General features: G+C 39.9%; 50 protein-coding genes and 2 pseudogenes (2 of these 52 cut by a window edge). 13 read left to right on the top strand and 39 right to left on the bottom strand.

Annotated features, from left to right (window positions below; translation table 11 throughout):
- Both AC2SLT_RS05010 and AC2SLT_RS05015 read right to left on the bottom strand, forming a co-directional pair.
- A protein-coding gene (locus AC2SLT_RS05010; protein WP_486546532.1) for an FMN-binding negative transcriptional regulator crosses the window boundary here: on the bottom strand, positions 1-65 show its 5' portion. It extends 568 nt beyond the left edge of the window; 65 of the gene's 633 nt are visible here — the first part of the coding sequence; the start codon lies at positions 63-65; its stop codon lies beyond the left edge, outside the window.
- Positions 66-82: 17 nt separating this feature from the next.
- Positions 83-1,417, bottom strand: coding sequence for an MFS transporter (locus tag AC2SLT_RS05015; RefSeq protein ID WP_486546533.1), 1,335 nt, complete (start codon positions 1,415-1,417; stop codon positions 83-85).
- 293 nt (positions 1,418-1,710) lie between these two features.
- On the opposite strand from AC2SLT_RS05015, the gene AC2SLT_RS05020 reads away from it, so the two are divergent.
- Both AC2SLT_RS05020 and katG read left to right on the top strand, forming a co-directional pair.
- Entirely contained in the window at positions 1,711-2,901 is a 1,191-nt protein-coding gene (locus AC2SLT_RS05020) for an acyl-CoA dehydrogenase (protein ID WP_486546534.1), read from the top strand.
- A 473-nt stretch (positions 2,902-3,374) separates the two neighbouring features.
- Positions 3,375-5,582, top strand: a complete 2,208-nt coding sequence (katG, locus tag AC2SLT_RS05025) for a catalase/peroxidase HPI (RefSeq protein WP_486546594.1) — start codon at positions 3,375-3,377, stop codon at positions 5,580-5,582.
- A 289-nt stretch (positions 5,583-5,871) separates the two neighbouring features.
- Here katG and AC2SLT_RS05030 read toward each other — a convergent pair whose 3' ends face one another.
- The 17 genes from AC2SLT_RS05030 to otsB form a co-directional block, all read right to left on the bottom strand.
- On the bottom strand, positions 5,872-6,513 hold the full coding sequence (locus tag AC2SLT_RS05030; protein WP_486546535.1) for a hypothetical protein: 642 nt from the start codon (positions 6,511-6,513) through the stop codon (positions 5,872-5,874).
- Between the two features lie 55 nt (positions 6,514-6,568).
- Positions 6,569-7,543, bottom strand: coding sequence for a peptide ABC transporter ATP-binding protein (locus AC2SLT_RS05035; protein ID WP_486546536.1), 975 nt, complete (start codon positions 7,541-7,543; stop codon positions 6,569-6,571).
- Complete coding sequence (locus AC2SLT_RS05040; RefSeq protein ID WP_486546537.1) at positions 7,540-8,676, bottom strand: ABC transporter ATP-binding protein; 1,137 nt, start codon at positions 8,674-8,676, stop codon at positions 7,540-7,542. Before AC2SLT_RS05040 ends, AC2SLT_RS05035 begins: the two co-directional genes overlap by 4 nt.
- Positions 8,676-9,590: an ABC transporter permease gene (locus tag AC2SLT_RS05045; protein ID WP_486546538.1), complete on the bottom strand. Its 915-nt coding sequence runs from the start codon at positions 9,588-9,590 to the stop codon at positions 8,676-8,678. The genes AC2SLT_RS05040 and AC2SLT_RS05045 overlap by 1 nt, the downstream gene beginning before the upstream one ends.
- Before the next feature lie 66 nt (positions 9,591-9,656).
- A complete protein-coding gene (locus AC2SLT_RS05050; RefSeq protein WP_486546539.1) occupies positions 9,657-10,673 on the bottom strand; it encodes an ABC transporter permease in 1,017 nt (338 codons plus the stop codon).
- A 449-nt stretch (positions 10,674-11,122) separates the two neighbouring features.
- Positions 11,123-12,754 carry an ABC transporter substrate-binding protein gene (locus AC2SLT_RS05055; protein ID WP_486546540.1) on the bottom strand — a complete coding sequence of 544 codons (1,632 nt, stop codon included), beginning with the start codon at positions 12,752-12,754 and terminating at the stop codon, positions 11,123-11,125.
- Between the two features lie 525 nt (positions 12,755-13,279).
- Complete coding sequence (locus AC2SLT_RS05060; RefSeq protein WP_486546541.1) at positions 13,280-13,477, bottom strand: hypothetical protein; 198 nt, start codon at positions 13,475-13,477, stop codon at positions 13,280-13,282.
- A gap of 202 nt (positions 13,478-13,679) precedes the next feature.
- Positions 13,680-14,498, bottom strand: a complete 819-nt coding sequence (gene copM, locus AC2SLT_RS05065; RefSeq protein WP_486546542.1) for a CopM family metallochaperone — start codon at positions 14,496-14,498, stop codon at positions 13,680-13,682.
- A 557-nt stretch (positions 14,499-15,055) separates the two neighbouring features.
- A complete protein-coding gene (locus AC2SLT_RS05070; protein ID WP_486546543.1) occupies positions 15,056-16,243 on the bottom strand; it encodes a sugar transporter in 1,188 nt (395 codons plus the stop codon).
- Positions 16,244-16,397: 154 nt separating this feature from the next.
- Positions 16,398-18,035 carry a BCCT family transporter gene (locus tag AC2SLT_RS05075; protein ID WP_486546544.1) on the bottom strand — a complete coding sequence of 546 codons (1,638 nt, stop codon included), beginning with the start codon at positions 18,033-18,035 and terminating at the stop codon, positions 16,398-16,400.
- 518 nt (positions 18,036-18,553) lie between these two features.
- Complete coding sequence (locus tag AC2SLT_RS05080) at positions 18,554-19,306, bottom strand: hypothetical protein (protein WP_486546545.1); 753 nt, start codon at positions 19,304-19,306, stop codon at positions 18,554-18,556.
- 174 nt (positions 19,307-19,480) lie between these two features.
- On the bottom strand, positions 19,481-20,164 hold the full coding sequence (locus AC2SLT_RS05085) for a glycosyltransferase family 2 protein (protein WP_486546546.1): 684 nt from the start codon (positions 20,162-20,164) through the stop codon (positions 19,481-19,483).
- On the bottom strand, positions 20,161-21,174 hold the full coding sequence (locus AC2SLT_RS05090) for an SAM-dependent methyltransferase (protein ID WP_486546547.1): 1,014 nt from the start codon (positions 21,172-21,174) through the stop codon (positions 20,161-20,163). The genes AC2SLT_RS05085 and AC2SLT_RS05090 overlap by 4 nt, the downstream gene beginning before the upstream one ends.
- Positions 21,158-21,967: a PIG-L deacetylase family protein gene (locus AC2SLT_RS05095; RefSeq protein ID WP_486546548.1), complete on the bottom strand. Its 810-nt coding sequence runs from the start codon at positions 21,965-21,967 to the stop codon at positions 21,158-21,160. The genes AC2SLT_RS05090 and AC2SLT_RS05095 overlap by 17 nt, the downstream gene beginning before the upstream one ends.
- Entirely contained in the window at positions 21,955-23,136 is a 1,182-nt protein-coding gene (locus AC2SLT_RS05100) for an acyl-CoA dehydrogenase (protein ID WP_486546549.1), read from the bottom strand. The genes AC2SLT_RS05095 and AC2SLT_RS05100 overlap by 13 nt, the downstream gene beginning before the upstream one ends.
- Positions 23,137-23,313: 177 nt before the next feature.
- On the bottom strand, positions 23,314-24,993 hold the full coding sequence (locus AC2SLT_RS05105; protein ID WP_486546550.1) for an alpha,alpha-trehalose-phosphate synthase (UDP-forming): 1,680 nt from the start codon (positions 24,991-24,993) through the stop codon (positions 23,314-23,316).
- A 68-nt stretch (positions 24,994-25,061) separates the two neighbouring features.
- A complete protein-coding gene (gene otsB, locus AC2SLT_RS05110; protein WP_486546551.1) occupies positions 25,062-25,964 on the bottom strand; it encodes a trehalose-phosphatase in 903 nt (300 codons plus the stop codon).
- Between the two features lie 562 nt (positions 25,965-26,526).
- Between otsB and AC2SLT_RS05115 the strand changes: the two genes are divergently transcribed.
- From AC2SLT_RS05115 to AC2SLT_RS05150, 8 genes and pseudogenes are all read left to right on the top strand, one after another.
- Positions 26,527-27,573, top strand: coding sequence for a DUF1852 domain-containing protein (locus AC2SLT_RS05115; protein WP_486546552.1), 1,047 nt, complete (start codon positions 26,527-26,529; stop codon positions 27,571-27,573).
- Positions 27,574-27,840: 267 nt separating this feature from the next.
- Positions 27,841-28,875: a methionine synthase gene (locus AC2SLT_RS05120; RefSeq protein WP_486546553.1), complete on the top strand. Its 1,035-nt coding sequence runs from the start codon at positions 27,841-27,843 to the stop codon at positions 28,873-28,875.
- A gap of 25 nt (positions 28,876-28,900) precedes the next feature.
- Entirely contained in the window at positions 28,901-29,428 is a 528-nt protein-coding gene (locus AC2SLT_RS05125; RefSeq protein ID WP_486546554.1) for a flavin reductase, read from the top strand.
- Positions 29,429-29,586: 158 nt separating this feature from the next.
- Entirely contained in the window at positions 29,587-30,414 is an 828-nt protein-coding gene (locus AC2SLT_RS05130; RefSeq protein WP_486546555.1) for a sulfite exporter TauE/SafE family protein, read from the top strand.
- Positions 30,415-30,470: 56 nt separating this feature from the next.
- Positions 30,471-30,581: pseudogene (locus AC2SLT_RS05135) on the top strand (hypothetical protein); the annotation flags it as partial.
- A gap of 154 nt (positions 30,582-30,735) precedes the next feature.
- A complete protein-coding gene (locus AC2SLT_RS05140; protein ID WP_486546556.1) occupies positions 30,736-32,466 on the top strand; it encodes an FAD-binding oxidoreductase in 1,731 nt (576 codons plus the stop codon).
- Positions 32,463-34,268, top strand: a complete 1,806-nt coding sequence (locus AC2SLT_RS05145) for a glycerol-3-phosphate dehydrogenase/oxidase (protein ID WP_486546557.1) — start codon at positions 32,463-32,465, stop codon at positions 34,266-34,268. Before AC2SLT_RS05140 ends, AC2SLT_RS05145 begins: the two co-directional genes overlap by 4 nt.
- A gap of 95 nt (positions 34,269-34,363) precedes the next feature.
- Positions 34,364-35,935 (top strand): FGGY-family carbohydrate kinase, encoded by a 1,572-nt coding sequence (locus tag AC2SLT_RS05150; protein ID WP_486546558.1) that lies wholly within the window; start codon positions 34,364-34,366, stop codon positions 35,933-35,935.
- A gap of 145 nt (positions 35,936-36,080) precedes the next feature.
- Here AC2SLT_RS05150 and AC2SLT_RS05155 read toward each other — a convergent pair whose 3' ends face one another.
- The 9 genes from AC2SLT_RS05155 to AC2SLT_RS05195 form a co-directional block, all read right to left on the bottom strand.
- Entirely contained in the window at positions 36,081-36,947 is an 867-nt protein-coding gene (locus tag AC2SLT_RS05155; RefSeq protein WP_486546559.1) for a PAP2 family lipid A phosphatase, read from the bottom strand.
- Between the two features lie 11 nt (positions 36,948-36,958).
- Complete coding sequence (locus AC2SLT_RS05160; protein WP_486546595.1) at positions 36,959-37,342, bottom strand: diacylglycerol kinase; 384 nt, start codon at positions 37,340-37,342, stop codon at positions 36,959-36,961.
- Positions 37,343-37,606: 264 nt separating this feature from the next.
- A complete protein-coding gene (locus AC2SLT_RS05165; protein WP_486546560.1) occupies positions 37,607-39,049 on the bottom strand; it encodes a sensor histidine kinase in 1,443 nt (480 codons plus the stop codon).
- 9 nt (positions 39,050-39,058) lie between these two features.
- A complete protein-coding gene (locus tag AC2SLT_RS05170) occupies positions 39,059-39,802 on the bottom strand; it encodes a response regulator transcription factor (protein WP_486546561.1) in 744 nt (247 codons plus the stop codon).
- A 5-nt stretch (positions 39,803-39,807) separates the two neighbouring features.
- Positions 39,808-41,490 carry a phosphoethanolamine transferase gene (locus AC2SLT_RS05175; RefSeq protein ID WP_486546562.1) on the bottom strand — a complete coding sequence of 561 codons (1,683 nt, stop codon included), beginning with the start codon at positions 41,488-41,490 and terminating at the stop codon, positions 39,808-39,810.
- 170 nt (positions 41,491-41,660) lie between these two features.
- The gene (locus tag AC2SLT_RS05180; protein ID WP_486546563.1) at positions 41,661-42,587 is read right to left on the bottom strand and encodes an MBL fold metallo-hydrolase; all 927 of its coding nucleotides are present in this window, start codon (positions 42,585-42,587) and stop codon (positions 41,661-41,663) included.
- 63 nt (positions 42,588-42,650) lie between these two features.
- Positions 42,651-43,106: a DUF6691 family protein gene (locus AC2SLT_RS05185; RefSeq protein ID WP_486546564.1), complete on the bottom strand. Its 456-nt coding sequence runs from the start codon at positions 43,104-43,106 to the stop codon at positions 42,651-42,653.
- A gap of 64 nt (positions 43,107-43,170) precedes the next feature.
- Entirely contained in the window at positions 43,171-43,590 is a 420-nt protein-coding gene (locus tag AC2SLT_RS05190) for a YeeE/YedE family protein (protein WP_486546565.1), read from the bottom strand.
- On the bottom strand, positions 43,587-43,952 hold the full coding sequence (locus AC2SLT_RS05195; RefSeq protein WP_486546566.1) for a metalloregulator ArsR/SmtB family transcription factor: 366 nt from the start codon (positions 43,950-43,952) through the stop codon (positions 43,587-43,589). Before AC2SLT_RS05195 ends, AC2SLT_RS05190 begins: the two co-directional genes overlap by 4 nt.
- Positions 43,953-44,279: 327 nt before the next feature.
- Between AC2SLT_RS05195 and AC2SLT_RS05200 the strand changes: the two genes are divergently transcribed.
- The gene (locus tag AC2SLT_RS05200; RefSeq protein ID WP_486546567.1) at positions 44,280-45,260 is read left to right on the top strand and encodes a CorA family divalent cation transporter; all 981 of its coding nucleotides are present in this window, start codon (positions 44,280-44,282) and stop codon (positions 45,258-45,260) included.
- A gap of 232 nt (positions 45,261-45,492) precedes the next feature.
- Here AC2SLT_RS05200 and AC2SLT_RS05205 read toward each other — a convergent pair whose 3' ends face one another.
- The 6 genes from AC2SLT_RS05205 to kynU form a co-directional block, all read right to left on the bottom strand.
- Entirely contained in the window at positions 45,493-46,110 is a 618-nt protein-coding gene (locus AC2SLT_RS05205) for a DedA family protein (RefSeq protein WP_486546568.1), read from the bottom strand.
- Positions 46,111-46,299: 189 nt separating this feature from the next.
- Positions 46,300-47,124: a COG4705 family protein gene (locus AC2SLT_RS05210; protein WP_486546569.1), complete on the bottom strand. Its 825-nt coding sequence runs from the start codon at positions 47,122-47,124 to the stop codon at positions 46,300-46,302.
- Positions 47,125-47,219: 95 nt separating this feature from the next.
- On the bottom strand, positions 47,220-47,756 hold the full coding sequence (locus AC2SLT_RS05215) for a cytochrome b (RefSeq protein ID WP_486546570.1): 537 nt from the start codon (positions 47,754-47,756) through the stop codon (positions 47,220-47,222).
- A 411-nt stretch (positions 47,757-48,167) separates the two neighbouring features.
- A complete protein-coding gene (locus AC2SLT_RS05220) occupies positions 48,168-49,352 on the bottom strand; it encodes a M20 aminoacylase family protein (RefSeq protein WP_486546571.1) in 1,185 nt (394 codons plus the stop codon).
- A 195-nt stretch (positions 49,353-49,547) separates the two neighbouring features.
- On the bottom strand, positions 49,548-50,888 hold the full coding sequence (locus AC2SLT_RS05225) for an MFS transporter (protein ID WP_486546572.1): 1,341 nt from the start codon (positions 50,886-50,888) through the stop codon (positions 49,548-49,550).
- 253 nt (positions 50,889-51,141) lie between these two features.
- A complete protein-coding gene (gene kynU, locus AC2SLT_RS05230; RefSeq protein WP_486546573.1) occupies positions 51,142-52,395 on the bottom strand; it encodes a kynureninase in 1,254 nt (417 codons plus the stop codon).
- Between the two features lie 145 nt (positions 52,396-52,540).
- Between kynU and gigD the strand changes: the two genes are divergently transcribed.
- Complete coding sequence (gene gigD / locus AC2SLT_RS05235) at positions 52,541-52,984, top strand: Lrp/AsnC family transcriptional regulator GigD (RefSeq protein ID WP_486546574.1); 444 nt, start codon at positions 52,541-52,543, stop codon at positions 52,982-52,984.
- 113 nt (positions 52,985-53,097) lie between these two features.
- Here gigD and AC2SLT_RS05240 read toward each other — a convergent pair whose 3' ends face one another.
- The 3 genes from AC2SLT_RS05240 to AC2SLT_RS05250 form a co-directional block, all read right to left on the bottom strand.
- A complete protein-coding gene (locus AC2SLT_RS05240) occupies positions 53,098-53,865 on the bottom strand; it encodes a hypothetical protein (protein ID WP_486546575.1) in 768 nt (255 codons plus the stop codon).
- A gap of 665 nt (positions 53,866-54,530) precedes the next feature.
- Positions 54,531-54,941 (bottom strand): hypothetical protein, encoded by a 411-nt coding sequence (locus tag AC2SLT_RS05245; RefSeq protein WP_486546576.1) that lies wholly within the window; start codon positions 54,939-54,941, stop codon positions 54,531-54,533.
- A gap of 389 nt (positions 54,942-55,330) precedes the next feature.
- Positions 55,331-55,786: a hypothetical protein gene (locus AC2SLT_RS05250; RefSeq protein ID WP_486546577.1), complete on the bottom strand. Its 456-nt coding sequence runs from the start codon at positions 55,784-55,786 to the stop codon at positions 55,331-55,333.
- 31 nt (positions 55,787-55,817) lie between these two features.
- Between AC2SLT_RS05250 and AC2SLT_RS05255 the strand changes: the two are divergent.
- Positions 55,818-56,672, top strand: a pseudogene (locus AC2SLT_RS05255) (IS3 family transposase); the annotation flags it as partial.
- Positions 56,673-56,985: 313 nt separating this feature from the next.
- On the opposite strand, the gene AC2SLT_RS05260 reads toward AC2SLT_RS05255, so the two are convergent.
- Positions 56,986-57,378, bottom strand: a complete 393-nt coding sequence (locus AC2SLT_RS05260; RefSeq protein ID WP_486546578.1) for a hypothetical protein — start codon at positions 57,376-57,378, stop codon at positions 56,986-56,988.
- A protein-coding gene (locus tag AC2SLT_RS05265) for a type VI secretion system amidase effector protein Tae4 (protein WP_486546579.1) crosses the window boundary here: on the bottom strand, positions 57,378-57,671 show its 3' end. The gene runs 336 nt beyond the window's last position; only the last 294 of its 630 coding nucleotides appear in the window; its start codon lies off the right edge, out of view; it ends in the stop codon at positions 57,378-57,380. Before AC2SLT_RS05265 ends, AC2SLT_RS05260 begins: the two co-directional genes overlap by 1 nt.

The following is a 57,671-nucleotide window of genomic DNA, read 5'->3' on the forward strand; positions in this document are numbered from 1 at the left end:
TGACGGGTAATAAAAGACGTTATAGTGTTCATGTCGTTTTCTTGAAAGGCTTTCGGAGTAAACATGAAGGTAGCCTGTTTATTTAATCGAATGACATAAGTTTAAATGAGGCAATGGCTGAGAGTAAACACATGACAACTAAGGCATAAAAATAGTATTGATAATTGCCTGCGATATCGAAGCTTACACCGCCAAGCCATACGGATAGAAACACAAAAATTTGGTGTACCAAGAATAGCATGCCAAACATTCTCCCTTTGATAGTAGCGCCATACCATCGCAAACACAACAATGAACTAATAACCACCGTACCCATATAGGTGAGGCCGAACAGAGATAGTAAAATAAGATAAATAATATCGATAAAAAATAGTGTCATTAACCAAAAGGTAAGCGCTCTAATAAAGTATAAAACACCCAGAACGACATAGAGGTTAAAGCGCTTAATGGCCACAAGTACAAATACTGAACCCATTAATTCTGTGATACCGAGCATACTTAAGCTAGTCGCTATGAAGGCTTCGCCTGTGTTAAAAGTCTGAATGACTTTAACCGTATTGAGTAATGCCACAAGGTGTACGTCAATAAAAGCCATTGCCATACCACAGCCACCAAAGGATAAGGCGAGTAGGGCAAAGCGCTGTGTCAGTAATAAGGTTTTAAATGAAAGGGGCTTAAATGACAGGGGCTTAAATGACAGGGGCTTAATACTAACCTGTGTGAGTCGTGTCTTGCTGGTATCCATTGATTCAACAGGGTTAGGAGGTTTTGGAAGTTGATGGTGTTTTGGGAATTGATGGTAGAGATACAAGCCTATGGGAACGAGGATTATTAAATAAGTGACCGAGAGTATGCCATTGATAGGTTGCCATGCGATATAGCCGTTTAGATACACCCAAAGTGGAGACAATATAATAAACCCAATTGCCGTACCATTAGCGAGTAGGGTATACGTTGCATTTTTAGCGTTGTCAAAAAATACACTATCAATTAATACCCCAAACGGTATAAAGGTCATGGCGGTTAACGCATAGGACAATAGCACACTAAAGCACACTATTAATAAAGGAAGTGTGTCAAAGGTATAAACACCATAGAAACCTATGACGGCTACGATAATGCCTGATAATATAGTAGTAGAGGCACCATATTTATCACAAAGCCAACCTGTCAAAGGTGAAAATATGCCGACAAATAGCCCAAATAAAGCGCCAAGAAGTGAGACTTGTGAGCGACTTAAGTCATAAATATCTGGCAAATCGATAAAGTAGATCTGATAGACACTTTTGATGGCAGAGGCCAGTATGGTGACGATAAGACCAAATAGTACAAATAAGAATTTGTTACCTGACAATAAAGGTTTTTTGATGGACACCTTATTTAATAAAGGAATTTTAGATAGTAATCGATAAGACATAACGTACCCCAAAAGAAGAGTTGGTCTTATGATTGTTGCAAAATCTCTAGGGGATAAGGTCATAAATACGACATGATATGCTTAAAAAGCGACCTCAAAGCTTCTTTTCCAATTTAATAGAAATGTTAATAGGAACGTTATCAGTAAAGCTAGATAGGGGATTTGTTCTAATTATTAAAGGTTGGGTTTAACGCACACTCATAGGTATCCTCCTCATTGCTATCCTATTCATCATTTGTTCAATTCACACCACTAAAATTCACTCTCAAACTGACACCAACAAGGAATCCGTCATGTCAAACAAAGCCACTCACAGACCTTCTTTTGATTGGTCTGATCCTTTTATGTTAACCAGCCAATTGACTAATGAAGAAAAAATGGTACGACAAACCACGCATGACTTCTGTCAAGCTGAGTTGATGCCAGGTATTGTACAAGCCAACCGTCATGAGACGTTTGATAGAGATATTATGCGGCAGATGGGTGAGTTAGGGTTATTGGGCGTTACCATTGAGGGGTATGGTTGTGCCGGCTTGTCTCATGTGGCTTATGGGGTCATCGCAAAAGAAATAGAAGCCGTCGATTCGGGTTATCGATCGGCTATGAGTGTGCAGTCAAGTTTGGTCATGCATCCAATTTGGGCGTATGGCACTGAGGCGCAAAAGGATAAATACCTGCCTAAGCTTGCCTCGGGAGAATATGTGGGCTGTTTTGGTTTAACAGAGCCCGATTCAGGATCAGATCCAGGCTCTATGACCACTCGTGCAAAAAAAGTAGACGGTGGCTATAGGCTCAAAGGCAATAAGATGTGGATCACCAATAGTCCGATTGCCGATGTGTTTGTGGTATGGGCAAAAGACGATTGTGATGAAATAAGAGGCTTTGTATTAGACAAGGGAATGAAAGGGTTATCTGCACCAAAAATCGACGGTAAATTCTCACTGCGGGCGTCGATAACCGGTGAGATTGTCATGGACAATGTTTTTGTACCAGAGCACAATGCATTTCCAGAGATTCGAGGATTAAAAGGTCCCTTTGGCTGTCTTAATAAAGCGCGCTATGGCATATCTTGGGGATCAATGGGCGCAGCGGAGTTTTGCTGGCAAGCTGCCCGTCAATATACGCTAGATCGAAAACAGTTCAATCGGCCTTTAGCGGCCACTCAATTGGTTCAATTAAAGTTAGCAGATATGCAAACTGAGATTACCCTAGGCTTGCAAGCTGCTCTTAGAGTGGGACGATTAATGGATGACAATATGGCCACACCAGAAATGATATCGCTGATTAAGCGTAATAATTGTGGTAAGGCGCTGAATATCGCCCGAGTAGCTCGAGATATGCATGGCGGGAATGGTATTAGCGATGAGTATCACGTCATAAGACATGCGATGAACTTAGAGGCCGTTAATACCTATGAGGGCACTCACGATATACATGCCCTTATTTTGGGACGTGCGCAAACGGGTATTCAAGCTTTCACCTAAATTTAATGATAATCAAAATAATTATAGGACAATTGTCGATTATATGATATAAAATATTAAAATCAGGATGATGATTTAATTAATCAATCATGGTTTTTTTAAAAATGAAGTTCATTATGAACGACGTCTGGTATATATTGTTTATAAAGGAATAGGCAAGGAAGGAAGCTTGCCTTTTCTTGTAATACCTCATTCATAATCTGAACTTATAGTAACGATTATAAGACGATGATAAAAATAACTTTTTAACCCAAAGTTTAGTGGTAAGTCTCACTGTGGAGTGGGCTTTTTCAACTAAACTGAACATAAAGCATTAAATTGCTCCAAACCATCATAGGAATTTAAAAGTGTCTAATACTGATAATACCCAAAATAACCCAAACACCAACACAACTTACGATCAAGGAAATGGTGAAGGTCCCACAATTCATAGCGAAAATGTGGATCAAAGCCATAATCCTGAACGTCCAAGTATGGGCGTATGCCCAGTGATGCATCAAGCACACACGACCAAAGCGTCTTCAGTAACTGATTGGTGGCCAAACACTCTCAACCTAGATATCTTGCATCAGCATGATCAAAAAACCAATCCAATGGATCCTGACTTTGACTATGCCAAGGCATTCTCAGAGCTTGATTTAGAGGCCGTTAAGCAAGATCTAAAAGATTTTATGACAGACTCACAAGAGTGGTGGCCAGCGGATTGGGGTCATTACGGCGGCTTAATGATTCGTATGGCGTGGCACTCGGCTGGTACTTATCGCCGTGCCGATGGTCGTGGTGGTTCTGGTACTGGTAATCAACGTTTTGCGCCACTTAACAGTTGGCCTGACAATGCCAACTTAGATAAAGCGCGTCGCCTTTTGTGGCCTATTAAGCGTAAATATGGTAACAAGCTATCATGGGCTGATTTATTCATTTTAGCTGGTAACATGGCCTATGAATCTATGGGCTTTAAAACCATAGGTTTCGCTGGCGGTCGTGAAGATATCTGGCACCCAGAAAAAGACATTTATTGGGGTTCAGAGCGTGAATGGTTAGCAGAAACTAAGAACCGCTATGACGACGACAGCAAACGTGAATCACTAGAGAATCCATTGGCTGCGGTACAAATGGGTCTTATCTATGTGAACCCAGAAGGTGTGGATGGTAATCCTGATCCATTAAAAACCGCTGCTGATATTCGTACGACCTTTGGCCGTATGTCTATGAATGACGAAGAAACCGTTGCTTTGACAGCAGGTGGTCACACAGTAGGTAAAACTCACGGTAATGGTGATGCCACATTATTAGAAGATGAGCCAGAAGCTGCGGATGTGAAAGAGCAAGGTCTAGGTTGGCGTAATCCTAAAGGCAAAGGTAATGCGGGCGATACGGTCACCAGTGGTATTGAAGGTGCGTGGACCACTCATCCGACACAATGGGACTATGGCTATTTTGATTTATTATTCAAGTATGATTGGGAGCTTACTAAGAGCCCAGCTGGTGCGTGGCAGTGGGAACCTGTTAACATCGCTGAAGAAGACCGTCCAGTGGATGCCCACGATCCAAGTGTACGCCGTAATCCAATCATGACTGATGCTGATATGGCGATGATCAAAGACCCTGAGTATCGTAAAATCTCTGAGAAATTTCATAATGATCCTGAGTACTTTGATCAAGTATTCGCCAAAGCATGGTTTAAATTGACGCACCGCGATTTGGGTCCTAAGTCTCGCTACTTAGGTGCTGATGTGCCTACTGAAGACTTTATTTGGCAAGATCCTATTCCTGAGGGCAATGCTAACTTAACGAATGATGATATTGCTAAACTAAGCGCTCAAATTCTAAACAGTGGTTTAGACAAACGCGAGCTGATCATTACGGCTTGGGATAGCGCGCGTACTTATCGTCAGTCAGATTATCGTGGTGGTGCTAATGGCGCTCGTATCCGCCTTGCTCCTCAAAAAGACTGGATTGGTAATGAGCCTGAACAGTTACAACGTGTATTAGAGACCTTAACTCGTATTCAGTCTCAATTTGATAAACCAGTTAGCCTAGCTGACTTGATTGTATTAGGCGGTAATGCTGCTATTGAACAGGCGGCCAAAGATGCTGGCGTTGATATCAAAGTACCATTCGTACCAGGCCGTGGTGATGCCACTGATGAGATGACAGACGTTGATTCATTCTCTGACCTTGAGCCTTTACATGATGGCTATCGTAACTGGGTTAAGAAAGAGTATGCCGTATCTCCAGAAGAGATGCTATTAGATCGCACTCAGTTGATGGGCTTAACTGCTCCTGAAATGGTCGTATTAATCGGTGGTATGCGTGTTCTTGATACCAACTATGCGCATAGCCAAAATGGGGTATTCACGGATCGTCCAGGTGTGTTAACCAACGACTTTTTCGTAAACTTGACCGATATGAGCTATACATGGCATCCTGTTAAGTCAGAACACACGTCTGATTCAATCGATAAAGCGGCTCAAGTTTATGAAATTCGTGAGCGCAATACTGGTAATGTGAAGTGGAAAGCCTCTCGTGTTGACTTAGTCTTTGGTTCAAACTCTATCTTACGCTCTTATGCTGAACTCTATGCACAAGACGATAACTTAGAGAAATTCGTCAAAGACTTCGTGAACGCTTGGAACAAAGTGATGATGGCCGATCGTTATGATGTTAACCAAGCTGGTTAATCTATGTAGCTTGCTTTGACATCATTAGACTTTAGAGTCTTAAATTAAAAAGCAGCCACCTAATTAGGTGGCTGCTTTTTCTTTGTTACGAGGTGCAAAAAATATCGTTTAAAATAAAGTCATAGCAAACCTTAAAATTAAACTAAAAATTAACCTATCGAGGAAGACCAGTGCAAACGCAACAAATCAAACGCTACAAATACTAGGTTCAGCGAGACTGACCGAATCTAAGCGAGTCTAAAAATGATAGGTTGTTTTATAGAAAAGGTCTTATTAACGGTTTGAAACGTTAGTCAAAGGGCGCTAAATGAACCACCACTTTGTGCAGCTCTCCGTCATCAATCACTTTGTTTTTATTAATATCATTTAATATCGCGAGATACAAAGTATCGATAGTGGTTCTATCAATACGGATAGTGGTGTTGCCTAATACTTTATTAATGATAAATAAGCTGTCAATATCAAAGGACTGTTTATAAAACTTTCCTTTTTTACCGACGATATTAACTCTTGACTCATCTAAATCATGAAAAAGGTAATGACTGCCATGATTAGCAATATATAATGACCCTTCATAGCCTTGTGGCGGCGCTGCAAAACCGGACCCACCATTAAAGACGCTAGTGTCTTCCATAGCCATACCTGATTTAATCTTATCGAGTTGATAAATATTGGTTACTGCTGCTATATGAATGGCATTGTAATTATCTGATTCATCGCCGCTTTCATACAAGGGATTGTAAAATTGAATGGAGAAGGGCGCCTTTAAAATAGTGGTCTCCATAAAGGGCCTATCAATAGCAATTGAGCTACCTTGAAAAATGGAAATCTCTTGATAAAGCGGGTTGTTAAAGTCATCTGTTTGGGTATGGGCTATCATAGGTATTGTGATAAGAGCAGTTAAACCATAAGCCAGCAGTCGATGATTCATTTAAGTTGCCTTTTAATTTAAAATGATACATTTAGGTTTTAACCTTTATCCGTTGTTACGCATATATATCTTCCAGTCTAATGCACGACACCAGTCGTCCTTCCCACTCCCGCAATTCAGGCTCAACTTGTGCACACTCTGCTGTTGCATAAGGGCAGCGCTTATGTAGTGCACACCCAGAAGGTGGATTTAATGGACTTGGAAGCTCCCCCTTTAACGTTAATGCTTTTTTATGCCCATGAATACTGGGAGCGGCACTTAATAAGGCGATAGTATAGGGATGTTTTGGATTGTTATAGATAGCTTCTTTTGGACCATGCTCGACAACTTTACCGAGATACATGACCATCAGGTCGTCTGCAACATGCCTAACGACCGACAAATCATGAGAAATAAAGACGTAAGCGGTATGGTATTCATCTTGTAAATCCATAAATAGATTAAGCACTTGAGCTTGGATGGACACATCAAGTGCCGAGGTTGGCTCATCAGCCACCACAATCTTTGGATTAAGCATCATAGCGCGGGCAAGGGCGATACGCTGTCTTTGACCCCCTGAAAACATATGCGGGTATCGACCTGAGTGCTCAGGACGTAGACCCACTAGACGCATCATCTTATGTATTTTTTCTTTTTTCTCATTCGCTGAAAGATTGGTATGAATATCTAAAGGTTCTGTCAGTTGATACCCAATCGTATGGCGAGGATTGAGACTGCCATAAGGATTTTGGAATACCATCTGAATTTCAGTACGGATTTTTTTGAGCGCACGCCGACCAAAGCTAGTGGTATTGACGTCATTAATGAACAGTTGACCTTGAGTTGGCTGCTCAATTAAGGTCAACTGTCTGGCAAGGGTTGATTTTCCACATCCTGACTCACCGACGACTGCTAAGGTTTTCCCCGCTTTGAGCTCGAAGGATATCCCATTTAACGCCTTAACTTGCCCTTTGGGTTTGCCGATACCTTGAGATACGGGGTAGTGCTTATGGAGATTTTCAGCTTTTAAAACGACTTTGTCCGAGTTCATATTAAGCTCCCCATTGACGTAGGGTCATTCTGTGAAGGTGTTGTAGTAGGCTTAGTTGGGAGAGTGGTGTGGATACAACGTACCTTTCCATGTTCAGTCTCTAATATTGGTGGCGGTACTTCGCAGGCCTCTTCTTTATAAGGACACCGTGGTGATAGCAAACAGCCTTTAGGTCGATCATACTGGCTAGGTACCACACCAGGTAGACTATTGAGCCGAGCTTGTCCGATGGCAAGCTCAGGTATGGCTTGCAGTAGTGCTTCGGTGTAGGGGTGCACAGGTTGTTCGAAAATATGGGGAACGGTATTGGTCTCAACCATTTGGCCGGCATACATGACGGCGACATCACGTGCATTTTGTGAGACCAGTCCAAGATCATGGGTGATCAGCACCATCGCCATTTGTTTTTCACGTTGCAGACGACTTAACAAGTCCATAATCTGGGCTTGAACGGTGACATCAAGTGCGGTAGTTGGCTCATCGGCAATCAGGAGTTTGGGCTCACAAGCAAGTGCCATGGCGATCATGACCCGTTGACTCATCCCTCCTGATAGTTGATGTGGATACACCTTAAGTCGGTTCTTAGCATCAGGAATCTCTACCAGCTCTAGCAGCTCTAAGATGCGTTGACGAACCGCGTCACCTTTAAGTCCTAAATGAGTCTTTAACACTTCCGCTATTTGAAATTCAATGGTGAAGCTTGGGTTGAGGCAAGACATGGCATTTTGAAAAATCATCGAGATATCTTTACCGATGACCTGACGTCTGTCACGGTCGTTAAGGGTAAGCATATCCATACCATCAAACTGCATCTTATTGGCGGCGACAGTTGCACTTGATGGTAGTAGACCCATTAATGCCATCATGGTCACTGATTTTCCAGAGCCTGATTCACCCACCACAGCGAGGACTTCGCCTTGATTAAGTTGCAGTGACACATCATCGACAGCCCGAAAGGCACGTGCGCCTTTACCAAATGTCACTGATAGATTGTCAATATCAAGTAAAAGAGGTTTGGTGTCTTTAGTCATAGCATCATTCGTTGAATAGTTATTATACTCATCAGCATTATTTGCAGTGGTCTTATCATTTTTAGTCGTATGTGTCTTAGTGTTTGTCGTAAGTCGGCTCATTAGGATACCTGCTTTAATTTAGGGTCAAGCGCATCACGTAAGCCATCACCGGTTAGATTAATAGACAAAGCCGCTAAGAAAATCGCTAAACCAGGCCAGATTGCTAACCATACATTACTTTGAATATATTGGCGGGCAGTACCCAGCATGGCACCCCATTCAGCATCAGGTGGCTGAACGCCGAAACCTAAGAAACCAATAGCACCCGCCTCCAAAATAGCAGAAGAGAATATCATCGTCGCTTGTACAATCAACGGCGCCATACAGTTTGGTAATATAGTAATAAATAGTAGGCGTATGACACTAGCGCCCATGACTTTTGAGGCCACAAAATACTCACGTTGAAGTTCAACCATAGCTGTTGCACGGGTTAAGCGAATAAAAGGTGGCGTACACACCAAGGCGATAGTGATAATGGTATTGGTCATTGAAGGCCCTAATATCGCAGCGATGATAATCGCTAATAATAGACTTGGATAAGACATCAAGATGTCATTGACCAACATGACCGCCTTACCCCAGATCTTAGGCCAAAAGGCAGCACTAAGACCAAGACTGACCCCCGAAATCATAGCCAATGTTGTGGCACTTAGCCCAATAAATAAGGAGTAGCGGGCGCCATACATGACCCGAGAAAGGGTGTCACGGCCGGCGTCATCAGTGCCTAAAAAAAACTGAGCATCGCCGCCACTAAAAAAAGACGGTGGCAGTTGCTCTTGGCCTGTATATAGCTCATAGGGATCATGAGGGGCAATGGCAGGCGCTAATAGTGCCACTATCACCATAATAATTAACACCAATAGACCGAGGACCGCGCCACGGTTACGACAAAATGTTGACACAAAAAGTCGCATTGAGGAGGGCGGGTTGGCAGAGAGAAGATCTTCATCTTCGATAAGTACGGTAGGCTTCATCAAGATTTCCTATTTTTCAAGTGCTTTTATTTAAGATTGCTAGGGTTGTTTGTTCGACCTAGTGATTCAGGAGGTGTGATGTACACGAGGATTGATGAGCCCGTATAATATATCCACCATCAAACTCACTAAGATCAGCGCCGTTGCCACCAGCAAAATACCGTTTTGAACGATGGGATAGTCTCGTGTGAAGAACCCATCGAGGAGCCAGTTGCCAACACCTGGCCAACTAAAGATTGTCTCCGTGATAATTGCCCCTGCCAATAAGGTCGCCATCTGTAAGCCGATGACGGTCACGACGGTTATTAGAGCGTTTCGCATCACATGAATTAAAATGACACGCTTATGAGATAAGCCCTTGGCTTTTGCAGTACGCACGTAGTCTTCATCCAACACCTCTAGCATGGCAGAGCGTGTCATACGGGCAATCATAGCCAAAGGAATGGTTGATAATGCGATAGAGGGTAGAATAAAGTGTTTAACCACATTCCAAAAAGCCCCAGGAATGCCTGAGGACAGTGAGCCCAATAACCAAGAGCCATATAGAGGCTTAACATCCAAAAACTGAGCGACAGAGATGACCCCTGATACAGGAAGCAATCCTAAATAGTGTGCAAATATACCCGTCAAGATAGGGCCTAATAGATAAATAGGCATCGAGTAACCCGCCAATGCCCCTGACATAAGGGTGTAATCAAGCCAAGACCCCCGTCTCAATGCTGCCAAAATACCAAGACTGACACCGACGATACTAGCAATGATAATGGCACATAGCGCTAATTCTAATGTTGGCACAAAGTGGGCAAAAAAGTCTTGCAAAACAGGGGTTCGGGTTCTAAAAGAGGCACCGAAGTCCCCTTGCATGATACCGGTAATATAATCCCAATACTGGATAGGCAAAGGTTTGTCTAGTCCCAGTCGGGCTAGGGCCTGTGCATGCATTTCGGGATCAACCATGCGTTCACCCATCATAATTTCAACCGCATCACCCGGTACAAGGCGAATCAGGGTAAAGGTAGACAGAGTGAGACCAATATAAACGGGGATAAGAATCATTATTCGGCGAAGAATATACAATAGCATGAGTAAGCTCGAATTTTAGAAGAATGAGTTTGCTATAAACGTTACATCAACAGGGTAACGTATCAGATGTTTTAGAGGAATGGACACCAATAATTTTAGGACTAACTTAATTAGGACTGACGAAAAAACGATATGTGGCAAGTGATATTTACTGGGAGTTACTTACTGCGCCTCAAGGAGATTTTGTATAACCAGCATAAATAAATGCTTACCAGTCGCAACAAGCAAATAATGTGTCAGTCCTAAATATTAAAAAGGCTGGAACAGAGTTTGTCTGAACCAGCCAATTTACCTAGCTATCGATAGATAGGTTTACTGGGTAAGGTTCTTAACATTATTGGTGTCTTAATTACTGAAAATATTGCTCAGTAATCATTCAATAACTGCTCAATAATTGCTCAGTAAATACTAAGCAACTAATAAGTAGTTAATAGGCAACTATTAAATAGCTACTCAATATCGACACCATCAAAACGAATCGAACCTAATGGGCTAATTTTATAGTCTTTAACATTCGGCGTTGTGAGTACGGTTACAACTGAGTTGGCTACCGTGGTCCAAGGCAATTGTTCTTTGAAGATAACTTGCGCTTGTTTGTAGTTCTCAATACGCTCGTCTTGATCAGTAATGGCTCTGGCGTCCATCACCAACTTATCGAAGTCCTCATTACACCAGCGTGCATAGTTATTCCCATTTACCGCATCGCACGATAATAAGACACCTAACCAGTTATCAGGATCACCATTATCGCCCGTCCAGCCTGCTAGGATCACATCATGCTCACCTTTGTTGGCGCGTTTTAGATACTCACCCCACTCAAAGGTTTTAAGGTTGGCTTTAACCCCAATCTTAGCCCAGTCAGCTTGTATCATTTCAGCCATTAGCTTGGCGTTAGGATTGTAAGGGCGTTGAACGGGCATATACCATAAGTCAGTTTCAAAGCCACTAACACCTGCCTCATCTAATATGGCTTTGGCTTTAGCGGTGTCATAAGGCGCATCTTGCAACCTATCATTGTAGCCCCACTGTGATGGTGGCATAGGATTGGTTGATTTCACACCCGCACCTTGATAAACCGCATCAATTAAAGCGTCTTTATTAATCGCCATATCAAGCGCTTGCCGCACTCGTAGATCACTAAGCTCTGGTCTATCCGTGTTATACGCAATATATCCAACGTTAAATCCGGGCTGTTCAAGGACATTAGCTTTGCCTGACGCCTTTGCAGATTCGACTTCAGAAGGGTTGGCATAGGCTGATACGTTACATTCGCCAGCCTGCACTTTTTGAGCTCTTACCGCAGAGTCTTTGGTAATGACAAAGACAAGATTGTCGATATGGATATCGTCTTTATTCCAGTAGTCTGGATTTTTGGTATAACGAATTTGCGAATCTTTTTGATAAGAGGTAAATACAAATGGTCCTGTACCCACCGGCTTGGTGTTGATGTCAGCGGCATGACCGGCATCTAATAAGGATTGTGCATATTCGGCAGAGTCAATGTAAGCAAATGGCATGGCCAAATTTTGCAGGAATGGTGCATTTACTTCATTGAGCGTGATTTTGACCGTATAGTCGTCAACTTTTTCAATATTAGCAATGTTCTCGGGTAAACCCATATCGACAGAGTAGGGGAATTCAGCTTGATAAGCCTTGTTAAACTCAAACTCGGGATCGGTTAGACGTTTTAATGTAAAGACCACATCATCTGCGTTAAAGTCGCGTGTTGGCGTAAAATAATCGGTTTTTCCAAACTTAACACCTTTTCTTAAGTGTAGCGTATAGGTTTTACCATCTTCACTAATATCCCAACTTTCTGCTAAACCTGGCTGAATCTCAGTTTCACCACGTTTAAACTCAACCAATCCATTATAAATAGGGTAGGAGCTTGCATCAAAATCTGTACCAGCGGTGTATTGGGCAGGATCAAAACCAGCGGGACTCCCTTCTGAACAGTAAATAAGCGTTTTAGCGGCCTCTGAACCATTACCAGCAGCAGTTTCTTCATTACCACCACCACAAGCTGTGACGGCTAAAGTTGCTGCAGCTAATAAACTGAGTTTAAAAAGAGGGTATTTCATATTGGCTTCCTAATTGGCTATTTGAAAGAAAGTGAAAATAAACGATTTAAATTAAACAAGAAGTTCAGTTAATGGCGTCGTGAATCTGTTGAACTTTGAATATGAGAGATGCAAAACGTATGCCAATATTTGAGGGGTAATCTGAGACATCCTTGTAATTTGCCTAAATATGCCCTTTAATATAAAAGAGCATTAATAATATATATGTTAAGCGAATGTTACGCAAGCCTATATTTGAGTTAATTTATATAAATTAGGTGTTAATGAGTCTATAGGATAAGTGTTTGATTACATAAATTAATGTATTGAAATTTATAATTCTGTTGGTTACAGTCTGCAACTTTAAATAAAAATTATAATAAGTCGCATTTACCTATAATTATCACTCCCTATTTTTATGCTCACTTTTATATGCTAATGTTTTATTATTAATTATTGCTTTTCTCATAGGGTCAACCCTTGTTATAGACAGCGTTATATGTAAATAAAAGAGAGGAGGCGTCTAAAGCAGCTAAGTAATGGGAGCTATTCTTGCTTTACGCTACTATCTGCCAGTGTTGGCAATGCGCTTGCTATGGTTTGTCGTGTCGCTTGCTTCGCGTCGCCACGACAAAACCAAGCAACGCAGTATGCCAACTCTAGCAGTATATTCGCTGCAATCAAGGCTAAACCGCTTTTGGTGTCCATATGCAACAGCAAGTTAGACTTAATAGTTGTTGTCATTTAATAATCATCAAACCGTTAGTTAAAATTAAACCCCCATTGCTAAACATAGCAATGGGGGTTTTTAATTGTTATTTATTGAGAAGGCAGGAAGATATTTTAATCATTGACATATTGATTACAGGCTAAGTCTTAAAAGCCACGTATTTTTAGAATATGAATCTTAAGAGTCTTGATTAAAAGGCGCAATTAAGAGTCCTGATTAAGAATGTAATGCTATCCAATTTTGCATTAATTCAATCTCCGACTGCTGAGCATTGATGATATCTTGAGCCAGCTTCCTCATTGCTTTGTCTTTACCATATTCAAGTTGCACTTTTGCCATTGCGACCGCGCCTTCATGATGAGATAACATACCCATCGCAAAAGCCATATCGGGGTCATCACTATGTATACCTTTCATCATTTCATCGTGCATAGACTGCATACTGTCATGATAGGCCTTTTGCATAGCTGGAGTATAGTCTTGCTTGTCAGTATCTGGATGAGACTGTAGCCAGTCTTGCATTTGCTGAATTTCAGCTTGTTGGGCACTGATAATATCTTCAGCCAACTTACGCATGGCATTATCTTTGCCATACTTAAGCTGTACTTTTGCCATATCTACTGCCCCCTTATGGTGAGGTAACATGCTTTTGGCAAAGGCCACATCGGCATCATTGGCCATCATCCCAGCCATCATGTCATCATGCATTTTATTCATACCAGACATATAGGCATGCTCAAACTCGCTAGCATTGGCATCGGTTGCCATTTGCATATGATGTTCATTAGTATGCTCACTCTGGAAGTGATGTCCATTGTAAGGGGCAGTTTCGGGTGACTGTGCCATATCATTTGCGGTGTTATCTGTTTGATCTACTGTCACAGCCGCTTTCACATCCTCTGCATTATTTGCCTTAGGTTGGCAAGCCGTTAACATAAGAATTGAGGAGCATAACCCAATCATAATGCTGTTTTTAGCAATGAAAGAGTTGTTAGAATTCGCAAGATTTTTAGTAGCTGATTGACTATTTTGCATGTCACTCTCCTAATATAGGACTGGTAAAAGTTCCCTTGTCAAAAGCCGAACCATACATATACCTATCACTTAGTATTTAAACCATTGATAGTAATTTGGCACGTTTAAACAATTAAGATAAAGGTAATTTGAACATCCAAATGATATTTTAAAATCCAAAACTGCTTTGCTAAGGAGTTTTTGGTTTAAGGGAGTTAATTGGTATTAAGAAAAAGTAGGTTTTTTCATAAAATTATATGATCACAAGTTTTGCTAACCATAAATTTACCTAATAACGTCTACGAGGTCTATAGCAATTTAACAGCGTTTATTCGTCATAATTGTAAAAATGGATCCGCTAAATTTTAGGTTTTAAAACGTGTTAAGGCTAAATATTCACATTCTCATTAGTGGGTAGGCGCTCAAAACTTATTTATCATGCTATTCTATAAGGGTCTTAATAAAAAATGCGGCGTCATACAACAGTCAACGAATGTTTAAGCATTTAGTAGAACTTATGCTAATGACGTCTATACCAAGCTGTAACCTTTATCATGTTTTGTTTATAACAAAGGCGCTTAACGTATAGAAGGAAAACGTTTGATAGTATAGATCATCAGTATAATAGCGATAGTGGAAATAGCCGCTCCAACATAGCCGATGCTTGATAAGGATAATCCCGTGACCGCATAGCCACCGATCAAGGCACCAGCCCCAATACCGAGGTTAATAATACCTGAGAACATAGACATCAGCATATCTTGAGCATGCTCATCAACCATTAATACTTTGGCTTGCATTGAAATAATAAGGAGCATGAGCGCTGTTCCCCAAAGAAGGGCATTAAGGCTAAATAACCATATTGATGATACCGCATACATTAAGCTCAGCATCGACAATAGCATAATAATAGTTGATGAGATCATTAATAAGGTGTCATGCTTATCACCTAAACGACTAAAAATAATACTTCCAATAATGCCCGCCCCGCCAAAGAGTAATAACACAAAGGTAGCTAGATTTTCACTAATAGCCCCAATGTCACGCATAAAGGGTTCGATGTAAGAGTAGGCTGTATAGTGTGCGGTAAAGACCAAAAAGATTAAAACATACAAACACACTAACAATGGATTTTTAAGCAGTTCAGGTACTTTGCTAAATGACCCTTTAAACTGACTAGGCAGGGTGGGTAACAGCTTGGCTTGCAATATAAAGACGAGCAGCGCAATAACGCCAATACCGCCAAACGTGGTACGCCACCCGTACCATTGACCTATCATTCGCCCTAATGGCACACCTAAAACCATAGCCAGTGACGTCCCAGTAGCGACAACGCTTAGCGCTAACGCCTTTTTGCCTTCAGGAGCGACTCGAATCGCAATGGCCGCGGTAATTGACCAAAATATAGCATGGGCAAAAGCGATCCCCACTCGGCTAATCAGTAGTACATTAAAGCTCCACGCAACCACTGATAATACGTGACTGACAATAAATAAGGCGAAGATACCGAGTAGCAACCGCTTTCGCTCAAGATTTTTAGTCAGTAGCATTAGGGGCAGTGACATGGCGGCCACTATCCATGCATAGAGGGTAAGCATCCATCCTGTCTCAGCGGTAGTAATTGAGAAGTCCTGAGCGATATCGCTTAATAAAGCCACAGGAACAAACTCGGTGGTATTCATCACAAAAGCACTAATACCCATTAAAAATACTCTTAAGTATTGAGTGCGTTGGGTTAGATCATTAGCTTCAAGGTTTTGTTTCATAACATCTTATTAATAGATAACGATGAGTGAGGGTCTGTACTTTATGACTATGTTAAATAAATAACGCATTCTACTGTCAGTTGGACAATAGAATGCGTTTTAAATTGTATGAGTTTAATATGGGCAGTTCTAATAAATGAACTCTATGTAATTGCTAATACTTTTCAAGTTCATCAAGAAGCCATTCACGCGCTTTATAAATGCGTCTTAAGCCTAAGAATAAACTCACACACATCACTAACAGTACAAAGGTGAAGGGCAGGCCTGTACTCACTGACCCTGATTGAAGTGAGGTTAGTGCAGCCTCACCACCACCATATAGTAAGGCGATAGCAATTAAACCTTCAGTAACTGCCCAAAAAATACGTTGTCCAACGGGCACTTCAAGCTTACCACCGGCAGTCATGGTATCAATGACCAAAGAGCCCGAATCAGATGAGGTAATAAAAAAGACCAGCACTAATACAATGGCAATTAAAGAAGTAATCGTGGCAAAAGGTAAGTTGCTTAACATCTGGAACAAACTTAAGGAGGCATCAGTAACTCCTCCAGATAGCTCTCCGACCTGATTTTTGTATTGGCTAAGACCTGTCTCACCAAATACAGTCATCCATATCAAGGTTACAACTGTTGGTACGACCATCACTGCGGTTAAAAACTCACGAACGGTACGGCCTTTCGAGATACGGGCGATAAACATACCGACAAAAGGTGACCAACTTATCCACCAGGCCCAATAAAAGATGGTCCAGCCATGATAAAAGTCGGTATCCGTACGCCCAATAGGGTTTGATAAAGGCAATATGTAAGAGGCATAGTTGACACCAGTCTCAAACATTTTTGAGAGTAACTGTAACGGATTGGCAACTAGGAACACAAATAACAACAATATCATCGCCACTAGCATATTGAAGTTAGATAACACTTTGACACCGCCGTCTAAGCCGCGAACGACCGAAATGGTGGCCAGCATAGTGACAACGGCAATAATAATCATCTCTAAGGTATTGCCACCCAAATTGATACCAAATAAATACTCTAGACCAGTAGCCGCTTGCTTAGCGCCTAAACCTAAAGAAGTCGCTAAACCGAAAATAGTCGCCAAGACTGCCACGGTATCGATGATATGACCAGGTAGGCCCCATGTTTTTTCTTTAAATAACGGATAAAAAACGGAACGTATCGTCAGTGGGAAGCGAAAATTAAAGGTGAATAATGCCAAGGATAAACCGACGGTAGCATAAATTGCCCAAGGGTGTAGCCCCCAGTGATACATGGTCGCGCCCATCGCCGCTTTGAACGCTTCTGGCGTACCAGCTTCTACCCCCAAAGGCGTCCCAAACCAGCCACTCGCATAAGCCAAAGGCTCAGAGACTGACCAAAATAACAAACCAATACCCATACCAGCGGCGAATAACATGGACAACCAAGACAAGCGTCCAAATTCAGGTTTAGCCTTAATACCGCCGATGCGTATATTCCCATAGGGAGAGACAATGAGTGCTATGCAAAAAAGCACGAATAGATTACTGGCAACGAGCATAAACCAGTCAAATGTATTAACTACCCATGTTTTAGCACCATTGAGCCACGTATTGGCAAGCTCTGGCATTACCAATGTAAAAATAATAAAACCTAATACTAATAACGCAGAAATACCAAATACAGGGTTATGAATGTCCATACCGAGAACTTCAATATTATTCTCGCCGACCTCATGGTCAGTGGTATAGAGACGCTTACGAAAACGATCAATGAGGGGTTTGGGGATTTTATCAGGATGTATACTCATAATATTGTCCTATGTAAAGTTGATAAAATTCAAGCAAAGCCGTTTTGCTGATATTTACTACCTTTATCAATATTAGAGTAGCTTTATGTCATAAATTGAGGCTGTATTAAGCCTTAGCGCTCGTTATAACGAAAGCCAATGCTGAGTTTGATAAAGAGGTCTCATGGTTAAATCAGACCGTTTTAAAAATTCTATGAATCTAGAGTAGTGATTAAAGCGAATGAGTCGTATCAAAGCTTTAGGAATCACTAATGTTGACTTGCGAGGTTTTTAAAGCCTGCAAACTTGTATGATAAATTTGTATCGATAGACACTAAATTAAAAATAGAGCAAAAAATAAGGCACTTATGGTAACAAATAACAATATATTGTCAAATTTTGATAACAAACCGTAACCGTTTTAATAGTTCTTTTGACTAAACTTGTTAGCGTCAACTTAACACTTAATTTGATAACATATTAAGGGGGTTTTTAAGTATATTGGGAAGGTTAAAATAATAGATGTTGCATAAAATACTCTAGCATTTTGTTTTTGATTCATAAACCGAAGCAGGCAATATAACGCCTTGCAATCCAATCATGCTGACTAGGGACTTGATAGTTTCTGGGTTATCAGGGAGTTTAATCTTATGATTTTCTAAAGATTCCCGGCGTGACTGATGGATATCGAAGTCTTTATAATCATAAGAAATGATCTGCGCTAGCGTGAGAAAAAGGTGTTTCCCAGAGCGTCTGGACACAACGACTTGATGCCACTTACTGTAATATATAAATGCAATGTAGAACCGTGCGTCTGAATTCCTAGAGCCGTACAGTATGTTAAATCTTTCATCATCTTCTTCTTCATTAAAAAACGGCACAAAGGCAACCTCACCAAACTCGTCTATATTATCATCAGTCATATAATTTCTTTGACGTAAATATTCCCAAGTATGAATTTGAACGTTTCGCTCCAAGATATCGTAGCGTAAATCATGCAGGTACAAAAAGGTTTTATAGCCCTCGCTTTGTACAATTTCTCTTTCAAAGTCATTCAAGTTTTCATGATAAGCGTCTTCTGAAATATTAAGAAAAAACTTATCTAAGCAATCATATAGTGCAATCGTGCGTAGTGTGCGACACAGTTGCATCATCGTTCTGCGATTGGTCACATTCAATAATGAAGTTGGCTGAGAACACACTTTAAAGGGGAATTTTGGAATGTCATTATAAAAAAACTCACGAATTTCACTTTTGGCGTATTCATTGTATTTATTGTCATTGTTGTTCATAGCTTGCGCCTTTAGGTCTTAAGTGAGGGTTGTTCTTCATTCCCAAAGTCACTGTATTATGGTTAAGTTTTAATTGTTTTACAGACTTTGTACGAGTTATTTAAGAGCTTTTATATCATTGTTTTAGTAATGATGACATAGTCTTTCAATATTAAAATAGAGGTTTAAAGCCGCTTACTTCTCATGACGTTTCTCTAAATTGACTAAAAATGCTGCAAAGCCTTCTTGGGCGCGAGCATGCAGGCGACTGCTGGTAATAACACGGACTTGATTGCTCCAGATAATATTAAACCCTTGAGCTTCAAACCGTTTAACCAAATCCACATCTTCATGACAGGGTAGGGGCGCAAAACCGCCAACAGCCTGATAGACATCGGTCTTAAAGCTCAAGTTTGCCCCATGGATATGGCGGTGATCCATCGTATCTTGATAATGAGCGATATAATCTTTTCGAGTTTGTGGCGTTAAATGTGCCCAGCTATCTATACTAACAACGCCGCAAATCATATCCGCATTTAAACGAGTAATATGATCAATTTGTTTTACTAGCCAATTTGAAGGCACGACCGAGTCTGCATCAGTACACGCAATCCATGTCGCACCTTGAGTGATAGCATGACGGACTCCCTCATCACGGACTTGACCCACATTGCGATACTCACAGCTAATATGTTTAACCCCAGCGGATTGAACCAACTCAAGCGTGTTATCGGTGCAACTGTCCAGCAACACCAGCGGAAAGGCCTCAATTGAGGCGGGCAATTGTTCAATGGCGGTCTGAACCGACATTAAACAGTCGGTTATAGTTTCCGCCTCATTGTGCGCAGGAATAACAATAGCGATATTGATAGCTGTCATACAAGGTTCTCTTGCATGGCGACCGACTGTGGTGAATTAATCCAGACATCTAATAAAAAATCACGTTCCACAAGTTGCGTTTGATGCGTAAAGGTTGATTTAGGTTCCAGCTGAGTTATAGGTTCAGATTTTAGTTCAATATGAGGTTCAGACGGTTTCAAGTCTTTACTATGGCTGGCAGAATTAAGAGCTTGTTGTAAAAGGTGATGCACGGTATCACCATTCATCTCAAAGCCATCAATGTCATAACGCCAATGGCAACATAACAGCGTGCCACCGACTGCAAGATTTTGCTTAATCCATTCAATAACCGTATCGATATCATCGGGTGCCAAATAATATAAAATCTCACTAATAACAATCAAATTGAAGCGGTGATTGAAGCGGTGATCGAAGGATTGAGTGCGGGATTGAGAATGGGTTGATGATACGTTGTCACTAATCGGATAGTCTTCAAAGTAAGTGTTCAAACAAGCCTCAGGATTAGCCTCTAAGAGTGCTGACTCTAAACGATACAATACCTTAGGAATAACCCCTTGTAATACCTTGACATGGGGTGAGTCTTCTAAACGTTGCTTGGCAAGTTGCACCGCATTGTTATTGCCATCAATACTGAGCAGTGCCTGACATCGCTGCGCGAGCAATTCACTAAACACCCCATTACCACAGCCTAACTCAATAGCACTGCTATATTGGGCTTGAGGCAGTACCGATAGACAAATGTCCCGTTTGCGCTTTTCATACCAGCGTGTCTGGTACTGCCATGGATCAGTATTGTCACTATATAACGCATCAAAATAAGATTCTGAATAAGTATCAGTTTGGTCAGTTTCAGTTTCAGTTTCAGCGTGGCTAGTGGATTGATGATTACTTTGACTATTGGCTTTGTTTTTAGAATAATGGCAATTATCTGCTGATGTACTTTGTGCAACGGTATGCTTATTAGTAGGATTTAAAGGTGTCGGTTTCATAGGTATTGGCGACTCAGTCAATTTAGGATTGGGGCTCATATAAATATACTTCCCATGGCTGGCTAATTCTAGAAATAGTGGTTACAGATAAAATGGGCGGATTGCCAGTACTCTCATCAACCGTAATCTGGCTTTCAAAACAGTGGATCGCTTGAACTTTACGGTGTAACTGTTCAGCGTCTAAGTCAACTCGAATAGCGTTATGCCAAGGTATGCGACTATCGTTTGGTTTCGCCCAATGCCAAGCCCAAATTAAGACTTGGTAACAGTCTAAATGATGTTGTTTCGCATAGGTAGCGACTACTTGACCCGTGGCTTCATGGTCAGGATGACCATCATGAATAAAAGACGTGACTAAAATATCATTAGGTTTAATAAATTTAGCGAGCTTTTGATGGAATAGTGCTTGTTGGTTAAAGACATCCCCATCCGTTAAGTTAAGCGCAATAGTGGTCACTTGATTAGAAATACCTAACGCTTCTATTGCTGCAAGACTCTCTTGAGGACGGATAATATCAAGCTTTTCTGGTGGATAAATCGTTGACTCTGGATGACTTTGAGTACCATTGGTCACATGAACTAGGATAATGGAATTGCCATTAGTAGCCAATTGTTGAAGTAATCCACCGCAGCCCAATACTTCATCATCAGGATGAGGAGCAAAAACGCACACCCGCTGATGGGGGGCAAAGCGCTTGGTAATGTCTAAATGGGGGAGGTCATGTAACCCTTGCCAATTCCTCCAAGCCTCTTGACTGGTGCCATCCCCTTCAATAACCCGATCACCAACTATAGGATGATTTTTCTCATTATCAGAGTTTAAAGTTGCCATAACGTGTCCTGCTTGTTCGCTATAGTGCTGATAGCATTGCTACTTAATTGATGGTTATGCTGACTAAGCTCACTTGCCAGTTCACCAATTCTTTGTAAGTCGAAAGCCGCATGACTTTGACGTATAAACACCGGTAAATCTGCTGATAATCTTGCAAAGTGAGCATTACGGCAAAAGGGTGCTGCACCTAACGCTTGACCGACGGTCTCTAATACTTGTCTTGCGAGCAGTTCAACGTTTGCTCTTAATTGACGGATGACAAGCTCGTGGCTAAGGCTAGGTTGGCTATCCATTAACTCAGCCACATGGTAAAAATACTGTTGAGTGACTGCCAATGCTGTACTAATTTGCCCCAAATACATGGCTTTATAATCATTGGGTTTATGCTGATAAGACTGTATTAGATATTTAGCTATGCCCAATGTTGCCCCGTACCAGCAAGCGGCAACGCCTGCTGCACCATGCCAAAAGCCTGCACGTTCTAGATACTCATTCGCTGCCCCAACATTGGTGGCAGGCACATGATTAAATTGAACAGTGGCGGTATCGGTAGCCTGCATTCCTACGGCTTGCCATTCACTATTATTAATGGTAATACCTTCTTGGCATTCTTGAATTGCACCATCTTTGTGCATATCGACTATTAATAACTGTGATTGACCGTTATCATCACGATATGTCATCAGCGCATGGTTGACGATATTAGCACCAGAGCACCATGCTTTTGTGCCACTGATTTTGCCTTGCTGATAGCGAATAGGATCTGGATGACCTTCTGCTGCCCAAACTGCCCAAAGTCCTTGAGCGGGTTTGTCATAGCCGACTTCTGTTAAGATACTTAAGGCATCCAAATGCGATTCAAACCATTTAGCAAGGGTTAAATCAATCCCTGATATATATGCTAATATTTGCCAGCGTAGCAGGGTTTGCGATTGTGCAACATTAATATTATTAACATCTGCAGTTTTATCTTGATTAGTTTTAGGTCTAAAACCGCTAGCAGGGTGGGGGACTTTATGCGCATAGGAAACTAAGATATTTAGTATATCCATGCGATTGTCTTCGGTCATCACTAATGTATCTATACCTTTTTCGCGGGCAGGCCAACACTCAGCTATAGCCTGTTTAATGTCTTCTAATATCGAATTTTCAGTCTCTAATGGGAACATATAATTTCCTTTTTTTATAATTTTTTATAATCTTTCAAAACGTAGTGATAACTTTTTTGATATTTAATAACCTTTTCAATATGCTCTTTATCAATGCCCTTTTGTGTAGGTTCTTTGGTATAGAAACCCTATATTCACGGTACGTAATTTAAGGAACATAATTCAAGGTACTTTGAATTAGGAAACCATGTCCTCTTCTAACCCATATAAGTCATCTAAGAAAGCTTGTTGCCAGTCATGTAAAGTATGCTGTTTTAACCCTTTCAGCAACTTATCATGACGGGCTTTACGCTCGTCTAACGGCATCTCTAAAGCTGTTTTAAGCCCTTGAATGACGCTATCTGGTTTTTTAGGGTCGATAATGACAGCATCTTGCATCTGCTCGGCAGCACCTGCATAACAAGACAGTACCAATACACCAGGATTATCTGGATTTTGGGCGGCAATATATTCTTTAGCCACTAGATTCATACCGTCTTTTAGCGAGTTTACCCACCCAATGTCGCTGTGCCAAAACTCAGTCATTAATGTTTTATGGGTTAACACCTTTTCACTATAAGTAATCGCCTGCCAATGGGTACTTTTATTGTCAGTATCCTTAATGTCATGAGCATCATTAAGGCTATTATAGATATGAACCTCATTTGCTATGCTGCTATTTGTCGTTTGTTTGCTAGCAGAGGTATGTTTAGAGGGTGAAAACTTTTGATTAATATACTGTACGGTGTGTCTAACTTGTTCGTATAAACACCGATACGCAGGCAAGTCCAAACGACTCGGGCAAGCAATTTGTAAAAATTTTAATTGGTTTTGATAGCGTGGATATTGCTGTAAAAAATCAGCATACGATGTAAACCGCTCTAATAACCCTTTTGAATAATCAATACGATCTACGGCAATTATTTGCTTAACAGACTGATCAACTGGCACAGTTGATTTTTTATTCTTATTATGAAGAGTGGCTAGCACATTTAAATGATGAACTTGCTGCTGAATTTTAGCAACATTAATGCCAATAGGGTAAGTTTTGATGATGAGACGATGAGGGTTGTTGTTTGTATTTTTAAGATTTAAATTTAAATTTAGTAAAGTTTGCGCTTTTCCAGTTGTATTTACACCTCTACCCTTAACACTGATTTGTAACTGGCTATTAAACGAAGTACTCAACTGCTTCTTTAGATAGTGTTTAAATACATCAAGACAGTTGGAATTGTCATGATGAGTTTGGGTGCCAACTATATCGTAGTGGGCGAGATGCTCAATCAGCTCTGCACTTTTATCTAACTGTTGCCAATACGATAGTGGCGCAAAAGGAATATGCAAAAAAAATCCAATGCGATTACGCATACCCAGTTGTCGACAATGATAAGCAACACTTAAAAAGTGATAATCATGCACCCATATCACATCTTCAGGTTTGCTAACGTCACTAAGCTGCTTGGCAAAAAGACGGTTTATAGATTGATACCCGTCATAATCATGTGGAGCCTGACTCATCAAATCGGTTTGCTCGTGTAACATGGGCCACAACACATTATTAGCAAATCCACAGTAATAGTGCTGATATTGATTTGACGTTAAGGCGGTCGTCATATACGTCAGCTTTGATTTAGATGATTGATCTTTTAAACGTTCCAGTTCTGAATCACTAGTAGGTAATTCACTAAAATTTAAGGCAGTAAAATTTAAGTTGTTATGATCTACATCATGTTTTACCTCAATAATGTCGCCATTCCAGCCCATCCAGATACCAGAGTTTTCGCTCAATACGTCATGCATCGCTAAGGCAAGTCCGCCTGCCATCGGATTATTGTCGGGCAATTTTACCCGATTTGATAAAACGATTAAGCGGCTCATATATTTTGTCTCATTGATTATTAAATGACCTATTTTAAAAATTTAGGATTAGTGTTTGGAACATGATGTTAAATTGGGTAATTCATTTGACTTAAACTCAAAAAATATTCGAGAAGCGGGATCACCTCATTAATATTTTTAACATTGTAACGGGCAGCCGTAGGTTCACTACCAACTTTGATACCGATACCCGTCATGGGTACATTATGACGGGTTTTAGCAAATGGCTGAGTAGCCGTATTTAAACTTAAGTGGTCACTATTGTTTGACCATACATACTGTTGAACTGCTGTAAATCCAGCTTCATCGGTTATATCATCACCTATAAAAATAGGGCACAGCGGCTTGGTTGACTTGGTTGCCAGTATAGATAATAAGCTCAAAATAGCAGCGCCTTTATTAACCCCTTTCGGTACAATTTCCCAGACATATTTGCCCTGTTTTAAAGTCCAATTAGGATAGTCCTCTATTAGATTTGACATAAGGCGATAAGCAACATCAGCTAATGTAGGGTTTTGGCGATAATGAAGAGCGCAAGAGTAAGGCTTTTGCTCAATCGTAAAATCTGTGTAAGGCTGGCAAGATTGGAGTATGGTTTGCTTAATTGCATTAAGCTCAACTGTATTGACTGGCAATGCGTTAGTTACTTGCCCATTGCCATCATTCGCCTCGTTAAAATACTGACCACCTTCGAGCGACATCTCTAAGCCATGCGTTGCGGCGATCGGTAATTGAAGGGGAGATAGCATTTGCTTAGCTTCAACGAGACTACGCCCTGTCACCACAGCTATTGGCAAGCCCTGACATTGAATGTCATGTAATAGTGTTAATGTCGTCTTTGGAACAAAACTGGCTTTAGGATCAATCGTAAAATGCGCCAACGTCCCATCAATATCTAAAAACAAACAATAGCCTATTTGATTAGATAAATAGTCTGAGAAATTAGTAGGTTGAATATAGGTTGACGGCATATAGGAGGGTGGATCTCAAGCTAAATATGAAGGTATATAAAGGTTTGAAGAATCATTATGTTGACATACAACGCCAAATGTTATGACAGTAGGACTGTTTTAAATTCGTTTCAGAATGTTTATCCAGTAACAATTGGACTACACACACTTTTTATTGTCTATTTATAAATATAACTTTACCATCAACTCTTAAAGTAGGTTGTGTCTTTAACCCAGCATTTTTGATTAAAGGCCTTTCATAATTTGTTGGGCTAAAAGCACCAACCTACAGTAAATTTTAATTTTAATAAGTTGAGAACGGTGTGGCCTATATAAATTATGATGAGTCACTAGGCAGCGAGATTGGTTTTAAGTTGATTTGAATTGATTTGATTTGAATTGAATTGATGTCTTGTATAGCTTGAGGAGTAACAATGATAACTAAAAAAGACAAAGTCAACTAACATGAATAAAATTCATCTTATATTAAAGTTATATCGTTTTATTCATGTTTTCATTCATGGTTTAATAAGCTCCTAAAATAAATTTGGTTTTAAATCATTCATTAAGGGTGCAAATCATCATGAGTAACACGTTTCGCTATTCAATCAAAACCATTCACTTTGATGAAAATTATCAGCCTGCCCATAGCACGCGTCTGACGACTAACTTCGCCAATTTAGCGCGTGGTGAGCAACGTCAAGACAACCTGCGTAAGACCCTAACGATGATTAACAACCGTTTTAACGCGCTGGCACATTGGGATAACCCCGCAGCAGACCGTTATACGGTTGACGTCGATATCGTCTCAGTCGATATGGATGTCGAGGGTAATGGTATTAATTTTCCTATTATTGAAATGCTAAAAACAACCGTCATTGACCATAAATACAATACTCGCATTGACGGTATGATTGGGAATAGCTTCTCGTCTTATGTACGTGATTATGACTTTAGCGTGGTGTTACTGGATCATTTTGACAAAAACCCAGACACACCGCCGCCGCAAAGTTTTGGTGAGTTACATGGTAAGCTGTTTCAAGATTTAGTGAATTCAGAGACTTACAAAGCCAACTTTAATAAACAACCAGTGATATGTCTTAGCGTATCGACCAGCAAGACCTATCACCGTACGACAAACCAGCATCCAGTATTGGGGGTTGAATACCGCCAAGATGAATACTCATTAACGGATGACTACTTCCACAAAATGGGCTTAACAGTTCGCTACTTTATGCCTGCGGGTAGTGTGGCCCCTTTAGCGTTTTACTTTGCTGGTGACTTGCTTCGTGACTACACTGATATTGAGCTCATTAGTGCGATTGCGACGATGGAGACATTCCAAAAGATCTATCGTCCTGAGATTTATAATGCTAATTCGAGTGCTGCTCAGGTATTTCAACCGAGCCTCACTTATCAAGATTATTCACACACTCAAATTGACTATGATCGTGAAGAGCGTAGCCAGCTTGCCGTTAAGCAGGGTAAGTTGACTGAAGAGACGTTTATTAAGCCTTACAAAGACATTCTTGATAAGTGGGCTGCTAGCTTTGATATCAATAAGCCAATTAAAAAAAACAATGAACATAAAACCGTTGAAGATGAATCTATTGAACCACAAAGTGCCTAGTTAGCTCATTCAATTATTTACTATTTAAATAACATCATAGCTAATCCTGCTTTTTGTTCCTATCTTGACAGCGGACGGGAGCGAGCGCTAAGACTAGAGTCGTTCCAACATTCGAGCGACCCCCTCTAGTCGAGCGCTCGCAATCCCGTCCACTGTCAAGGATATCCACGGCAATCAGGGCTAAACCGCTCTAACCTGCAACGTTACGAAATAAATTGACAGTGACGCTATTTAAAAAGCAACGCTAAATAAAGAGAATAAACAAACATGACTAACCTATTATTACCAACCTCAACCGCCGGCAGTTTACCAAAACCTTCATGGCTTGCAGAACCCGAAAAGCTTTGGTCACCATGGAAAATAGAGGGTGAGGAGCTGATTGAAGCCAAGCAAGATGCACTGCGGGTATCACTACAAGAACAAGCACGAGCAGGAATTGATATTGTCAGTGATGGTGAGCAAACCCGCCAGCATTTCGTGACCACCTTTATTGAAAATCTGGATGGCGTAGATTTTGAAAAGCGTGAAACGGTCAAAATTCGTAACCGTTATGAGGCAAGTGTGCCGACTGTCGTTGGTGCGGTGAGTCGTACCAAGCCGGTATTTGTTGAGGATGCCAAATTTTTACGAGCGCAAACTGATCAGCCGATAAAGTGGGCACTACCTGGTCCGATGACCATGATTGACACCTTGTATGATGACCATTATAAAAGCCGTGAAAAACTGGCATGGGAATTTGCCAAAATCCTCAATCAAGAAGCCAAAGAGCTAGAGGCGGCTGGCGTGGATATTATACAGTTCGATGAGCCTGCTTTTAATGTGTTCTTTGATGACGTGAACGACTGGGGTATTGCTACCTTAGAGCGTGCCATTGAGGGGCTCAAGTGTGAGACAGCAGTACATATTTGTTATGGTTATGGTATCAAAGCCAATAATGACTGGAAAAAAACCCTAGGTTCAGAATGGCGTCAATATGAACAAGCGTTTCCTAAGCTGCAACAGTCAAAAATCGATATCGTGTCACTAGAATGTCAAAACTCAAAAGTGCCCATGGATTTGATAGAATTAATCCGTGGCAAAAAGGTCATGGTCGGCGCTATTGATGTGTCAACCAATAGTATTGAGACCCCTGAAGAGGTTGCCAGTACGTTACGTAAAGCGCTGCAATTTGTTGAAGCCGATAAGTTATATCCGTCAACCAACTGTGGTATGACCCCTTTGTCACGCCATGTGGCACGTGGTAAGCTGGAAGCGTTAAGTGCTGGTGCCAAAATCGTTCGTGATGAATTAACTGCCAAGTAGCGAACTAAAATTTAGGATACTAATCATGATTGAAGCCACGCATTTTAGAGACGCCATGTCATTGTTACCGACTGCAGTCAATGTCGTCACCACAGCCGGAGATGCTGGGGTACATGGGTTTACTGCCTCTGCGGTTTGTAGCGTCACAGACATGCCGCCAACCTTGTTGGTCTGCATGAATACCACGTCTCGATCACATGCGCACTTTATAGATAATAAGGTTTTGAGCGTTAATGTGCTTAGCGCCCAACACGAACCTATATCCAATGCGTTTGCCTCCAAATTAGATTCAGTTGAGCGCTTTAAGCAGGGCTCATGGACGACATTAGTGACGGGTGCGCCCATTTTAGAGGATGCATTGGTCAGTTTTGATTGTAAAATAGAGCAGGTTCAGGAAGTGGGCACCCACAGTGTGTTTATGTGTCGTGTTGTCGCCATCAATCAAAGCCGTCAGGATGAAAGCTTGGTATACTTTGATCGTCGCTATCATACTGTAGGTCAAAAAGTAGAGCATAAATTAAGCAATGAGACGGATCATAAGCAAATGGCCTAAGAGAGTATTTGATTAAAAACTTGAATGACAGCTCGAATTAAAATTTAAGTTAAACGGATTCTCTTAAATCGATCAAACGCTTGTTTTATGCTCAGAATAAATGCCCTATCCAACCTTTAAATAATCCTTTATTTACTCAAAAAAGAAGACAATATCACGTGGAATTAATCATATTTTTACTAATAGGTGCGCTGGCAGGATTTGCAGCAGGACTCTTCGGTGTCGGCGGTGGCACAATTATCGTACCTCTGCTTTTTATCGTCTTTACTCAAATGGGATTTAGCCCTGATGCGATAATGCATCTTGCTTTAGGTACGTCACTGGCGACAATTATCGTCACCTCCATCAGCTCTTTAATGGCGCATAATAAAAAAGGTGCTGTGCTGTGGCCTGTCTTTAAAAACTTAGCACCAGGCCTGGCGCTAGGCAGCTTTGCTGGCGCTGGGATTGCTGGTTTGTTATCAGGAATTCATCTGCAAGTCATAGTGGGGCTATTTCTGTTATGGGTAGCCTATAGAATGTTTACCAGTGGCAAAAGGCAGATCAAAGCCAATGCTAAAGCCAAGATGAATAATACCAATATCGTCCTACCATCACCTCCAATGCAAGTTGCCGCAGGGGCGGGTATTGGCATCGCTTCTGCTATTTTTGGTATTGGTGGTGGCAGCTTAACCGTGCCTTACTTGACCCGATATAACGTGGTGATGCAAAAAGCCGTTGGCACGTCTGCCGCCTGTGGTTTGCCTATTGCTATTGCCGGTGCTTTAGGATTTATGTTTTTTGGAATGCAAAAACATTTAGAGGTGCCAAATGCGATAGGCTTTGTTCATATATATGCATTTTTAGGCATAGCGAGTATGAGCTTTTTTACTGCTAAGTTAGGCGCAAGAGTAGCACATGCCTTATCCCCACAATTATTAAAGCAATGCTTTGCAGTGTTGTTAACCGCTGTGGCAATTTTCTTCTTGTATAAAGGGTTGATTTAGAGTCTCATAGATGAGTCTAACTTTACTCTCAAGTTCATTTACCACACTCTGGAACAGGTCTAGGATTGTCTATCGTCAAATCTATTGTGAACGCTCATGGCGGGCAGGCGACTATCTCTATTGAAGTAGAAGCCTTATTTGTGGTTAGGATAGAGTTAAAGATATAGTGTATAAAATTATTTATTGATGGTATAACTTATGCGTCTGTGGTTTTAGCTAGTATACTCTTAAATATATGAGTAGCATGATTAACAGCATTAAGTCACCATTTTTTAAGACTTAAATTTAACTATAAAATAAACCATGGACAGGTGAAATCGCATGAGTACACTTAATACGTCCCATAATACGTTTAAAAACACGCTTAAAAATACGTCCGACAATATGTCCAATACTACGCCTGATAGTATGTCCCGTAATACCCCAATCGAACAAACGCGTTGGAATGGCTGGGGTAACGTTAGCATTAATAAAAAAGTCTCGCCACATGGGGCTAAATTAATCAAGTCCCATATCGGTAAGACAACTAAATTACCTTCTGTTAGCTTACAACGGGTCTTAAAAACCGTTCCTGAGTCGCGCCTACCTGACGCTATTACGAGCTTATCTATAGTCTCAACGGATAAAGAAGTCAGACTCAGACACGCACGTGGTCAAAGTTTTCCAGATTGGATAGCCATGCACAGTGGCGAGTTTGAGGTATTCCCAGACGGCGTTGCGATGCCGCAAAATACCTCAGATGTCGAGATGCTCCTGAAACTTGCCAGCGAACATGATTTGATCGTTATACCGTTTGGCGGCGGTACCTCAGTTGCGGGTCACATTAACCCTATTAAAGAAGCACGTCCTGTTTTGACCATTGCCATGAGTCAAATGGATCAGCTGCTTGATTTGGATATTGAGAGCCAAATCGCGACATTTGGTGCCGGCGCGCAAGGGCCAGCGGTAGAGTCTCAGTTGGGTGAGCAGGGTTACCGCTTAGGTCACTATCCGCAGTCATGGGAGTTGTCTACTTTAGGTGGCTGGATTGCCACTCGATCTAGTGGTCAGCAGTCTTTGGGCTACGGTCGTATCGAGCAGATGTTTGCAGGTGGCACGTTGGTCACTCCGCAAGGTATTTTAAACATTCCTGATATTCCAGCCTCGTCTGCCGGCCCAGATTTGCGCGAGATGATGATGGGTACCGAAGGCCGGGCTGGTATCTTTACCGAAGTCAAAATGCGCGTTCAACCACTGCCTGAGGAAGAGCTATTTAAAGTGGCTTTTCTACCTCATTGGGAAGCGGGCAAAACCTTACTTAGACAAGCAGTACAACAAGATGTTCGTCTCTCTATGTTACGACTGAGCAATGCCGTCGAGACCGATGCTCATTTGCACCTGGGCACCACGCCTAGCCAATTTGTTGCCATCAGTGCTTATCTAAAAGCCCGCAGACTGACATCAGATAAAGTGATGTTAACGTATGGTGTCTCTGGCAATAAGGCGCAGAATAAGCTTGCCCTTGCTCAAATGAAACAACTCATGAAACAGCATGGCGGGGTGACCGGTAAACTGACCGATATTATGGGCAATATTTGGGCGCATGGTCGGTTTAAGTTCCCGTATTTACGAGGCACGTTATGGGAGAGGGGTATCATGGTGGATACCTTTGAGACCGCAACCAACTGGAGTAACATTGATGAGCAGATGGCGCAGATGCAACAGGCCGTAAAAACCTCTCTAGTAGATGAGGGCGAGGAGGTCATGGCCTTCACTCATATCTCCCATGTTTATAAACAGGGCGCTAGCTTGTATACCACTTACTTCTTTAGAACGGCTAAGGATTACGCCAGTACCTTACAACGCTGGCAAAAAATTAAACAGGCGACAAGCTTGAGTGTCGCAAATGGAAAGGCGACCATCTCGCATCAGCATGGTGTGGGGCGTGATCATGCCCCGTATCTTAAAGCTGAAAAGGGAGAGTTGGGCCTTAAAGTCACTGCCGATATGTTAAAAAGTTTAGATCCTGAACAACGTATGAATCCCGGTGTGTTATTACAGGACGATTTATGAACCCCTCTATGCAACGTGAGCAGGCGCTCAATATGGTTCAAACACGTACTGAGCCTTGGGATATACTCATTATTGGTGGCGGGATTACAGGTGCAGGTATTGCACGAGAGGCGGCAAGGCGTGGATTAGCAATATTATTGGTTGATCAAAAAGACTTTGCATGGGGCACATCGAGCCGCTCCAGCAAAATGGTGCACGGTGGGCTACGCTATATCGCATCGGGTGATTATAAAACAACAGTACAAAGCGTACGTGAACGTGAACGCTTTCTTACAGAAGCCAGCGGTTTGGTCAATGAGATGCACTATGTAATGCCGCACTATAAGGGCAAATTTCCGCCACCCTGGATATTTAATACGTTACTGAAGGTATATGACAAAATAGCTGGCAAACGTTATTCTAAATATTTTAAAAGAGAGGCGTTTTTAAAACTTAATCCAGGAATTAAAAAAGAAAGGTTACTAGGCGCCAGTCAGTTTAGTGATGCGTCCACCGATGATTCGCGTCTTGTCATGCGTGTGTTAGATGAAGCGAGTAAAGACGGTGCGCATGCGATTAATTATCTTAAAGCGGATGCCTTAATCTATGATGAACAAGGCTTAGTGATTGGTGCAAAGCTGAGAGATACAGCAAATCAGGTAGAGAGTAAGACGGCTACTAATACTGATTCTGATAATAGGTCACATACTAATATTGACGATAATACGACCAGCTATGAGATATATGCCAACGTTGTGGTTAGCGCTACGGGAGCTTGGGCGGATACGTTACGCAGGCAGGCTGTCAATCAAACCTCCAATGAAACCCTCAATTCAACCTTAAGCCAAACTCAGAGCCAAACTTCCCAGGCAACATTAAGTCAAACCATCAAACCCTTTCGCAAACAAATTCGCCCCTCGCGCGGTAGTCATATAGTTATCAGTCTAGAGCAGCTACCCCTTACTCACGCTTTTACTTTCTTACACCCTGTCGATAAAAGGGCGGTGTTTGTTTTTCCTTGGGAAAATCGCACGGTGATTGGTACCACCGATTTAGATCATCCGACATTAGATGATAAAGAAGTAGGTATTACAAGCGAAGAGGTCGATTACCTATTAATAGCGACCAATGAGCTATTTGATGATGTCAAACTAAGTCGTGATGACATCATCAGTACTTGGGCAGGTGTGCGTCCGCTTATTTCTGCAGCCGGTAATGGCAAGCGGGTGAGCCCCAGTAAAGAAAAACGCGACCACAGTGTGTGGGTAGATAATAATTTAGTGACGGTGAGTGGTGGCAAATTAACCACCTTTCGCTTGATTGCTCTTGATGTTATTAATGCCTGTTTACCCATTTTGGCGCATAATGATGACCTTAAGAACAACATCGCACAAAACAGCCATCAACTAAATCCGAGCAGTGACGATAGCGTCTTTACTAACCCTGTGCCAACCCATCCAAGGTTTGCCACTTTAGCAGGACCCTTGCAACATCGTCTGCAAGGCTATTATGGTAGACAAATAGACACCTTACTCGAGCTTGCGAATGACGAAGACTTGGAGTCTATCGCTGATAGTAATACCTTATGGGCAGAGATTCGTTTTGCATTACGCTATGAGCAAGTCATTCACTTAGACGATTTGTTATTGCGGCGTACCCGAATAGGGTTGATACTACCAAACGGCGCTATGACCCCGCCCATAAGCGACCGATTAAAGCAGCTGTGCCAACAGGAGCTGGGTTGGGACGATACCAAGTGGCAGCAAGAAGCTGAGCGCTATGATGAGCTATGGCATCGTTACTATCATTTGCCTGTAGCATAGCTCTATGATGATAATACGCTCAAGTTGTCAACGAGCTTGTCAACGAGCATTACTCCATATTAATGGACACACTAGCACTTTGGTAAAGGACTACCATGACTAATCACAATAATGACGAGTCAATCTATTTTCTCAGTATTGACAACGGTACTCAAAGCGTCAGAGCGATTATTTTCGATCAATTTGGTCAAGAAGTTAGCAAAGCTCGTGTAGCGCTTAAGCCTTATTTTTCTAGTCAGCCTAATTTTGCTGAGCAACATGCCGACTACTATTGGCAAAAGTTATCTGAGGCATGCCAACAGCTATGGCAAACGTGCACGATCACGCCTAGTGAAATTGCAGGCGTCAGTCTAGCAACCCAGCGCTACACCATGATTTGTTTAGATAAAGACAAAAAGCCGTTACGACCCGCCATTGTGTGGATGGATTTGCGCCGGGGTAAAACCAATGATATTGGGTTTTTAGGTCCAATTACCAAACTGGCTGGCATGGGTGATTTGGTCAAAGATGCCCAACAAAAAGCGCGGGGTAATTGGATTGCCCACCATGAGCCTGAAATCTGGGCTAAAACAGCACATTATGTCAACCTTTCAACCTACCTTACCTATCAGCTCACCGGAGAGCTTATTGACTCTAATGCTCAGTCGGTGGGCTATCTGCCGTATGATTACAAAGCCCAAAAGTGGCTAAAGCCTAAAGACTTTAAATGGCGATTGTTTAGTTGTCGTCCGGAGCAAATGCCAAAAATTGTTGCACCGAGCCAGCCTTTAGGTAAAATTAGCGCCAAAGCTTCTGAGGCAACTGGCATCCCTCAAGGTACTCCCATGATTGCCGCTGCCAGTGACAAAGCCTGTGAGACCTTGGGTGCGGTTGGCTTAGCAACTGATACCGCGTGTTTAAGCTTTGGTACTACCGCTACTATTAGCACCTTTACGCCCGATTATGTAGAAGTCATCAAACACATACCGCCTTATACGGCGGCCGTACCTCATTACTATAATCCAGAATATATGATATATCGCGGCTTTTGGATGGTCAGCTGGTTTAAAGAGCAATTCGCCCACTACGAGCAAGAGCTTGCCAAACATCAAGGTATTGATACCGAGAAGCTCCTCGACCAAGCCATTAAGGATATCCCTGCAGGCTCAATGGGTCTTATAATGCAGCCGTATTGGTCCCCTGGCGTGAGGCATCCGGGACTTGAGGGCAAGGGTGCACTCATTGGCTTTGGTGATGTGCATACACGCGCGCATGTTTACCGCGCCATCTTAGAGGGGCTTGCCTATGAGCTAAAGCTGGGTTTTGACACTATCGTAAAACGAACTGGTAAGCCTATCAAACACCTACGCGTCTCTGGTGGAGGCTCACAAAGCGACTCTGCTATGCAGATGACTGCAGATATCTTCGGTATGCCTGCTTATCGTCCGCATACCTATGAGGCAACGGGATTAGGTGCAGCCATTAATTGTGCGGTTGGTCTTAGTGTCTATCCTGATCACCAAACCGCTTGTGGTGCTATGACGCATTTAGGCGAAAAGTTTGAGCCTATTGAGGCTAATGTGCAGCTTTATAAGCGCTTATACAATGAAGTGTACCTTAAGATGTACCATCGCTTAAAGCCTTTATATGAAACTATTCAAGATATTACTGGTTACCCTGCGATTTGAATGCAATGCACCCTAGTAAAAGTAATGTTTAAATGGTTTTAAATTCAAATTTTTTGGAGTTCTATCTATATAGTCAGCTCTTTTTTTGAGCATTCAATCTGAGCTCACTGATAGGACAATAAGTGCGAAATAGTCCTTAATATTTTCAAATATTATTCAAGTAAACTTTATTATTAAAGATAATGCCTGCTATACCATAAACAATAAACCATGATAGCCACATAGAAACCAACGTATGACTAAAAAAATGATCACCAATCATCATTTTATAAAATCCCATTGTCCAACCCAATAAGGTAACTAACAGGATTATTTTATTTTTTAAACGATACAAACGAGGTAGGTAAGCAATAGCGTATAACGCAAATCCAGCGCTAGCATGAGCGGCTGGAAAGCATTTGGCAGATGTTTGAGATATAACATCCTGCCACAAGGATAGGTAGGCATACTGACCACCAAATAAGGTTAATTGGTTTGGACAAGCAACATAGGTTAATGTTTTAAGAGCCGCAATGGTGGAGGGGACGGCTATCAGTGATATTAGGATATAACTTAATTCACGAGGGTTGAAAGGGCGTGATAACTTGCCAAATATAGTGATTAAATCGTTAACCCTTGATCTGGTCTTATTTTTATTATTCTTCTTATTTTTATTATTCTTCTTAATATTATTGTTATTTATGTCTTTTATTCGACGTTGTAATGACCATTGACAACATAGACTTACTATTAACCATATCCCAAATACTATAATCAGCCTTTTTGGTAGGTCATAAAAAATAGCACGCCAAGGTTGGGCGTTTTTTTCAATAAACCATTGCCCGTTATGATAAAACAAGTTGCTAATGGTGACATCAGCGCTACTATGTTCAAAAATTAGTGTCGAGATTAGTGCTAGAGATAATAAAAAAAGCCATGTAATAAAGTGGAAGCCTTTTAAGTGCACATGATTATTTATAGGATCTCTTATGAGAGATTCAGGATGAATAAAGCGTTTTAGTTTGTTTGGCACGTGGATTAGACCTAGATTAATTCAGATAACGCTATCATCCATAAAATGAATAGTAGTAATAATACTAAAAACTGCGCTGCAGAACCGACATCTTTAGCCACTTTAGCCAAAGGATGCTGTGCAGTAGACGTGTGATCGACACTGGCCTCAATACCGGTATTGATCAACTCTACAATAAGTGATAAAAAAGAGGCAACGACTAATATCATTTTAATGGTGATACTAAGGGGCAGTATTAGAGTTAAGCAAAACAAAATAATATTCAGCCAAAATACCTGTCTAAAAGCCGCTTCATATTTATAAGCTGCTCTAAAACCATCTAAAGAATACCCTGTCGCTTTTATGATACGAATGATCCCTTTTTTGCCTTTAGCCTTGCCCGCAAAACTGTCCATGTTTAGCGCTTGCGAGATTTCTAATGGCGTTTCACCAATAATGTGAGTTGTCTCATTATGGGGTTTATTGGAATTATTATTAATCATAAAAATAGCTCAGTTGTTAGCGAAAATTTGAGGATATACAGAGGCTAGTTAAGAAAGCGTTAAGGTGGGTTAATTACATACTAAATACTTTGAAGAGTCTGTACTTTTCGATATTTTTAATATCGAAGTCGAGTTTCAACCTTAGTTTAGAAATAATAGTTCAGAAATAATTTTGATTTATTGATAAAAAATAGTAAAGGTGCTGCCGCCAGTTTCATTTGATTGATAGGTCATACGCCAACCCATATGCGAAATAATACGCTGAACAATACTAAGCCCTAAACCCGTTCCCTCAATATTAGCTTCAGAGTACGGAGTAGTTAAGGGTGTTTCATTCATATTGTCCTCAAGGTTTGTGACGTCTTGCTTAGTGCTTTCATGGTTGTTGTTTTCGTGATTAGTACTTTCAAGAATAGTGCTGTCGTGATTAATGCTATGAAGACTGGAGTGTTTTAATCGATTAAATCTCTCAAACATCAAATGTGTCTTAGCCTCAGGTATGCCAATTCCTGTATCTGCAATAGATATTTTGTTGTCATCAATGAAGATACTAACTTCCCCCTCTTCCGTATATTGGAATGCATTTTTAATTAAATTACCAACGGCCATTTTAAGGAGTTCTGGGCGGACGTAGGCGCTATATTCTTGGTCTGAATGAACGGTGCAGATGACAGGCTTATATTTAATTAAATAGCTAAGCCGCTCAACTTCTAAATGTACAACCTCATTAATAAGTGTTTGAGGAGTGTCAAGTTGCTCTGGGGCTCTTGATAATAATAATAAGGCACTGATCATTTGTGAGGTATCTTTAGCGGTCTTATTAATTCTAGTGGTGAATTCCCGCAAGGGGCTATCCTCATTAAGCTGAGACTCTAGCACCTCTGACGCCCCCATAATAATCGTTAACGGAGTACGCAGTTCATGACTGACATCTCCTGTGAATAATTGTTCGCGTAATAAAAAACTTGAGAGTTGTCTGTTTTTATTTTCAATAGTGCGTGCAAGCACCTCAACTTCTGTGGGTACATTGGATAATTGACTTAAGTCTTGATAATCGGTTTCAACCGCATTTTTTAAATCTAAAATTGGTTTTATAATCGCTTTTGACGATAAATAGGAGAATATAAAAGCGAGTAAAATACTCAAAAGCAAGGCACCAGTCAATGCTTCATACATGATTTCTTCAATATCTTCAAAGATAGCCAAAACGGGGTATTCCGTATCAGAAAAAGTGGCATTTTCTAAATAAGTTAAAAGATAGGTTTGATTTTCATAGTTATATTTAAAGTAATGCAACTCTGAGTTATTTCCATTACTGATGACTTCGATTTCTTGAACGGTATCAGTCGCTAAATGCTTTAAGTTTTCAGGGGCGTATTGAAACTTATAGATATTGATTCCTGGATTGGTTTGATAAACCGATTGATCCCCGTTTTCCTTTAAGCTTAACTGCAATTGTTGTAGTAACCTACTCTGCACTAAAGACTTTTCGATTTTTGTTTCGGCGATATAGAATATAAAAATGAAGGTAGAACACAGCATGATGGCAAATAAGATATAGGACAGGCGAAACTTTGTTTTTATTGAGTTGAGTTCAAACACACTATTTTTTTTAAACATAGTATTGGTTCAATCCAATTTAGAACTAACAATCTGATAACCGACACCAGATACCGTGTGAATCAAGGGTTTATCGAAAGGTTTATCGACCTGTGAGCGAAGCGTATGTAGATGGGTGCGAAGTGCATCACTGCTCGGTATGTCATCCCCCCAAACGCTGATTTCTAAGTCAGTTTTACTAACCAAGCTTGGGCTTTCGCTCATTAATGTCTTAAGAATCTTAAAGCCTATCGGCGTAACTTTAATTAACTTACCCTCTCTATAAACGGTATGAGTTTGAGTATTTAATACCAGTGTATCTACTTTCAACTCTTCTTCAAAGTGTTTATTTTGATGACGTCGCACCAAAGCTTTAATGCGCACCTCAAGCTCCACTAGAGAAAAAGGTTTGACTAAGTAATCATCTGCACCACTCTCAAACCCTATCACTTTATCCGAAATAGTATCTCGAGCCGTTAACATTAAGATCGGGGTTTTAACGTGCCATTTTTGACGCAGTGTTTTGCACAACTGCGTACCATCCATACCCGGTAGCATCACATCGAGTAATATAACATCATAACGATTTTGTGAGGCCAGATTAAGACCGCTTTTACCGTTATAAGCATTGTCTAATTCATACCCTTTAGGCTCAAAAAAAGCATAAATATTAGCGACGATATCAGGATTATCCTCAATAATAAGTATGTGGCATTTGTCGGCGATTTGACTAGGTGTCACCTTATCAGAGTTTTTGGGATCAGGTGTATTCATAAATGTCACTTAGATAACGTTTTGAAAAAAGTCGGCTTACCTTTCGTTTCCTCAGAACTGATGCCATAAAAATTCATCAAAGTCGGGGTAATAAAGTCATGAGACACCGGTTTATTTAATAAGGCTTCAATACTTGATTTGTCTATATGATTACTTGAAGGTGACCAAATAATGACGGGAATATGTTTTTGAGCATTTGGAGCAATTGAATAGGGGAGACCATGCAAGTATATATTATTTTCGCCTAAGCTTTCTCCATGATCGCTCACATATATCATCGTCACATCGTAAGTTTGTTGGTAAGGCTTTAAAGTCTCAATAACGCTATTCAAAAAGTAATCTGTATAACGGATGGCATTATCATACCCATTGATAACCGATTGAGTATTGCATTTTGACAGCTCATTGGTCATACATACCGGTTTGAATACCTCAAACTCTTTGGGATAGCGCTCATAATAGGCTGGACCATGGTTGCCCATTTGATGTAATAATATCAAAGTATCTTGAGGCGTTACTAGTTTATCAAATCCCTCTAACATACCAATATCTCGACATTCACTATCACAAACGGGGTTGTTATCTGAAGTCTTAAATTCTTGATACGTCACTCGATCAGCGACCCCTTTCGAGCTTGAATTATTGTCCCGCCATATCACGTTAACCCCCAGTTTATGGAGGGTATCTAATACATTTTCATGATACGCTGCATTTTTAGAGTCATATTCCTCCCTATCTGCATAACTGAACATACAAGGTACTGAATAAGCAGTAGAAGTGCCACAAGAGGTTGCCTCTTTGAAGCTATAAATATCGTTTTGCTTGGCTAGCAAAGGCATAGTATCGCGTGGGTATCCATTTAAGCTAATATGATCTGCCCGAACTGTTTCACCCACAACAAAGACCATTAGTTTAGGTTTGACGATTTGGGTGCTAGACGTCACACGTTTTGCATCGGTTGCATGGGCAATCAAGGTGTCAGGACGATTTAGTTTATCTAGGTAATCCGTTCCTAATTTAATTGATGAATAGATTGGTGTGATAGGATTTGTATAGTTCCGCACCATTTTATGTTGACGAAAAAAGCTGGCGTATTGATCCCCAAAGGGTAATAGGCAGACGGCTATGACAGCAATTGCCAATACTAAAGTCATCACTCTTTGGAGCAGTGCAGAACGCCAAGTCAGGCGCTTAATGGGTAATTTAAAAATGATAATAGCCGGTACAATACCCATTAAAAGCACACGTAGTACTAAACTGAATGAAAACAATCCCATTGCTTCTGCATGATCCGTCTCCATACTGTTAATAAGCATGTTGGTATCAAATATTGTGCCATATGCATCAGTAAAATAACCACAGACAGCGCCGATAAGAAGAAGCGTAATAAGTACAAACTTTGCAATGGGACGATACGTCAACAACTGCACAACCAACCACATCAGTCCGAAAAGCAAACCTATTAAAGACAGAAAAAACCCAAGGTTATTTTGTATAGGGTAGAGGCTTATTACTTGTTTAAAAAACCCTATATTTGCGGTCGCCACTAAAAATATAGCCACGCCTAAAATCAAATAATTAAGGTTAATTTCCCGTTTTTTAAGCACATGCTTAAAGCCCTTTAAATTTGGATCTTTTATGGGTTCAACGAGGACTTTATTTGAGATTGAATTTTGGGTTAGGGGCATGGCGTGACTTCTCAACGGTAACTTAAGGATTGAATCCTAAAATAGCAATTGCCCCGTTAAGAAGATGTTAAGAAGATTCAGAATGGATGTGGAGATTAGAAGCTTTAAAGTAGGTTAGAAAATTTAAAGTAGGTGATGTCAATTTTTTTATCTGCGCCTTTAACCTGCGATTAAGTGAACAGGTTCAAAGGTACTTTCAAATAACGAACGCCATTAGTTTCAGGCTCTGGCAATTCACCGGCTTGAATGTTAACTTGCACAGCGGGCAAGATTAAACGTGGCATGTCAAGCGTTGCGTCTCGCTCGGTACGCATTTTAATGAATTCGTCGCGACTTATGCCAACTTTTACATGTATATTACTCGCTTTTTGAGCTGCCACTGTGGTAACAGGTGTATGGTCGCGAGATTGATTTGATTGGTTAGCATGGGGCGGATAGTCATGACATAAGTAAATCTTGGTATTATCAGGCAATGCCAATATTCTTTGAATGGAGTTGTATAGCGTGCCAGCATCACCACCCGGGAAGTCACATCTAGCAGTACCCACATCGGGAGCAAAAAGCGTATCACCTACAAACACCGCAATTTTGTTAGCATTCTCTCGTTTTTCATTAATCACTTGACGCGCAACATAGGCCATATCTGCCGGCGTATGCCCTGGTACATATAAAGCAGTTATTTCAACTTGACCTAGCTGTAGTACAGTACCCTCATCTGTTAACACATCAAATTGGCTGGCATCTGTTTTAAAACTCATATCAAGATTAAAGACGTCTTTAAAAATTCGTTGCACGTCAGTAATGTGTTTGCCAATGACCAGCAGTGGAGGTGTGGTCTGATCTGCAAACTGTTCTTTAACATAAGGTGCAGCAGATAAGTGGTCAGCATGGGCATGAGTTTCAATAATATATTTGGTTTCGAGATGATTCATTTTGATAAAGCTGATGACCTTATCTATAGAGTCAGTACTGGTATGACCCGACTTACCATCGTAGTCCAATACAGGATCTATAATGGCACATAAGTTGTTCATATTATCGACTAGGACGTGGGTATAGGTTTCAGTATCCTCATGTAAGAAAGAATGTATTTTCATAACGGTTTTATTATCCTTAATGGCTTAATATTCTTTTATAAGTAAATCACAACGTTAGATTTTTTAATGAAGAGTTGGTTTAGTGATAAACCCATATACACCATGCAATCCAAAACCACCCAGCATGGCTACAATAAATAGCATGGCTTGCCAATATCCAGCAAAAGCAGATAACAAAGCAGGGGCAGGACAAAATCCAAGCATCCCCCAACCTATGCCAAAGCAGATACTACCGATGAGTAACTGAGGGGTAATAGCACTATTACTGGGAAGCTCAATATCTGAGCCATCAAATGCAGGCTGATGCATATTAAATTTTCGCTTGGCAATCATAAATGCGGGCATGGCAACCAAAATTGCTGCCCCCATTACTAGAGCCAATGACGGGTCCCAATTGTGAAAGATACTTAAAAATGCCACTACTTTATTGGGATCTACCATCTGAGAGACAATCAAGCCGAGTGTAAAAACCACACCTGCGCTAAAGCTTATAATAAAGGTCTTGTATGATGCTGACATTGTAGTATTCCAAAAAGAGTATGATTTACCTTATTAAAAGAAGAGTTACTTATAGAACAAAGATTCAAAACATATTGAATAGGGTAGCAGTGGCAATACCGCTCGCCATAAAAGTAAGCGTCGCAACAAGTGAGCGCGGTGATAGTCTAGATATACCACATACCCCATGCCCACTCGTGCAACCTGAGCCTAATCGTGTACCAAATCCGACCAATAAACCAGCACAAATAATTAAAAATGGAGACGCCTCAATTGAAAAATTCGGGAATCCAATCAATAGGCTATAGCCCCACGTTGCCACTGCCATCCCTACCACAAAGCTAAACTGCCAACTTAGACGGGGCAGTTGGGTCAACATCGATTTAAAAATACCACTCATGCCCAAGATTCGACCGATGCCTAAAATTAGTACAGCAGCCGATAATCCTATGAATGCACCACCAATCAATGCTGATAATGGGGTAAAGGATAGCCAATCAGTCATAGTTCTACTTCTCTATTTGAGTTAAGGGTTTGGGTAGAGGTTAGGGGATCGCAGAAACGTTCATAAAGTATCTGCATGACGGCTAGAGCATCATCGCTAGCAATGGAGTAATAAATCTGACGACCTTGACGTTCAGGTGTCACTAAATTTTGCTCCCTAAGTATCCCAAGCTGCTGCGATAAACTAGGTTGATGGATACCGGTTAATTTCTCAAGTTGACTAACACAAGCCGATCCCTTAACCAATTGACACATCAGCATCAAACGATCGGGATGCGACAAAGACTTAAGCAGTTGCGCCGCTTTATCTGCATTGTTTTTAAGTTGGTCGAAGTCGACAGACTGCCCAATCACTGATGTCATTAAAATACTCCTAGTTTAAAAATAGTAATATCATTACTCATTACATTACTTAACCACCCTCTATTAAATTATATTATATATTTTTATATAATATAAAGCTATATAATTTAAATAAAGTTTTTTATAGTTGGTATTAGTAGCTAATTAGGGTATAAATCTTATTGACAGAATGGCTTTTGAAGAGAAAAATACAGGCAAAGTTAACCTCTAAACTTTTAAACGGCTTAGCCTAAAAAAGAGTTAAATAGCCCCATGTTTTACGAATAGGCAGTCTTTTAAACTGAGTTATGGGTTGCCATAAATATAATAGAGTGCATAGGTATATCAATGAATAACAAGTTTTTAGAAAATTCGACCCTGATTACTTATTCGCCCTCCCAGGTTACAAACGTTCGTTGTGACAACCTTAAAAATTTAATTTTTAATCCCCAAAGTGATGACGTTTACTGGTTAAACACCTATGGGATAACTGAACTTGAGGATATTAAGAAAGTTATTATTCAAAATAATCTTGATGACTTTTTATTAAAATTATTCCAAGAAAAGGAACATGTTAATAAAGTTATTGAGTTAGATAATGTGCTGTTTATCGCAATAAAAGTATTAATGACAGAGGGTGATAGTCTTAAAAGTGAGCAAATGATTTTTGTTGTATCTGCAAATATGCTATGGAGTTTGCAAGAAGAAAAAGGAACTTATTTTGAATGGATTCGGGATCGATTGACTCATGGTAGGGGTTTAGTACGCAGCAAAAAAGTTGATTACCTCATGTTTCTAATTATTGAATCGATGGTATCGAGTTATGAGTCTACCTTTGAAAATATTATAAATAACGATGATGATTTTTTAAATGTGTCTAATATTCAACCTACTCCTTATTTTACTGAGAAAGTTGAACAACAAAAAATGCGACTGTTAAATTTTAAAAAAGCGACGCTAAGTTTACGCAACACAATAGTAAAATTACAGACGATTAATAACCTTGATATTCAAACCAAATATTTTATAGAGCTTAAAGAACAAGCCAATAACTTAATCAGCGAAATTGATTTTGAGTTGTCGAATTTAGACAGTAAAATTAATCTTATATTTTCATTTCAAGGTCATCGTTTAAATGAAATTATGCGAATGCTGACTATAATATCTGTGGTATTTATACCGTTAACCTTTATAGCAGGCGTTTATGGAATGAATTTTGAATACATGCCAGAATTAAAATGGCGATATGGGTATTTCATTGTGCTGAGCGGAATGGCATCAACTGCCTTATTTATTGTTTATTATTTTAGAAAGAAAAAGTGGATCTAAGCATAAAATCCCATTAACTTTGTCTCGAAGGTAATACCAAATCTATAAAATAAGAGACTAAATGAGGCGACGGCAAAAGCTATAAACTGAAGATTAAGTGAGCTTAGACCAATATTTAGAATATTTTAACGTGGGATAGTTTATCTTAGAGAAGAGGTAACTCTTCAATTCAATTTAAGAGCCATAATATTAAGAGTTACATTAACAACTACATTTGCTGCTATATTCACAATTAACTTGCCGTACTTTTAAACCGCCGTCTAATTAGCCAAATTAGGATAATCGCTACCGCTAACAGCAAAAATATTTTTGAATAAGGCGCTAACCACTTCTCAATAACATCGTAGTTATTACCAAAGTGATAACCAGCTAGGGTCAGTAAGGTAGTCCAGATGCTAGCACCCAGTGTCGTAAGCACTAAAAAAGGGAGTAGCGGCATCTTATTCATACCCGCAGGGATAGATATCAAAGATCGAATACCTGGCACCATGCGACCAAAAAACACCGCCTTTTTACCATGATTATCAAACCAATCACTTGCAGACAATACATCCTCAGTCTTGACAAACACATATTTGCCATACTTATCAGTAAACGTGATTAGCCTTTCTTTATTAAATAACGTGCCTAAATAATATAAAGGAAGTGCGCCAATAACCGACCCCAACGTTCCCGCTAAGATAACAAGAACAAGGTTCAAATCCCCTCGCGCAACTGCAAAGCCGGCAGCTGGCATGATAACTTCTGAGGGGATTGGTGGAAATACATTTTCAGCGAACATCGCAAAAATAATGCCTAAATAGCCAAATTTGGCCATGATAGCTAAGACCCAATCACTAATTTGATTCATATATTAACTCTAATGGTTATAACCTAAAGCTCGATACTGCAGTGTGCCATATAAAGAAGGCGTTAAGGTTGGTTTTACATTATTAAAGTAGGGAGCCTCGTCTACAAAATGAAGCCCCCAACTTATTAATGCATAAATCTTGTTATAATTGGATAAGTGGTATGTTATTAAAGGGCTTGAGGATTTGTATTAATGACTTTTAGTACTAGCACGTTGTTTAAAGATTAAAAGGCATAGCACAATAAATATGAGTAAAGCTGCCGATGCCCCAAAGCGACTCAATGCCAATCCACCATGGTCAATAGGTTTGTCTAGAAAGTCTCCGAGTACAGCTCCCAAAGGTCGGGTGAGTACAAAGGCACTCCAGAATAACAAGGTTTTAGAAATACGCGTCCAAAAGTGTGCTATTGCAATTAAGGCAAGCAAACTTCCAAAAATAACCGCACTGGTTGTGTATCCCATACCCTTAGTATCTGCCACCCAGTCTCCGAGTGCTGTACCAAGAGTCTGCGAGAACATAATGGTCGTCCAATAAAATACTTCTGCTTTAGGGTTAGTAATACTATCAACAGAAATACTGCCCATACTTTTATGCCAAGTAAATAAACTCAGGGCGAGTAAGCCTAGCAGTAAGGCAGACCCTCCGGCATAGCCAATTCCTAATGAGCGAGTAACAAAATCTGCTATTGTCGTTCCGAGCGTTGTAGTCGCAATAATGGTGCCCCAATACAACCACTTATTAAATCTATCTGCTTTGATTTGGGTAGCAACGGCGATTGCGAAAATAACGGCAAAAATACCTGTACTAACGATATACCCAAGATCTAACGACATTGATAACGCATCCCCTGCCGTTTCACCCAGTGTCGTAGAGGCAATTTTGATCAACCAGAAAATTAAGGTTACCTCTGGCACTTTTGCTAATGCACTACTATATGATCCGCTATTTGAAACATGATTAGAGTTGTTGTCGTGAAAACTCTTATTATTAATACCTTCGGCGTTTCTAGACATTATAGCCATTTCCTAACTCACTATAATTATCAACAGACCCTAGTCTAAACACATCCTATTGCATTAAGTTACAAAAGCAATATGCAGGTAATTCGTTACATCATCCTAATAATTAACTTATCTTTTTTAAAGAATTGATGATAAAGCGCTGCAAGAATATGAACTGCTGTAAAAGTTAGAATTAATGACCAAATCACGTTTGTATGTAAATTTTGATAGAATTTAGAGGTGTTATGATCTGGCGTTACAAAAACAGGTATGTCAAATAAACCGAAGATACTCACTGGATGACCATCATAAACCGTCATCAATAGCCCTGCGATAGGCATGGCAATTAATAAACCATACAATGCCAGATGAACCAAATGAGATATTAAATTCTGCCATTTTGGCATCGGTAGGCTTGGCGGTGTTTGAGTTATCAGGCGGTTGATTAATCGAGCAAGCATCCAGCACAGCAGGCTGAGGCCAAAGGCTTTATGTAAATTTATATAGGAGATATTTTCGCTATTTTCATAGAGCACAAATAACCCCCAAGTTATGACTAGTAGTATTAAACTCACCCAGTGAAATATTCGACTGCTTACTGCCCATTTATTATTTAAAGTATTACCTTCCATAGTATTTTTCATAACCATATCCTTTTTAATAAGACCAAGACCCAATGAATTTGATTGATTCTGACTTAATGACTATAAGGTTGAGGATGTTAAGAAAGTGTTAAGGTCTATCCGATAGGATGTGCATAGCTGGGAGTGAAAGTCACGACCAAAAAAATAGACTTACCGAAGATAACGGTAAGCCTTGAAGATAGAACTATAAATGAATATGGTTTGTCCTAACTGACTGATTAACCGAGTTGTCAAGCTAGTGCTAAGGATAACGAAACCATCTTTCCCTAAGTCATCTTGCCCCAAGTCATCTTGCCTCAAGTCATAGATTTCTTAAACTTCATGATCTAATATAAAAGCAACAAGATCATAGCTATAGTCATGCTAAGACGATATAAATAGGACCTAGTGACGGTAACACAAGTGGTAAATCTATACTAAAAACTTTTGGGTTAATAAAACCCAATAAGCAGCGCCAATAGGAATGTTAGTGTCATCAAAATCATAATTTGGGTTATGTATAGAGCAAGCACCAGGACCCCCTGTGGATTCATCCCCATTGCCAATAAATAAATAACACCCTGGTACTTCTTGTAAGAAAAAGGCAAAATCTTCACTGGTCGTCAACGGTTTTATATCCGTGAGTGTGTCATCTTCCCCAATCAACTCCTGGGCTACTTTATAAGCAAATTGGGTCTGTTCAGCGTTATTCATGAGCACAGGGTAATGGGTGATAAAATCAAAACTCGCAGTCACACCATAAGCGGCTGCTTGATGGTTTACCATCTCTTGAATACGGTCTAATAATGTTGCGTGAGAGTCAGGGTCTAAACTTCGAACATTTAGTTTTAACACGGCAGTATCGGGGATGACATTATCGGTATGACCCGACTTAAATTCCCCGACCGTAATGACTCCTGTTTTTAACGGGTCAATATTACGAGAAACAATAGTCTGTAGTCCCATAATAATTGCCGCGCCTGCCACCACAGGATCACTTGCCAAATGAGGCATTGCACCATGGCCACCTTTGCCATGCAATGTCACATCGATACGGTCTCCAGATGCCATTAATGCCTGTTCATTAAAACAAAGCTGTCCTGGCTTATAGCCTGGCATATTATGTATGCCAAATATGGCATCGCAGGGAAACTTTTCAAACAACCCGTCATCTATCATGCGCCTTGCCCCTGCAAGTCCTTCTTCAGCAGGCTGGAATATTAAATTAAGCGTGCCATTAAAGTCTGCGTTTAATGCTAAATACTCGGCTGCTGCCAATAGCATGGCGGTATGTCCATCGTGACCGCAAGCGTGCATTTTTCCTTCAAGTTTGCTCGCGTAAGGTAAATCCGTCAACTCAGTTAAGGGTAGGGCATCCATATCGGCTCGCAACCCTAAGGTTCGGCTTCCATTGCCTTTTTTAATTTGACCGACCACGCCTGTACCGCCTAAACCTCGAGTAACCGTATAACCCCAATCTTCAAGATTTTTTGCCACTAAATCACTCGTACGAAATTCTTCATAGCCCAGTTCAGGGTGTTGATGAATATCATGACGGATTTTGACAAACTTATCTGTCGTTTGTTCTAACTCTACTAGTAAGGGGTGCTGATTCATATGAACTCTCCACGTAATATATATAGTCAATGAACTACTAAACGGTTACGGCGTTAACCTCGTTAAGCCTACTCTAGTAGTACTTGCACTCGGTTGCTTTGTAACCATTTTAGACTTCTTTGACTATAGTGCATATTTTAAAAGCTTCGTTTATTTATAGCTTAGGGATTTAATGGGTTAGTTATTTTGGCTTACTTATTTCAAAGCTTTATCCCCAGTTTCTTCCATAAACCAAACCGCAATGATTGATAATAAAACGATAAACATCATATACCAAGCTGGCGCAACAGGGTTACCTGTCGACTCAATAAGCCAAGCAATAGCGGGCTGGGTCGTGCTACCAAATAAAATAGCTACTCCTGCATAGGCGACAGAAAGCCCTGTGGCACGAATTTTTCTATCAAACAATTCAGGAACAGCGACCAAACAAGCGCCGCCACTTAATGCCGTAAATCCAGTCAGAACAAAGGTGGTAATCAGCAGGGATGGCAATCCAATATTATTCACCAAGTAATTAAACAGGGGTAAGGATATAAGGACTAATACAACCCGTGGCCAAAACATTAGATTTTTTCTGCCAAATTTATCGCTAAGCCAACCGCCTAATACTGCAAACATTAATATGGCGATACCTGAAACCAGTGTGGCTGACATAGAAATGGCAGGACTAAGTTTTAAGGTGGTCGTCGCATACGTATTCATATAGATAGAGATATAAAGGGGCACGGTGATACCAGCAATTGCCCAAAACGCTATAAAAATCTTACGCCAAAATTCACCCGTTTTAACAACCGTAGGGACATAGGAGGTTTTTGAATTTGATGGAACCGCTTTGTTAGCTGATGAATGAACAGTATCAACAGACGAAGACATTGGATTTTCGTGCAGAGTCTCAGCCATGTTATTACGCAAATATAAGGCAATCGGAATCAGTAAAAGCGTCAAGAAAAAAGGTACTCGCCAACCCCAAGCAAACATATCTTCAGTACTTAAAGATAATATCATTATTATCCCAAAACCACCTGCCATAATGGCTGCAACACCCTGACATGCCAGTTGCCAACTTCCAAATAACCCACGTTTATGCGAGGGTGCACTTTCGATTAAAAAGGCCGAGGAGGGACCTACTTCACCCCCTAATCCAAATCCTTGTAATAAACGACACGTTAAGACAATAATAGGGGCAGCAATACCAATGCTGGCATATGTAGGTGTCAAAGCCAATCCTATAGTACCCACAGTGATAAAAAGAATGGTGAGTAACAGGGCGATTTTACGCCCTTTGCGGTCTGCCACGATACCTAAGATAATACTGCCAAGCGGGCGAGTGACAAAACCAATACCAAATACTGCCAAAGACAGCAATAAGCTAATGAAGGGATCGTCAGAGGGGAAAAAAGCTTTTCCAATATAAACTGCAAAAAACGCATAGAGTACAAAATCATAAAACTCTAAAGCACTGCCAATGACGGCGGCAGTAACGATTTTTTTTGAATTAGGATGATCAGGTAAACGGCTAGATACAATGGTTGACATAATTTATTCCTTAAAAATAAAAACTACCTGTAACAATGAGTGAAACTAGCAATACCAAATTCCTTAGACTATCTGTTATTACTAGTTTATTTTCACCCACAACTTAATGTCATGCATTCACCAATGTATAAACCTCACTTTAGTCAAAATCTTTGTCAAAACCTATGATCTTTATATGTTCTTTAAAGACGCCGATTTTTATTATAAATCCGCTAAATAGAGCGAGAAAATAACGATTGGCGATGGTATTGCATTAAGTCACCGCAGCACGAACCTTAAATTTCTCATTTCTCCATTCTTCGTTTTGCATGACCTGCTTAAGTTCTTGTACCGCCGTCCAAATATCTTCATAACTTAGGTATAAAGGGGTAATACCGAATCTTAGGACTTCAGGTTCACGATAATCCCCAATGACACCACGGGCAATCAGTGCTTGAATAATGGCATAGCCTTCTTTATGCGCAAAACTAACATGGCTACCACGGTAATGGTGGTCTTTAGGGGTAATCAATTCTAAGCCAAATTCGCCACATTCTTGAGCGACTAAATCCATAAATAAATCGGTTAATTTAAGCGACTTTTTACGCAGCTCCTGCATATTGGTAGCCAAGAATATATCTAAGCCACATTCAATCAAGCTCATAGACACAATGCTTTGAGTGCCGCATAAAAAGCGTCGTATCCCTTCTGCGGGCTCATAACTATCTTCCATCGCAAAGGGTTGCTTATGACTCCACCAACCAGAAAGCGGTTGCCAAAATTTATTTTGATGCTTTGCATTTACCCAAGCAAAGGCAGGGGAGCCAGGACCACCATTTAGATATTTATAAGTACAGCCAATAGCAAAGTCGCTATTTGTCTTATTAAGGTCTATCGGCACCGCCCCAATCGAATGAGATAAATCCCAAATTACCAACGACCCATGCTTATGGATGAGCTGATTGCATTGTTCCATATCGTATAGATAACCGTTGCGGTAATTTACTTGCGACAACACCGTGACTGCTACTTTATGGTTCGTTAATACCTTTTCCAAATCGTCAGGATTCTCAAGCAGTACTATCTCATAACCTTGATTAAAATAGTCGATAAACCCTTGTACGATATAAAGATCTGTCGGAAATACATCCCTTTCCACAATAATAGCTTTATGATCAGGAGCGACTTCAGCTTGATTTTTAATAGCCGCCGCCAATACCTTAAATAAATTGACACTGGTAGAATCAGAGACCACCGTCTCGTTGGGGTTGGCACCCATTAACTGAGCAATCTTATCACCAAGCCGAGTCGCTAAACCCCACCAGTCTGCTTTATTCCAGCTATTGATAAGATCTATTCCCCATTCTTTTGAAATGACTTGCTCGGCTTTTGCAAGGGCGGTTTTAGGCTTTGCTCCTAGTGAGTTACCATCTAGATAGATAACACCAGAGGGCAATACAAATTCGTCTTTAAATTTTGCAAGAGGGTCTTCGTTATCCCATTCACGGCATTGTTCCTGAGTAATCATATTTCTTAACTCCTGTTGATAAAAAAGTGTATAAATTAATACTAGCATTAAATAATTCGTCAATCTTCCTATTATCATGTATTAAATTTATTAAAATTAGGATAGTATTTTAAATATAGTATATAAATTAGGATGATATTCAATAATGAACATCGATGTGATAGACCATAAGATTTTGAAGCATTTAAAGAAAAATGCCCGATTAAGCAATCAAGAGTTAGCGGAGCTAGTGAATTTATCCTCTTCAGCTTGCCATCGGCGAGTCAAGATTTTGGAAAAGAGTGGGGTGATTGAAGGGTATCAAGCTAAGATAAACTACGAAAAATTAGGAATGAATTTTTTTGCTATTGTAGAAATTCAACTGTCGCAACTCACTGAAACTGATCATCTACATACGCTTGAGCAAATTAAGATGTTTGAAGAAGTGATTAATGCTTATATTGTCACCGGCGAATCTAACTATATTTTATATATCATGACAGAAGACTTAAATTCCTTTTCAAATTTTGTCATCAATAAACTAAATAAAGTTAGTGGCATTATGAGTATAAATTCAAAGATTATTTTGGATAAAGTGATTCAGAAATGACGATTGAAAGCGGGGTTGATGTGGGATTATTAAAAGTAAATTAAGAGTATATAATCTTTTAGTTGTTCATCTATTTATAATAGATTGATTTAAATGTCAAATATTTAAATCTTTTAATCTTCAAATAGCATATGTGATGCACAAATATCCTTCATTTGGTCATAATAATGATAGTTATCTAACTTATCCTTTATTAAAACAAACTTTTCTGAGTCTAAATTACTGTAATCATAGCCAATAAAAAAGTTCACGCCGTCTTTTAAGGTTCTCTTATCACCATCACATTGTATAATTTGTTTCATATCGAAATTACTTAAATCTTCTTCATTTTCGTACCTTATATAAAAAACGGTATTTCCTATCTTCCCGCGTGTTTCTTGCATAGGTAAGTTGTGATATGTGCCTATTGTTTCATCTTTATACTTTTCATTAACAAATCCTTCTTTTGACTCAGCTAAAAAATTATCAGCAACTTCTCTATAGCTCTTATCTAAAGGTATGTTCACATTAGTTACAGCAAACCTTCTAGTAATGCCATAGACTGATGACTTACCAATTATTTTATCAATAATGAATACATCGTCGACTACTTTGATAAAGTATTTATATTCAGTCTTACTAGAAGTCGTACTAAAGTCCGTTAATACATATTTATTATCAACTGACTCAATGATAGTAAACCTTAATGGTGTATCGGCATATGGCTTTATTTTATCCAAAACAGATTCTAACTGTTGCTTTGAAGGATAAATCTTACAATGAATCTCATCGTTACAACTGTTTGAATTAGATAGAGTAGTGTGGTGGCTTTTATTCAAAATACCTTCGTTGCAACTACATAAAAGAATGACAGAACATATACCTAAAACCATTAATCGCATTATTGATATCCTTATCTAAATTCCTTGGTAAGTTGTTCAATTTATAAATATATATTCTTTTAAGAACATCCTTGAAACTCCGCCTTTACACTGGCAGTAGTACAACCAAAGAAATTAAGTCGACATTGTATGTTCATAGCACAATAAAGGTTAGTATTACCCTATAAAATTGGTTTCATTTAGAGGGTATCCGTCTCTAAGCCATCAATACGCACGATAACTTTCTGACTACACAGTTGTTTATGCATTGGATAAAGCTGGTTTATGGTGTCTTCTCTTGATTATACGGAGGCTTGGACGTAGCTTTAGTAAATAAGTGGTTTAGAGGATATTTCATTATGGTAGCTATTCACGCTTTTCGCTACTATCTGTCCGCCAGCATAGGGCAGTGGTAATGGCTTGAGATGTCACTTGCTTCGCGTGCCATCTCAAGCCTGACCACAGCAGCCTATGATGCCGTTCAGTATATCCGCTGCAATCGTGGCTAAACCGCATCACACGTTAACCACTGTGCGTAAAGTAAATTTTTGAATAATACTGCTATTTGATAGTGGTTCGATTGTAAGTTAAAGCGTATTGTGTTTTTATCATTAACTAACATAACTGATGATGTATTCCTTAAGTTTTAAAAAAATATAAAGAAATTTATAGCTAGATATGAATTATTAACTTTCTCCATGTGCATTATATATCTTAAGTGCATTCTTACAGATAGTTTCATTTTCATATATAAACTTATCCCATCCTGTATTATCTCTTGATAAATTGATGCCTGCATATTGCATCAAGTCTTCGCTATATTGACAATTCATATTTGATAGTTTTTTTAAGTTGAGTTGTTCACAATGCCGTTTGGTTTCATTTAATAAAGGGCTAAAGCCCCAAGCATACAAATCTGTATGAATATGCATTTTTGAAATTTCTTTTGCAGAACAAATTGAACTAAAAGTGTCTTTTTTAATTGAAATATTTATTTCAGGCTGATCTATTCCATTTATATTCTTAGTTAAAGAAGTAATATCGTTGCATCCCAAAAGCAAAAATGTAAAAACTGAAATAAAGTTTAATTTTTTCATAATTAACGATCCGCTTTATCGAGAAAAACATTCGGGTGTATTAAATCACTTATGCGTTTATATTTATACCGCTAGCCTCTTTCATAGTTAGTGCAGAAGTGTCATTAACGATAGAAAACATTTCAAGATGCAACATATTACTAGATACTTTTACTCCAATTAATCTGCCTACCTTTCCAATGGGGCTGAATTACAAATTTTTTTAGTAGCTATATTTTAGACCCAATATTATTCTTCTATATATTCAATGTAACTAATAGCGGTTATCCATAGGAAATACCCCCAAATATATCCGTTAGCGCCATTTTTGATCGTATAATCTGCACCAACTTTGTGTAGTGTTAAATCCTTGATCTCTGTTTCATTAGGATAAAAATCACTAGCAGGTTTTAATATTTTAACCGCTCCAGAATTTTCTCGTCTGTCACTTCGACAAGTGGGGTTTCTATACTAAGTTCCTTAGAATTGCCATAAATAATAAATTGATAGCAAGATTCATAAATTTTACTTTTTATTTTTCTTAATTCGCATTCCTCCCTCCCCAGATAAATACCATCTAATATATCGTTAACAATTGCTTGACTAACTACTTGACCTGTCTTTGCATCTTTATAAAATAAAATACTTTTTTCATAAGGATATAAAGAGCATTTATAAAAAATATATTCATGCCACACTGATGGAAAGCTAAATGTATTGGTAGAGTAGCTAATACAATGCTTAAGATTTTCCTGTGTATTTTCCGTTATTTCCGACACTCTATTATATAAATGCAAGCCTGTACACGCACTACAAACAACAAAGACAAGGCAGACGGATATAGATATCTTTTTGATTAATGTCATAATTTTATCTGTTTGAGACCGATTTAATATAGTCTGTAGAGTATTACCGATTGCTCCATCCACATACTATCGTGCTAAAGAGCTAGAAGAAACGCCTGAAAAGCGTTCACAGCGTAGTCAGCATGACGACTTCTATCTTAAAGAGATTAAACGTATTTGGAAGGAAAGCAAATGCCGATACGGTGCTCGTAAAGTCTGGAAACAGTTGAAGTCCGAAGGTGTACATCCTGCACGCTGCACTGTAGAGCGGTTAATGCGCCAGCATGGCATGCAAGGTATTTGGCGAGGTAAAGGTAAGATAACCACTAAGTCTCGTGATGATCAAATACGGGCAGACGACTTAGTTAACCGTGACTTCACCGCCCATCGTCCTAATCAACTGTGGGTGGCTGACTTTACCTACGTTAAAACGTTGAGTGGTTGGGTATATACCGCCTTTATCATTGATGTGTTTGCCCGTAGTATTGTTGGCTGGAAGGTGTCTAATCGTATGAACACCGATATGGTGATGGCAGCGTTAAATCAAGCAATTGCAAACAGAAACAACCCAAAAGATGTGATCCATCATAGTGATAGAGGTGTTCAGTATTTATCCATTCGCTATACGGATAAGATGGCTGATTCTGGCGTTATTGCATCTGTTGGCACGACAGGTGATTCATACGATAATGCATTAGCTGAAACGGTTAACGGGCTTTATAAAACGGAGGTGATTGAGTATTTAAAACAGCAGTGGCAAGGTGTGAGCGATGTTGAATTAGCAACCCTTGAATGGGTCGATTGGTTTAACAAAACACGTTTGCATAGTACGATTGGTTATGTGTCGCCTTTTGAGTTTGAGAGACGATACTATGATAGTCTTAGTGAGTCAGACAAAGTTGCCTGACTCAAGTAATCCACTCTCCGATATAGTCGGGGCGGTTCATACCTTCAATTACTGGTCTTACGGCTTTCATATAAGTTATATGTGCATCAACTTCACTATTAGATGTAACACCGCCCAATGTTCTTAGTGCAGCATTAAAAACTAGGAACAACAAATCTTCAGGGTCAACTGAGGTTGAAATCTGTACTGTTCTAGGATTTTCGTTAGAGGGTAAGTTATCACCAATTAAAATTATTTCATTTTTGTTAAAGATACTAATAAAATTATATAAAATATAAATTTAAATTTTTTTCATTCTTTAATTTGTATATTCTTATTCATATATTTCAGAATCAAGTTGTTTAATATAACTGTTATACTCTGGACTGTTATATAAACTTAAACAGGAAAATAGTGCAACATCTTTATCATATGTTGAAAAAGCACTTTCTTTATAGTTTTCTTCTACAAATCTTCTAACATGTTTGTATACTCTTAAATCATGAGAGCCAGACTGAAAATAAGCTCCTTCAGCAACAGCATACTCTTTATAGATTTGACTTTTTTTATCTAGAGTCTTGTATCCCATGCAATAAGCCATACCATAATCCTTGAGTTTTTGTCTGGAATCAATGATATGTGATTTTTTAATTGTTGTATTAGTAATTGTACAGCCCTGTGATAGTAATAAAAAAGGTATAAGGGCTATTATATATAAACATTTCATTACTTTATCTCCCAAAAAAGGATTTTATCAGTTCTAGCAGGAGGATCAGGTTGAAAATAACAACTATCACCACAAGTGAAGCCATTCCATAGTGTGACATGTCCAGTTGCATCGCCCCAACCTGTAACATCAAATATTATTATGCCTGTTTTTCCTATAAGTTGATTACGAACTTCTGACATTGCTATTTGTGTCGATTTAAAAGTAGAGGTTGGCTGACCAAAATTTTTTGTCACTAGCTTAATAGCATCTTTTACTCTTAATAAATATATCTTATTATCAGCACCTTTCGC

The organism is Psychrobacter sp. CX18 (genome assembly GCF_057396215.1).

Coding starts and splice junctions, on each gene's coding strand:
- AC2SLT_RS05055 (WP_486546540.1), bottom strand. CDS start 12,754: ATGAAATACCCTCTTTTTAAACTCAGTTTATTAGCTGCAGCAACTTTA.
- AC2SLT_RS05085 (WP_486546546.1), bottom strand. CDS start 20,164: ATGACAGCTATCAATATCGCTATTGTTATTCCTGCGCACAATGAGGCG.
- AC2SLT_RS05200 (WP_486546567.1), top strand. CDS start 44,280: ATGAATAACAAGTTTTTAGAAAATTCGACCCTGATTACTTATTCGCCC.
- AC2SLT_RS05070 (WP_486546543.1), bottom strand. CDS start 16,243: ATGAAACAAAACCTTGAAGCTAATGATCTAACCCAACGCACTCAATAC.
- AC2SLT_RS05015 (WP_486546533.1), bottom strand. CDS start 1,417: ATGTCTTATCGATTACTATCTAAAATTCCTTTATTAAATAAGGTGTCC.
- AC2SLT_RS05250 (WP_486546577.1), bottom strand. CDS start 55,786: ATGACATTAATCAAAAAGATATCTATATCCGTCTGCCTTGTCTTTGTT.
- AC2SLT_RS05080 (WP_486546545.1), bottom strand. CDS start 19,306: ATGAACAACAATGACAATAAATACAATGAATACGCCAAAAGTGAAATT.
- AC2SLT_RS05190 (WP_486546565.1), bottom strand. CDS start 43,590: ATGACTGATTGGCTATCCTTTACCCCATTATCAGCATTGATTGGTGGT.
- gigD (WP_486546574.1), top strand. CDS start 52,541: ATGAACATCGATGTGATAGACCATAAGATTTTGAAGCATTTAAAGAAA.
- AC2SLT_RS05095 (WP_486546548.1), bottom strand. CDS start 21,967: ATGGCAACTTTAAACTCTGATAATGAGAAAAATCATCCTATAGTTGGT.
- AC2SLT_RS05260 (WP_486546578.1), bottom strand. CDS start 57,378: ATGAAATGTTTATATATAATAGCCCTTATACCTTTTTTATTACTATCA.
- AC2SLT_RS05195 (WP_486546566.1), bottom strand. CDS start 43,952: ATGACATCAGTGATTGGGCAGTCTGTCGACTTCGACCAACTTAAAAAC.
- AC2SLT_RS05045 (WP_486546538.1), bottom strand. CDS start 9,590: ATGAAGCCTACCGTACTTATCGAAGATGAAGATCTTCTCTCTGCCAAC.
- AC2SLT_RS05060 (WP_486546541.1), bottom strand. CDS start 13,477: ATGACAACAACTATTAAGTCTAACTTGCTGTTGCATATGGACACCAAA.
- AC2SLT_RS05035 (WP_486546536.1), bottom strand. CDS start 7,543: ATGAACTCGGACAAAGTCGTTTTAAAAGCTGAAAATCTCCATAAGCAC.
- AC2SLT_RS05160 (WP_486546595.1), bottom strand. CDS start 37,342: ATGGACAGTTTTGCGGGCAAGGCTAAAGGCAAAAAAGGGATCATTCGT.
- AC2SLT_RS05245 (WP_486546576.1), bottom strand. CDS start 54,941: ATGAAAAAATTAAACTTTATTTCAGTTTTTACATTTTTGCTTTTGGGA.
- AC2SLT_RS05180 (WP_486546563.1), bottom strand. CDS start 42,587: ATGAAAATACATTCTTTCTTACATGAGGATACTGAAACCTATACCCAC.
- AC2SLT_RS05150 (WP_486546558.1), top strand. CDS start 34,364: ATGACTAATCACAATAATGACGAGTCAATCTATTTTCTCAGTATTGAC.
- copM (WP_486546542.1), bottom strand. CDS start 14,498: ATGCAAAATAGTCAATCAGCTACTAAAAATCTTGCGAATTCTAACAAC.
- AC2SLT_RS05040 (WP_486546537.1), bottom strand. CDS start 8,676: ATGAGCCGACTTACGACAAACACTAAGACACATACGACTAAAAATGAT.
- AC2SLT_RS05185 (WP_486546564.1), bottom strand. CDS start 43,106: ATGTCAGCATCATACAAGACCTTTATTATAAGCTTTAGCGCAGGTGTG.
- AC2SLT_RS05120 (WP_486546553.1), top strand. CDS start 27,841: ATGACTAACCTATTATTACCAACCTCAACCGCCGGCAGTTTACCAAAA.
- AC2SLT_RS05030 (WP_486546535.1), bottom strand. CDS start 6,513: ATGAATCATCGACTGCTGGCTTATGGTTTAACTGCTCTTATCACAATA.
- katG (WP_486546594.1), top strand. CDS start 3,375: ATGGGCGTATGCCCAGTGATGCATCAAGCACACACGACCAAAGCGTCT.
- AC2SLT_RS05075 (WP_486546544.1), bottom strand. CDS start 18,035: ATGAGTATACATCCTGATAAAATCCCCAAACCCCTCATTGATCGTTTT.
- AC2SLT_RS05125 (WP_486546554.1), top strand. CDS start 28,901: ATGATTGAAGCCACGCATTTTAGAGACGCCATGTCATTGTTACCGACT.
- AC2SLT_RS05100 (WP_486546549.1), bottom strand. CDS start 23,136: ATGTTCCCATTAGAGACTGAAAATTCGATATTAGAAGACATTAAACAG.
- AC2SLT_RS05225 (WP_486546572.1), bottom strand. CDS start 50,888: ATGTCAACCATTGTATCTAGCCGTTTACCTGATCATCCTAATTCAAAA.
- AC2SLT_RS05205 (WP_486546568.1), bottom strand. CDS start 46,110: ATGAATCAAATTAGTGATTGGGTCTTAGCTATCATGGCCAAATTTGGC.
- otsB (WP_486546551.1), bottom strand. CDS start 25,964: ATGCCGTCAACCTATATTCAACCTACTAATTTCTCAGACTATTTATCT.
- AC2SLT_RS05170 (WP_486546561.1), bottom strand. CDS start 39,802: ATGAATACACCTGATCCCAAAAACTCTGATAAGGTGACACCTAGTCAA.
- kynU (WP_486546573.1), bottom strand. CDS start 52,395: ATGATTACTCAGGAACAATGCCGTGAATGGGATAACGAAGACCCTCTT.
- AC2SLT_RS05140 (WP_486546556.1), top strand. CDS start 30,736: ATGAGTACACTTAATACGTCCCATAATACGTTTAAAAACACGCTTAAA.
- AC2SLT_RS05105 (WP_486546550.1), bottom strand. CDS start 24,993: ATGAGCCGCTTAATCGTTTTATCAAATCGGGTAAAATTGCCCGACAAT.
- AC2SLT_RS05145 (WP_486546557.1), top strand. CDS start 32,463: ATGAACCCCTCTATGCAACGTGAGCAGGCGCTCAATATGGTTCAAACA.
- AC2SLT_RS05165 (WP_486546560.1), bottom strand. CDS start 39,049: ATGTTTAAAAAAAATAGTGTGTTTGAACTCAACTCAATAAAAACAAAG.
- AC2SLT_RS05020 (WP_486546534.1), top strand. CDS start 1,711: ATGTCAAACAAAGCCACTCACAGACCTTCTTTTGATTGGTCTGATCCT.
- AC2SLT_RS05175 (WP_486546562.1), bottom strand. CDS start 41,490: ATGCCCCTAACCCAAAATTCAATCTCAAATAAAGTCCTCGTTGAACCC.
- AC2SLT_RS05210 (WP_486546569.1), bottom strand. CDS start 47,124: ATGTCTAGAAACGCCGAAGGTATTAATAATAAGAGTTTTCACGACAAC.
- AC2SLT_RS05220 (WP_486546571.1), bottom strand. CDS start 49,352: ATGAATCAGCACCCCTTACTAGTAGAGTTAGAACAAACGACAGATAAG.
- AC2SLT_RS05240 (WP_486546575.1), bottom strand. CDS start 53,865: ATGCGATTAATGGTTTTAGGTATATGTTCTGTCATTCTTTTATGTAGT.
- AC2SLT_RS05090 (WP_486546547.1), bottom strand. CDS start 21,174: ATGAGCCCCAATCCTAAATTGACTGAGTCGCCAATACCTATGAAACCG.
- AC2SLT_RS05115 (WP_486546552.1), top strand. CDS start 26,527: ATGAGTAACACGTTTCGCTATTCAATCAAAACCATTCACTTTGATGAA.
- AC2SLT_RS05215 (WP_486546570.1), bottom strand. CDS start 47,756: ATGAAAAATACTATGGAAGGTAATACTTTAAATAATAAATGGGCAGTA.
- AC2SLT_RS05050 (WP_486546539.1), bottom strand. CDS start 10,673: ATGCTATTGTATATTCTTCGCCGAATAATGATTCTTATCCCCGTTTAT.